Consider the following 56166-nt stretch of genomic DNA (forward strand, 5'->3'; position numbering starts at 1 on the left):
GGAAGGCTATGAAGATAACCTGAAGGAGGGGGACGAGTCTTTCTCCCTTCCCGTATACTATAACGAGAAAAACCTGACCACATCTGAGCTTGGATTGACGGTCGTGAACGGCATCATCGATCAATACAGCAAGGATCTGGTTGACTATAAGCCGTTGGTGACGGTTGAGAAGGTAGGAATCGAGGCTCTGAACCTCCGATATGTTGATTTCCTCGTACCTGGTATCGTGGCGATGATGATCATGAGCAACAACATGAACGGGGTGGCGGGTCAGATCTCCGCCTGGCGTGAACGGGGAATCCTCCGGAGGATGCAGGGGACGAGACTGAAAGCTTCCACCTTCATCGCGGCCCAGATCACGGCCCGCCTTCTGCTTAACGGTACACAGGCATTGCTCGTCGTCCTGATCGCCGACCTCATCTTTGATATTAATGTGGCCGGTTCGTGGCTCGCCATGATCTTCTTCATCATCCTCGGAACCTTAGCGTTCATGGCACTGGGATTTATCATCGCCGGCATGGCGAAAAACCCGGAAAGTGCCGGGCCGATTGCGGGATTCGTGACGTTCCCGATGCTGTTCCTTGGAGGCGTGTTCTTCCCGATCAACAATATGCCGGACATCATCCAGCCGATCGTGAAGGTGCTGCCGATCGCCCATTTGAGTTCGGCGCTCCGGGAGACGATGAATCTTGGGACCCCGTTTTGGGAATTGGGGATGGAGACGCTGATTTTGGGTGCCTGGCTTGTTGGCGGATTTGCGCTTGCGAGTTATGTGTTTAAGTGGGAGTAGAAAAAGACCTGTCGGGGTCATACAGACCCGGACAGGTCTTTTTTATGCCCTTTTCTCCAAATCCTTCGCGGTCTGACTCGTCTCCACTTCCTTTTCGTCCTTCAGTGTTCCGAATAACGCATCGACGAAGGGAGTGGAGACGCCGTACCAATAATTCTCATTCTTATAATGGTGGAGGATGTGGGTCTTTTTAAGCCATCGGCCGAACCGGGTCTTCGGTTTCAGGGGCCGGTGAGCGACGTAGTGCTTCCATTCATAAACAAAGAACATGAAGAGAATCCCGGTGGTAAAAGCAAGGGTGAAGGAGATAGAGCCGGTCAGGAAATAAAACAGCAGGCATAGGATGAACAGGTTGGGTGCGCTGTACCATATGGGAAGAAAGAGCAGCTTCAAGTCATTCGGCTTTTTATGATGATCATAGTGTAAACGTTTGATCAGATTCAGCAATAAAGGATTCTCAGGTGATTTAATGTGAAAGAGGAAGCGGTGGGTGAGGTATTCACTGAACATATACGTGACGATCCCCACGGCAAAAAATACGAGGCTGTAAACGGAATGCTCCATCGTTACCAAAAAGCCCAGTACCACGAGAAAAATGCCCATCATAGCCAAAATATCAAAATGAAGAAAAAAATCCCGATACAACTTATTTTCTTTCATCCTCCATCGCCCCCATTCATTTTTTGTTTCCACAAACGTAAACTTGTACCCATCATTTCTTTAATGAGGTACTCTGCCTTTTCCATGTCCCCTTTTAAAATGAAGTCCAACAATTTATTGTAATAATCCCGTGTCGCCATGCGATGGTCGGGATCACTGAAATATTTCTCCGCCATCCTGCCACAGAAGTCGTTGAAGCTATTCAGGATTAGGAGATAGACAGGATTGGGCGATAGCTTGGCGACATTTTTCTGCAGCTGCCAGTCGAAATCAGCATAGGACCGGGCATCATCCTGCAACTCTTCCAGTGGGACGAAGAGGGAAAGAACCTTGAGTCTTTGATGGTGGAGGGCATCCCTGAAATAAGTAGGGGTCAAAGAGATCCTCAGTTCGAGCATGTAATGGATGAATTCGTCGGGTACTTCTTCCTGGTGCTCGAGGATATTCACGATCGTCATTAAATTCCCCTGCTTCCAATAATCGTTCACAACTGCGGGCATTCCTTTCCGTCCCGTGATCCAGCCGTCCCGTTCCAACCGCTGCAGTGCTTCACGTATGGTAGGTCTTCCCACTTGAAAGCGGGTGGCCAATTCTCTTTCCGATGGCAGCGGCTCATGAAACTTTATATGCCCTCCTATAATGGATTGGATGAGTTTGCCGGCGATGATATCGGATGAACGTTCTTTCACTGGAATGCGCCTCCTTTTAGTTGGTAGTGCCAATTTTTTTAATTGGTATTACCATTATATGTTTTTTTGAATAGTAGTTGTCAATGTATTCTGAAAATATTTCTGTTATGTAGAAGATCAAGCTTGTCAGGGGAGTAGGTAGAATAAATAAATGACAAGTAAAACATGGGGAGGATACGCACCGGTGAAACTCCTGAGCAGACCCATTCCCATCGGCAACGGAAAACCCGCCTCACCTGCCATTGGTAAGAAAAAGGTGTATCCATCCACGCAATTCATAAGGTATGATAGCGATAGATTGCTAGCGGAGGACCTATATGATTAAAATATTGGCAGATTCAACTTGTGATTTATCAAATGACGTATTGGAATTATACGATATTAGCTTAGCCCCACTGACCATTAACATCGGTGGGAAGATATATAGAGATAGGGTGGACATCGAGCCCGATGAATTCTATGGGGTCATGGAGGACTTAGCGGAATTCCCCACGACGGGCATGCCGAATCCGGCGGAATATGTGGCCATCATGCATCAAGCCGTTAAGGATGGATACAAGGAAATCATCTGCATCTGTATGTCGAGCGGAACGAGTGGATCGTATCAATCAGCAGAAATTGCAAAAGGGTATTTCTATGAGGAAGATCGTAACTCTACGGTGAAAATACATATTGTCGACTCATCCTGCATGAGTCATGGAAGTGGCCTGCTCGTGATGCAGAGTGCGCTAATGAGGGAGAGGGGAGCGACATTCGAAAGTATCGTCGCTTTTAATGAAACATACAAAAAGAAGGTTAAGCATTTCCTATCGGTTAACGACTTGGATCATTTGTTGAAAAGCGGCAGGCTCACCAATGCCAGTGCCTTCATAGGCAAATTGCTCATGCTGAAGCCCATCATGTCCATGAAAAAGGGAAAAGGCGCCATCGTCGGTAAAGAAAGAGGCCTTAAAAAAGTATTGAAACATTACGTGACGGAATTCTCCAATCGGTATGACCGGGAGATGACCGAATTCGTCATCATCGGATATACATCCGATCGTAAAATAGCTGAAAACCTGAAGTCCAAAATCAAATCTGAAACCGATTACTCCGGAGATATCTTCATTATGCAAATGGGGGTCTCGGTGGGAACACATGTAGGACCGGGTGCCATTTCCTTGTATTTCTTGGAAAAGAGAGAAAAGTGACCTCATCTATGATCGGCATAACTGAATCTTTCTTAATTCATTTTCACTTTCTTCATAGGCCTCTGCCACTCCGATTTGTTCAATGAGAGTCTTGGATACCGTTTTATACGGCATTGATAGGTGAAGTTCCTTTTCAAAAGGATAAGGGTCGAGTGTCACTTGGTTTTCATTCAGCCATGCGGCTGTGATGGGTTGATCATCGGGATGAAACACTTCCGTATGAGTAAATCCGTTCCTGAACCACGGATGCTCCTCTTCTTTCTCCACGCCGGGTTCATTCAAGCACAGATATAGGGACAGGTTATCAGAGAACTGGAGCAGGTGGAAATGCTGCTGCATCAATTCTACATCAAGGTCAGGAAGCGTCTCCTTCAGCCTCATTTGTCTTCTCGCTTCTCCGGCTAAAAAGAGGAGGCAGTCCTTATTTTCAGATTGAGAAAAGAAGGAGCAGAAGTGCAGGCTGCACAGGAGGCTTGCATATGCGTTCACCTTTTCAACTTCGTCCACACCGATTTTATAGAATGCCAGTTTCGGCAGGAGGGGATAGTCAGAAAAGGTGTAGGGAATCTTCTCCCTGTCATTCCAGATGGGAGTGTCGTCCAAACCGATCCAGCTCCGGTCATGCTGATAGGCTGCGTATAAGGCATCATCAAAGAATTGATCTGATTTTAATAGATTCCGGTTAAAGTGCTTGATGGTTTCACCGGATAAAAAAGCGTGGTCGTGCTGTTTGATCATGATAAATGAATCCTCTGTTTCTCGAATAATCATGATGGCGGGCTCCTTTCCATGGGTTTGTCTCTGATTCTAGTATAGCAAAACGATCTCTCTGATTCTCTTGCGTGTATTCCGATAAATGGGATTATTTTTGAAAAAAGAAGGGTTTCTTTCGAAGAAGCAGAATGATTAAAGTGAATGATAGAATCCAGGGAGGTATGATCAATGGGAAGAATGGTACATTTCGAAGTGCATGTGGATGAAATGGAGAGAGCAAAGACGTTTTATGGAGAAGTATTCGGCTGGAAGTTCGAAGACTGGAGTGATTTCGCCGGAATGCCTTACTTTGGTGCGGTGACAGGGGATGAGAATGAGATGGGGATCAATGGTGCATTGATGCAGCGTCAAAGTCCCCGACCAGAGCCGAATCAACCGATGAATGGATATTCATGTACGATGGGCGTGGAGAATTATGATGAAACGGAGAAACTCATTCTTGATCATGGCGGAAAGGTTGCCATGCCGAAGTACGCCCTGCCAGGTATGGCGTGGCAAGGTTACTACATAGATACGGAAGGCAATGTATTCGGAATCCATCAGCCGGATAAGGATGCGAAGTAGTAGAATGGGTGTCTGACCTGAAAGGGTCAGGCGCTTTTTTTTGTGAAGGATGAAGGAACCTGGGGACAGATACATGTGGTAAAATAAGGATGTCTAAGAAAAAGGAGAATGCCCTGTGGAAGTCTACATCATCACTTTCTTTTCAATCATCATCATATATAGAACCGTGCATTCCATGATTAAGCTATTCACGATCGCTTATAAACGACAGGAACTTTCGAGGCGAAAGTATCGATGGATGGTGACGATCTCGATCTTGACAGGTATGACAATAGTATCCATCTTACCTTTTACCTTTCAGGCGTTGTTTACGTAATAAGAAGAAAGGAGGAACCAACCATGCTGAAAAAAATAAGAATGACAATAAGCGTCATCGTTCTGGCTTTATCACTCTATGGATTGATGTCAGATCATAACGACATCCTTCCCTTTACCATGGCAGGCTTGGCGGTCCTCATGGTGATAATGGGAGCGGAAGAACACCAGAAGGATCGGAAATCGTATCGGAGCTATCTGTTTTATGCCGTATCCGCTTTCTTGCTCCTGGTGTCCATCCAAGATATTATCTACTAAATTCTTCATCCTTGAGATGATCGTATGATCATAACAATCGAAAAAAGTGTTATTTATATCGACGATAAAACGAAACAGCTGCCTCTGCCATTTCCAGGATTTTCTGATGAAGGTCATCCGGTTCGACTACCCTTACCTGGTCAGCAAACCCGAGGAGATATCCTTTCGCTTCTTCTTCTGTATCAAACGAGAGGGTAACGGGTATCCAGTCTTTTTTGGTTCTATCGCCGATTTCAAGTACTCGTGCAAAACGGCCGGTGAAAGTCAGCCTTGACAGGGTGGAGGGATTGACTTCCACCTTCACTTCATATGAAGGCAATTTTTTTATAAAGGCTTGGGTTGAAGAATTCCAGTATTGAGCCAGGTTAAAGTCGTTTGGTCGTGTAAAGGTTTCCTTTAAAGAAACCGCAGATTGAATCCGGGAAGCCCTGTAATTCCGGGTGTCTCCATTTTCTTTGGTGGCGATCAAGTACCAGAGGTCGCCCTTCGCCACCAGACCAAGTGGTGACACAGTGCGATCGTCCATATTTCCGTCAGCCCGTTGATAGGTGATCCTCAGTTTGTTTACTGTCCATATGGCCTCTTTGATCACTTCGAATGAGGCTATTCTTTCTTTTTGCTTCCGCCATGAGCTTGTGTCAATATGGATCCGGTTCCATACGCCTTTCGCGTTTTCACGGTAGGTGGATGGGAGGGAGGCGATGAGTTTATTTCTGGCTTCCTCGGACGTTCGGCTCAATCCGAGATCGTCGAGGAGGTGGGCTGACGGTGACACGAACAACGCCCGGATCTCAGATTCCTTCAACCCGGTGAGATCCGTCTGGTAGTCTTCGAGCAATGACCACCCTCCGTTTTTTCCTCGCTCTGCGACAACGGGGATGCCCGTTCCGCTTAGTGCATCCATATCCCTGTAAATCGTCCGTTCGGAAACTTCCAATCTCTCTGACAGTTCTTTGGCGGTCATTTGACCGTGGGTTTGTAATAATAAAAGGATGGATACAAGTCTGTCGCCTCTCATCTGCTTCACCTTTTTCCTGAATTTATTAAGTTTATTTAATTAAATATGACAGTGGATGTCAAGAATAGGATCGTATACTAAACGTATCTTACAGATGAAAGGAATGGGTTGGATGAAATCACTGACTGGAAAAGTTGCACTCGTAACGGGTGGAAGCAGGGGAGCGGGACGCGCGATTGCGATTGAATTGGGAAAAGCCGGGGCAACGGTCTATGTCACGGGACGAAGCACCAGAGGGAAATCCACGCAAAATTTTCCCGGAACGATTGACGACACGGCTTCTCAAATAGAAGAGGCTGGCGGGAAGGGGATTGCGGTTCGTTGTGATCATACGATTGATGCAGAAACAGAAGCGGTCATCAGGCAGATTCGTGAAGAACAAGGTAAATTGGATATTCTGATCAATAATGTGTGGGGAGCCCATGACATCGGGGTGAATCCGGGATCGTTCTGGGAGCTGCCGCTCACGAATTGGGATACGATGTTCACGGCCGGTGTCCGGGCTCAGCTGGCGACGAATCACTTTGCCATTCCGTTACTACGTGAGAACAAAGAAGCCCTTATCATTCACACGACCTTCTGGGATGATGGCAAGTACACGGGGCAGTTCTATTATGATCTTGCGAAGAATGCACTCGTCCGTATGGCGTATGGGCTTTCAGAAGAATTAAAAGGAGATCATATCGCGGTCCTTGCGGTTTCGCCGGGGTTCATGAGGACAGAGCTTGTGCTCGAACATATGGGAGTGGACGAGGAGAACTGGCAGGAAGCAGAAGACTTGAAGAAATCCGAAACGCCTTACTATGTGGGTCGGGCCGTCACAGCGCTCGCGAAGGATCCTAAGGTGATGGAAAAGTCGGGACAGGTGTTCAGAGCGGGTGACTTAGCGAAGGAATATGAGTTTACCGATGTGGATGGGCGTTATATTCCGCCGTTCACGATGTAGGATGCATGTCCCCCTTTAAAAGGGGGGCTTTTTCTATTTGTGGATACAGTCTTAACCCATAACTAAGTCGAATAGACTATTCATGATAACCACTTTTAGAAGGAATAGGGGTGGCATGATGTTTTCAGTTACAGAAATGCGTACGTTCGAGTTGTTTTCTGTCCCGCATATCACTGTGCTTTTGATGTTTGTGGCTATATCTGTTTTTCTGCTCTATGGCAGGCGACTCCTCAAGCCTTATCAGCCAATCATCAAGTGGACGTTATTCGGAATCCTGGTCCTTAGCGAGGTGTCATGGCATATTTGGCTCGTGGCTACGGGACAGTGGGAGGTGGGGGACCTGCCTCTGCAGCTTTGTTCCGTCAGTACCTTTATCGGGATTTATTTATTCCTGAAGCCCAATCGGAAGGTATTTTATCTGTTGTTCTTTATCGGGTTCCTGCCTCCCATTTTAAGCATGGTCACACCTGAAATGTTTTATCAATTTCCTCATTACCGCTTTCTTAAATATTTCCTCCATCATGCAGCGATTGCATGGTCCGTCCTTTATTTCATCGTGTATGAGGGATACCGGGTACCAAGAAAAGCTGTATGGACCGGATTCGTCATGGTCAACCTTCTCGCCCTGCCGATTTTCTTCCTGAATATTCTTCTCGACACGAATTTCTTTTACTTAGCCAATCCAACGGAATCCAAAACGATCCTGTCCTTTTTCGGCTCCAGCTACATGTACTATATCAATCTTGAAATCGCTGCACTTATCGTTTTTTACATCACCTATCTCCCAATGGGAATGCTGATGAAACGGGAGAGGGAAAAGGGTGAAGTTCAATCTGATGGATTTACTTAATTCCAGTTTTATCATTCCGTAATAACCAGGGACTTAACCAGCTTACTGTTTAATCAAATACAAAAGACCCGTCCTCACGAATGACGGGTCTTTTCAGCTTTCTCATATTTCACCTGTTCCACCTGCATAATAACCCCATAGACCCATATCCAGCCAATCAGCCCGACTTACGAATCATTGACGGGTTCTTCGCTTCTGTTATAGTTTAGACTGGCTGAAAGTCGGAATGGAATAAGGAAAGGGGGGAGTGTAGATGAGGAGTGTCCGGGGTCGTTTGTTCGGGATGTTGCTGCTGTTCATCATTTTGCCGTATTTTCTGTCGGTGTTCATTATTTATAACAATACGAAGACGAGTGTCGAGGAGCACGAGATCGAGACGAGCCGGGAAGAGATGAGGGAAAGCGGTGCGGTACTGGAACGGTATTTCGATGATATGACTTCGCTTCCCTATGCCCTTTATAACGACCCTGATGTTTTAAGAGTATTCGAACAGGGACTGAAGGGGGAACAGGAGGATTCCTTTGAGAGAAGCATGAAGGTTTTCTCCGTCACCCGTCCTGACATCCGTCAACTGCGCTTTTATTTCAACAGGGATCAAGAGGCAATGTCGGTATACCGCTCAAAGTTCAGTGCCCCGAAAGTGCAAGGGGATGTCCTTCTGGATCCCCTTTTTAAAAAGTTGTATCAGTCAGAGCAGAATTATCTTATTGAAGCTCCCCATGTGATCGAGAATGCCGGAAACGCCGCAATCATCCCGGAATCGGATAAGACGAAGGTGCTTACCATCCATCACAAGGTGAGGAATATCCTGACGGGTAAGTTTCTTGGATTCCTGTCCATGGATATTGAAGTGAATTCGTACGGGTCGATCATCCAGCATCTGTCCGATGGGGGAGATGCACGGGTGGCCCTCCTGGATGAAAAGGATACCATCATCTATTCAAGTCGAAAGGGGGATTCCATCAAAGGGAAGCCATCACCTGACGAGCTCATTCTCGAAGAGCAGCTTGAGGGAAACCTTGAAGGCTGGAAGCTGGTGAAGATCATTTCGAAGGATTCCCTGTTCAAGGACGTAAATGAAGCTGCGTATTCGAATATACTATTGGGGATCGGTGTAGTTGGCCTCGGGATCATCATGGTCATGGTGATTTCCCATATCATCACGAAACCCATCATTCACCTTAGTGAAAAGGTAAGGAGCATAGAAGGTGGCAATTTGGATATCGACTTCACCACCTACCGGAAGGATGAGCTGGGACATTTGGAAGAACATATGGATGATATGATGCATCGGATCAATGAGCATATCGATCGTGAGTATAAATTGGAAATCGAAAGCCGTAAGAATCAGTTCCATGCCTTGAAATCCCAGGTGAATCCTCATTTCCTCTTCAATGCCCTTCAAACGATCGGCGCTGTCGCCCTCAGGTCCAATGCGAAGGATGTGTACAGGCTCATCACCTCCCTGTCGAAGATGATGAGGTATTCCCTTCATGCGGATCAGTGGGTCACGGTCAAGGATGAGCTCACCTATATCGAGTCATACCTCTCCCTTCAGAAGGAACGCTTCGGGGAAGGGGTCCGGGCGGATATCATAGTGGATGAGGAAGTGCTTCCTGCATCCATTCCCAGCATGGTCCTCCAACCCCTTGTGGAGAATTATTTCAAGCACAGCTATGAAGAAGGATATGAGAATGCTTCCTTGTCCATCCACGGGAAACGAGAGGGGAATTCCATTACCTTCATTGTACAAAACACCGGTGCATCCATGACCGAAGAAGAGTTGGAACGGATTCAGGCATTCCTTCACAAGGAAGATCGCCGTTCAAATTCAGGGATTGGTCTGAAGAATATATATGATCGACTGAAGTTGAATTTCAATGATGAAGCATCGTTTGACATAGACAGAATGGAAGGGAAGGGCTTCAGGGTCACCATGACCCTTCCGTTCCTGGAAAATCGCTAGAGAGGGGGAAAACCGAATGAAAGCACTGATTGTCGATGATGAACGGAATGTCCGCAATGTCCTCCGCCAGCTCGGGGAATGGGAGAGGCTCGGCATCACGGAGATCTTTGAGGCGGCGAATGGACTCGAAGCACTCGGGATCATTAAGAAAGAGGAACCCGAGATCATCTTCACAGATATCAAAATGCCGAAGATGACAGGGATGGAGCTCATTGAAGAAATCAATCATCAGCTTTCCTTCAAGGGAAAGATCATCCTCGTCACCGGGTATGACGATTATACCTTCATGCGGAAGGCGATCCAGTTGAACAGCTTCGATTATCTGCTTAAGCCTATTGAGGAGGAGGCGTTCCAGCTTGTCCTTGAAAAAGTGGTGAAGGCTGTGACGGAGGAAGCGGAAGAGGGAATCGAGCAGGGAGAAATCCTGGAAGAAGCCATGAGACTGCGCAGCAATCAAATCATGACCGCCATCTGCTCTGGAGAGACGGTCTCTGTGGACACCCTCGTGCCCCTTCTACCCGATGAAGGGGAAATGGACATGACGCTTCTTTCCTTCTATGGGAAACAGCGTCCGGACATACATATAGAAGCCTTGGATGAAGAACTTCGAATCCGGAAAATCGGCAGGGCATTCACCTTTCTTCACGGGGACAACCTTTGCATTGTGGTCACCTTGAAGGATCAGTGGCTCTATGTGGAAGAGTGGATGAGTGAAAACCTGACCGTTCCCGTCCGTCTCGTCCAGGACAAGCTCGGTTCCCTGGGAAGTATCCGGGACGTGTTCGAAGGATTATCCCATGAGCTTGAACAGAATCAGTACCGGACCATCCGCCGTCCCGATGAAATGGAGGCTGCAAGGCGCATCCAGGAAATCGTTTCCTATGTAGAGACCTATTATATGGAGGACATTTCCCTTGAAAAGTTGTCCAAAATGTTTTTCCTCACAAGAGAACATATCTCAAGGACATTCAAGAAAGAAACAGGCATGACCCTGTCGAAGTTCGTGACAAAGCTCCGGATCGAACAGGCGAAATCATGGCTTATGGAGACGGAGGAGTCGATCTATTCGATTTCCACCATGCTAGGCTATCAGGATGAGAAATATTTCTCGAAGCTTTTTAAAAAAGTGACCGGACTGACGCCATTTGAATACCGGTCAAGTGGGGGTTCTGAATGAAACAGAAACTACTGAAAGCCTTCTTCATCGGCTTCATCTCTGTCACGCTCACAGCTTGCGGCGAGACCAATGAAGTGAAAAAGGAACCGGAACCTGAAGAAGAAAAGGTCACCCTCACGATCCGCAATCCCAAGGTGGAAATCGCCAGCGAGTTCGAACAGATGGTATCCGCTTATGAGGAAGAAAACCCGGGAGTCACCATCAAGGTGGAAACCGTAGGGGGAGCGGCGGATGATTATTCCGATATCACGGCGAAGCTTGCAGCGGGTGAAGGACCGGATATCTTTACCAACCTCGGAAGGGAAGCCGCGAAGGAATGGAGACGGTTTTTAGAAGATATGTCAGATGAGCCTTGGGTCAACAGGGCATCAGAGAATGTGCTCAGCGGGATCACCTTGGGCAATAAGGTATACGGGATGCCGATGAATATAGAAGGCTTCGGTATTGTATACAACCGGGAACTCTTTCAAAAGGCGGGCATCACATCCCCCCCTTCCACTTACCTGGAGCTAGAGGAAGCAGCTGCGAAACTCGACCGGAAGGGGATCATGCCATTTGCCAACGGCTATTACGAAGATTGGAAGCTCGGCCACCATATGGCGAGTGTCGCCTTTGCCCAAGCAGATAAGGGGTTCACTCAAGGATTGGATAACGGTTCCGCAAGCTTCAGGGACAATCCTTCATTTCAGGATCTATTATCCCTCATCGATCTGACGGTCCGTTATGGAAATGGACGCCCCGCAAGAACCGATTATTATTCGGAGCTCAAACTGTTCACAGAGGGGAAGGCCGCCATGATTCTCCAGGGGAACTGGATCCAGCCGTTGCTCGAAGGAAAGAATATTCCTGTCGGCATGTTCCCCGTGCCTCTCAATGATCGTAAAGAAGGCAGGATCCTTGCAGGCGTCCCGGGATATTGGGTCATTAATTCCCAATCTTCCCCTGAGGCAAAACGTGAAGCGAAGAAGTTCCTGAACTGGATGGTGTCATCAGAGAAAGGACAGGTATACATGACGGAGAAGTTTCACTTCATCCCCGCCTTCAAGGACATCCCCGTTAACGACATCGGCCCGCTCGGGGAGGAAACCCTGGAGCTGATCAAGGAGACGGACACCTTCAACTGGTCCTCATTCTCCCCTTGTATTAAAAAGGAGATGGGAGAAATCATGCAGGATTATATCAATGAAGCAAGCTCGAGACAGGATACATTAGAGCAGTTCGACCAGGCTTGGAAAGAAGGGGCATGCCTGTTATCCTCTTCTTGATAATAGAAAACCGACTCGTCTACATGGACGGGTCGGTTTCATTTTCAGCGCATTTTCACTCCGGGACAAAAGGACTTCCGGAATATTCCCTGGATAGTCGTATTTCAATGACTATTATCCTCCACCTATGTAAGCCCATATTCCCCCTTATCAATTTAAGACGAAAATGACATCAATCCGTGCCATATCCAGTTCGAGGCACCCCTCCTATACTGATAGATGTAAGGCGAGCTTAGAGCGCCGGAACTTATAATATACGAGGAGGAGTACAATGATGGACTATCGTCAATTTGCAAGCAAAGCAACCGTTGTATCATTAAGTGCAGCCATTCTTTTCGGAGGCAGCTTCACATCGGCTTCTGCCAACGGGGCTTCTGAAAAAGGATACAAAGAAACGTACGGCACATCACAGATCACCCGCCAGGATATGAAGAACATGGTCGAGCAGCAGGAAGACACTACATTCAAGGTTCCTTCCTTCGACGCTTCTACCATTAAAAATGTAAAATCGGCAACAAAGATCGATGAAAACGGAAATGAAATCAAAATGGATGTATGGGATACATGGCCGCTTCAAAACGCAGACGGCACCGTGGCTGAGTACAACGGCTATCACATCGTATTCGGACTTGCCGGCGACCCGAAAAACGCCAATGATACCTTCATCTATATGTTCTATAAGAAAGTCGGCGATGACTCCATCGATGCATGGAAGAATGCAGGCCGTGTCTTCGACGATCAAGATAAATACAAAGCGGACGACGAAACATTAAAGGGTCAGGTAGAAGAATGGTCGGGATCAGCCCTCTTCACAGAAGAAGGTGACATCCGCTTATTCTATACGAACCGCGGAGACTTCAACGAAAGCAAGGGACTATTCGGACGTCAATCACTGACGACGGCTCAAGTGAATATCTCTGAACAAGCAAAGAATGAATTGAACATCGATGGTGTCGAGGATCACAAATCCATCTACAGCGGCGGCGACGGGGATACATATGAAACAGTCGGACAAGCTTTTGAAGACCGCAATTTCATGAACAACCATACGCTTCGTGACCCTCACTACATTGAAGAAAACGGCAAAAAATACTTAGTATTCGAAGCTAACACAGGTACAGAGTACGGCTATTCTGGTGAAGATTCCCTCTACAACCGTGCATATTACGGGAACGGAATGAACTTCTTCCAAGAGGAATTCCAAGCCTTACAGGAAAGTCCGAAGAAAGATCTGGCAGAACTTGCGAACGGTGCCATTGGAATTATCGAAATCAACGATGACTACACAATCAAGAATGAAATGAAACCGTTGATTGTATCGAACACGGTGACAGACGAAATCGAACGTCCGAACATCTTCCAAAAAGACGGCAAGTTCTACCTGTTCACAAGTACACGCGGATCGAAGATGACCATCGATGGCACGGACGATGAAGACATCTACATGCTTGGTTATGTGGCAGACTCATTGACAGGAGAGTTCAAACCGATGAACGGAACGGGAATCGTCCTTCATCAGGACCTGGATCCGAACGATATCACTTGGACGTACGCACACTATGTGATCCCGCAGAAAGAATCCGACAAATTCGTCGTAACCAGCTACATGACGAACCGTGGCTACTTCGAGGATCACAAATCAACGTTCGCTCCATCTTTCCTGCTTGATATCAACAACAAGAAATCATCTGTTGTGAAGGACGGCATTCTGGAGCAAGGTCAAATCACATACGGCGAATAACAAACTTCAAAAAGAGGAAATGTCATTGATGGCATTTTCTTTTTTTATTAGGTGGTGGAAATAATGAATCCAGTAATAAGAAAGAAGGGAACTGTTTTGCTGATTGTTCTCCTCGTCCTGATCATCGGAGTGGCTGCATGGTGGACGAAATCTCATGACAAAAATGAGCACCCGGGGGATGAAAAAGATGTTTCCTTCCGGTCATCCTACCATTTCACCACCCCTGACAAGTGGAAAAACGACCCGCAAAAGCCGGTCTACTATAAAGGGAAATACCATTACTATTATCTTTACAACAAGGACTACCCGGACGGCAACGGGACGGAGTGGCGCCATGCCGTATCCGAGGATCTCATCCACTGGGAAGATCAGGGGGTGGCGATCCCGAAATACACCAATGAAAACGGCGATCCATGGTCCGGCTCCGTCGTCATCGATCGGGAGAATACAGCCGGATTCGGAAAAAATGCCTTCATTGCGATCGTGACACAGCCAACCGGTGAGACCGGCGAGCAGGAGCAATACATGTGGGTGAGTACCGACGAAGGAAAGACCTTCAAGAATTACAGTGAAGATCCTGTTTTAGAAAACCCGGGCACGAAGGATTTCCGTGATCCCAAAGTCGTGTGGGATGACAAACGGGACAAGTGGGTCATGCTCATGGCGGAAGGTTCGAAGGTCGGTTTCTATGAATCTGCGAATCTGAAGGACTGGGAGTTTACAGGGGACTTCCACACTTCGGACTTAGGCGTGCTGGAATGTCCGGATCTCTTTAAAATGAGGGCGCCCGATGGCACGATGAAGTGGGTGCTCGGAGTGAGTGCCAATGGAGAAGCGATCGGGGAGCCGAATACGTATGCTTATTGGACCGGGGAATTCAATGGAAACACGTTTGAAGTAGACCAGTCGGATCCACAGTGGCTGGATCATGGATTTGACTGGTATGGTGGGGTGACGTTTGAAGACGGAAAGGCTGAGGATAAGGATGAAAAGCGTTATGCGTTTGCCTGGATGAATAAGTGGTCGTATGCGGATAACACTCCGACAATGGAGCATGACGGGTTTAATGGGACGGATTCGATTGTGAGGGAAATCAGGTTGGATGGTGATGCTGAGGGTGGGTATTATCTTGCCTCCGAGCCTGTTGTTGATGGGTTGGTGGAATCCACGGAGACGTTTGAGGATATTATGGTTGAGGATGGAATGAAGAAGCTGGACTTTGAAGGGGAGACTTATCGGCTTGAGGCGGATATTTCGTGGAATGAGGCCGATCAAATCGGCATCAGATTACGTGAATCCGAAGATCGGTTCCGACATATCGATGTTGGAATCTCCCTGGAAGGTGACCACTCTTACGTGAACCGGCGATTTACCGATCAACCGGACCGAGAAGGGACATTCCTGGAAAGCAAGGCACCGTTCGATTCCGATCCTAAACAGGTTCACCTCACTATCTTGGTTGATAAGACGAGTGTGGAGGTCTTTATTGATGGTGGTCGGACCGTTCATTCGAATTTGGTCTTTCCGCGAGCTGAGGATCAGGGTATTTCATTATTTTCGGAAGGGGGACAAGTAACGTTTGAGCAGGTGAAGGTGGAGAAGATAGGCTCCTCACAATAATTATCATCATTTTAAACTTCTTATATATCAGTAGGTGGCTCGATCTCTTGCCTGACTAAAAATGAAATTCCTATATTAACAGTATCCTTGATGATCACGCATCCATCCCCGAAAAAAGCAGGTTTTCTCCTTCTGATACAGAATTGGTTATAGAGAATGATTATTTTAAGGAGGTTATGAAAATGGCTGTAACGACAGGAATATTGGAATGGACGTTGCTGTCCGAATGTCCGATCCCAGATGATGTGAATGATCTATTGATCAGGGGGGAAGAAGCGGTGGCTGCGTATAAGACACTTCGAGATAGCGCCATCTTCACGAATAAGAGATTAATTGTTAGAGATGCACAAGGGTTGACTGGGAAGAAGGTGGAGATCTATTCTCTCCCGTATTCTTCAATTAATATGTGGTCCACGGAGAATGCTGGCAGCTTCCTCGATGTGAATGCGGAAGTGGAACTTTGGACCAGAGCTGGCCACATCAAAGTGAAGTTAAAGAAAGGGATCGATGTGCGCAAGTTTGATAAGCTGATTGCGGAGGCACTCTTGTCGGTGTAGCCTCACCTAATCCCAGGTTAAGACACATTAAGGTTTACGACCCGTCTATTTACGATGGGTCGTTTGTTTTTTTGATCGGCTGGACATAGGGAAGCCATGCAGTACCCTGTTTGGGTGTGAACCAATGCATAAAGCAGGGTATTATCTTAAGAGACAAATGAAACTAATAAAAATGTCCATTTGTATAGAAGATAAGAAGATGGGGGTGTTAACATGTACGAATATAAATATGTACAAACAACCTTGGGAGGGTTCTTCACGGACCCGCAGCACAGGGAAATCATCGATGAACATGCAGCAGAAGGATGGAGATTAGTGCAGGTGCTTCCGTACAAATACAATGGGCATGGAAAACCAACGGATTATGAAATTATATTTGAGAAAGTTGTAGCAGGCGGTTGATCTTTCTTTGTGAAAAAATTGAGATGACTCCGGGAGCCAGTAGGGCCATTCCAAAGTTTGTCTATTTCCAACAAAGCTTTTACAATAAAAAGTAACAAAAGAGTTGAGCAGCTCATGGCTCATTTTGGAGGTGGAAGGAAAATGAATGAGACGGAGAAACATTATTCAGAGGAAAAGTTTTGGGATAAGCTCAAGAGGTACGGTTTAAAGGCCGGACATTCGGTGGTTTATACAGCTTTGCTTCTCTACTTTGTCCTGCAAAAGCCGGATGTTCCAAAGAAGTCGAAGATGATCATCATCGGGGCATTGGGATATTTCATTCTTCCAACGGATTTCATTCCCGACATGGCGGTGGGAGTGGGATTTACCGATGACTTTGGTGCGTTGGGTCTTGCGTTGCTGCAGGTGGCCATGTATATCGATGATGACGTGAAAGCCCAGGTCAAGGGCAAGTTGAGAAATTGGTTCGGGGATGATGTGGATACGTCGGAGGTTGATGGGAAATTGTAAGGGTCAGAGAAAAGCCACCCGCTGAATTCAGGGGGTGGCTTTTCGCTTGAGTTGGTCAACTTCAAGATAGTAACACACTACCACAGAGTGCATGGGAATACAATCATGATTTATTGAATAATGAGGTCAATCCGCTTATAAATAGACGAGTTCTTGTTTTCACAATACGGGGTCTTCTACTTATCGTCGAATAAATCCTCGTCCCCCTGTGGTTCTTTGATTCCATGCTTTTCTTCGAGGTATCGCCCGATGATCGAGTTGTTAATGCCTTCTCGCATCGCCCGCTCAATAATGATATATAAGATAAATAGAAAAATAATAAGAAGAGTAACGATGATAAAGATTAAGAAAAGTTCCATGACGTTCACCTCCTACAAATGATCAGGGGTCGCTCAAACAATCCACCCATTCAACACCATCCCCATATTAATCACCATGTGAAAAACGATTGAAGGATAGATACTTTCCGTCTTTAACACCACGATGGCATAGAATAGACCGCCAAAAGAGAAGAGAAGACTGATGAGTACAGGGATTCCGATGGATATATGTAATAGTCCGAATCCAATGCTGGTGACGACTACAGCATAAAGGGTGGAGACGTTTCGTTTCAGAGATGACACCATCATTCCCCTCCAAATGAGCTCTTCTAATAGAGCGTTTAGGATGGCAAACCCTATAGCGAATAGGATTAGGGATTTCACATCACTGATGACCGGATACCAGATCAATGGGATGAAAATGGTACTGGATCCCAATAGCCCGATCAGTAAAAATAATGGCGTTGAAATGGTATGAGAGGGCATGGAAAGGCGTCTTCTCCAATTCGGGAGTTGAGTGAAGAAAACGATTTTTTCCTTTGACACCAAGTGAGAAATCACTAATCCGATCAGGATGAGGAACAGAAAGATTCTGTTCAACAGGATTTTCATTTCTTTAGAAACATCCCTCTCGTTGATCCAGCCTGTTGCAAGTTGAAACACCAGCAACCCGAGCAGGAAGAACAGGAAAAGGGAAATGACTGATCGGTTCTTTTTAGTAGAGAGATAGAGAACGAGAAGGCTCAGTAGTGGAAGCAGCCCCCATTCGTATGCTCTATATGAAAGAAGGATGATACCGGCGAAAAACAGGGTGGCCGGGATAATGAGAAAATACATTTGCAGTGAACGGATCATGGGATCCCCCTTGGTTGTTCTTTACTAGTAGTTTAGCATAATTTTCCTATTTTAGATGCGTTTTTTCAGTGTGGACGAAAAGACCGTTGTTTATGGTAAAATAAGGATAGTTGACATAAGAGGGGGAATAAATTTGTATAAACACATCATATGGGACTTCGATGGCACTCTTTTTGATACATATCCCGTGATGGCGGGCACCTTCAAGGAAACACTTGTGAGCCATGGAATCGAAGAGCCTGTAGAGGAAATCATGAAACACATGAAGGTATCAATGACAACTGCTCTGAATCACTATGAAAAAAAGTATGGTGTCGGGAAAGAATTTGTCGCAGCCTACGATTCCCGCAGAAAAGAAGTGGAGTTTGATTTATCCAAGCCCTTTGAAGGAATCGTCGAACTTTGCAAGTATGTTCATGAAACGGACAGAAGGAATTATCTTTACACCCACAGGGGCGGGTCTTCAATCAAAATGCTGGAGAATTACGGGCTGGCGGGCTATTTCACTGATTTCATCACTTCAGATCACGGGTTTGAGAGAAAACCGAGTCCGGATGCCATTCAGCATTTGATTCATACCCATCGTATCGATCATTCTGATGCCATCATGATCGGGGACAGGGATTTGGATTTGTTATCAGGGAAGAATGCCGGGATCAGTTCCTGCCTTTTTACAGATGAGAAGGTCGAGAACCCTCATGCTGACTATGTCGTGACCAGTGTGGAGGAGTTGTATAAAATCATTTAAGGATATGGACCATCGGGGGGACGGACCTCGATGGTCTTTTTGTTTCTTTATAAATGAGGGCTGGTGGAAAAGCGATACCGGGGTAACTGATGTAAGGAGCGAGGTGAAATGACGGAGTTGTTGGTAGTGATTGGTAAAAAACGCAATAAATGAAAAAATGACGCAATCATGGCAGAAAACGACGCAATAAATAAAAAAATGACGCAATCACGTCCCGAAAAGACGCAATAAATCAAAAAACGACGCAATCCCCATTGATGCAGTCCATCAGAACATCAGTTACCCTTCGAAAGGTCACTTCAGTAACCATTGAATCTACTCCATCCTTACTTTTCTCCCAACGGTGCCTATTTTCAGGGGAAATCCTCTCCATTTAGATGCATTCCGAACGAATCTTTAACCCCTATTTCTCTCAAAGGTGCTCCCATGTGTTTTGAAAGCCGCCATTACGGATACATTATATGAGCACATACCAAACAGATGATTTGTCATCAACCATCCAAACATGTGATGATGAATCCATAGCAAAATTATCGGAATAAGGAGATGAGAGTATGAACGTAGCAGTTGTTGGAGCAAATGGACAGATCGGGAAGCAAGTGATCGGCTTACTGAAGGACGGTGGCGAGCATACCCCGCGGGCAATCGTGAGAAAAGAAGAACAAGTACAGTCGTTTGAACAGGACGGCGTGCAAGCTTCCCTTGTTGACTTGGAAGGCACGGTTAATCAAATCGCAAACGGATTGAAGGGGGCCGATGCCGTTGTTTTCACGGCCGGATCCGGTGGGAGCACAGGTTCAGACAAGACTCTCCTCATCGATCTTGACGGAGCGGTGAAAACGATGGAAGCTGCTAAGCAGGCGGGGATCGACCGGTTCGTGATCGTGAGTGCCCTGCAGGCTCATCATCGTGAGAACTGGAACGAATCCTTGAAGCCGTATTATGTGGCGAAGCACTTCGCGGATCGTGCGCTGGAACAAAGCGGACTGACCTATACGATCATCCGTCCGGGTGGACTTCTTAACGAAGCGGGCACAGGGAACGTATCCGCTGCGGAAAATCTGGAAAGAGGCTCCATTCCCCGTGAAGATGTAGCGAGAACCATCGTGGCATCGTTAACGGAAGAGAGTACCTTTAATAAAGGATTCGATCTCATTTCCGGGGATAAAGGGATAGAAGAAGCGGTTAAAAACATATAATCAAGTGAAGAAGGAATGATCATCTTTGAGATGGTCATTCTTTATTTTTGAATCGGGTAGACCAGTCTTGTGAAATGATAGACGGGTAAGAAAATGGAGCGATACGGTCAACCTTATTGAACGGAGGCAGCCGAGGCTCGAGGAAGCACACGATTCCCTTAATTTATAATTAATGACATGAAAAGAGGCATTTTTCATAAAATATTCTGAGGTGAGAAAAATGCCAAGAGTCAAATACACAGATGCAGACGTTGCCTTGATGGCAAGGATGATGAGGGCCGAAGCGGAAGGTGAAGGAAAACAAGGAATGCTGTATGTCGGAAATGTCATCGTGAATCGGGCGAGAGCGGATTGTTTGGACTTTAAACAGGTAAGAACCATCCGGCAAGTCATCTTTCAAGTGCAAGGAGGGAATTATTCCTTTGAAGCCGTTCAAAAAGGGAATCTCTTCTATAACAGAGCGAGATCGGTTGAGAAAAAGTTAGCCAAGAAGAATCTGGACTACTGGGCGCAGCATCCGGCGAAATATGCTCTTTGGTATTTCAATCCTTATGCGCCGTGTCCTCCTACATGGTACAATCAGCCTTTTGCAGGGCAATTTAAACAGCATTGTTATTACGAACCGGCAGCCGGAACTTGTGCCAGTGTTTATTGATAGCTGAGGATATGCATACATTTTATTATCGGTATATAAAACGGGGACTCTTGGCTCTCAGGTGTTCTCCTTTTTATATAACTTGTTCAAAATCCATATACAAGACAAGCGACTCGTCGATGACGGGTCGTTTTCCTTTTTATAAAGTGACGATTCTTGTAGGATGAGTAACATAAAGTTAGAACTGTATATACAACTAAGGACGTTAATGTCAGTATGCAAAACAGGAAATTAGATGAAAATAAATGAAGCGAAATTTTCTATCGTTAGTGTTGCTCTTTTATCACTAAGAGCAGCCTGTTGATAACAAAAAGAGAAAGGTGATGATTGTATGAAAGCGGTGCAAGTAACAGGATACGGGGATGTAGATAAGTTAAAAGTAGTCGACATCCCCATACCAGAACCTAAAGAAAATGAAGTACTTGTAAAGGTAAAGGCCTGTGCCATCAATAATACGGAGATCTGGATGAGAGAAGGTGCATACGGTACCGGTTCAAAATCAGGATGGCGTCCGGAAGGAGTACAGTTCCCGCGTATACCAGGGTCGGATATAACAGGGGAAATAGTGAAGGTTGGAGATTTGGTAGAGGGATCCATGGTGGGGAAAGACGTTGTTTTATTCCCGTTTACGTCCAGTGGTGAAGAGGGCTCTGAACATATTTCTGAGGATATGTCCTTCATAGGCTCAGAATACGACGGGGGTTATGCGGAATATGTGGTATGGCCTGCTGATCTCTGTTTTGATATGCCCCTCTCCGATTACTCGAATAGCGCCGTTTTTTCAGTAAGCGGGTTAACGGCATGGCATATGGTCAAGCTGATTCAGGTTCAACCAGGAGAGACCGTTATGGTGACGGGGGCAAATGGAGGGGTCGGATCGTTAAATGTGCAAATAGCCTCTAAGGTCTTTGGTGCCAAGGTGATTGCAATCATTGGTGACCTGGATAGTGAGGAGAGAATGAAGGAATTAGGCGCCACACATGTATTATCATATAAGTCCGATAATCTTGCCGAAGAAATCTTGGAAGTGAACGGAGGACCTATCGACTCTGTATTAGATGTGGTAGGAGATGCGTTGTTCTCTGTATCTCTTCAGGTTCTGAAAAAAGGAGGCAAGTTCTGCATTTCAGGGTCTGCAGGCGGCCAAAAGACAGAGCTTGATTTCAGAACACTGTATTTAAAGCATATTACCATGTATGGATCGGTGTTGGGGACGAGGGAAGAGTTTAAAGAAATGCTCCAGGCCATTTCTGAAGGGAAAATAGAGCCGGTCATCGATAAAGCCTTTCCTTTGGAACAAGCGAAAGAGGCTCAAGTATATTTTAAGAATAAGGGGAAATTAGGGAAGATAGTATTATTGCCTGAAGAATGAGTGCATTTGATTTATACGAGTAGAACCAAATAAATGGTTTGTCATCATTCATCCAACATATTGGAGAAGGAATGATCATCACTGTGGTGGTCATTCTTTTTTTGTATAGTGACTTCTTGTAGAAACCCATAAACGAATAAACGTGATGCATTCCTCTAAGAATGGGCAAACTATCCCCAACTATTTTAAGGAGGTCATCGAATGAAGATGACAGGAACCATGTTAACCCTTGTTTTTTCCTCGTTTTTTTTATTGGCAGGCTGTAATGATAAGGAAGAAGTCAAGAACCCACCAGAAACCGCACCTGTAGAAAACACGAATAATGAGAACACCCAACAAGGAGCTCTTCCTTTTACACATTTCGATTTAGATGTTGATTATAAAGATAATAAATCGATTGATGTGGACTATGAAAATGAAAAAGACGGAGCGGAAGCGAAATACCAGGATGACCTCAATGGTCAAAACCTGCTATCAGATGAAGCAATGGACAAGCTCACCCCTATCTTTGAAGGGTTCAACTTCAATCAGAATTCAGAAGGCGAAAAGGTCATCAAGCAGGTAAAAGATGCCTTTTCAGTTGAAGAAGGCTATCAGGAACTTGAGCTTGAAATAACATACCCTGATGGGGTTGAAAAAGAGTACAGAGAATAAGAATACGGCTTTAAGCAGTATCCGACATACTGCTTATTCATCACTTTTTGAATGTATAACCAATTATGAGGAATAATAGTGGCGACAAGCAATTAGGAGGCAAGTGGATGACAAATGTTCTTGAAGCTGTTTCAGCCATAATAAAAAACTTTATTGATGAAGCACCCAAACCCCCTTTACATGTCGGTGAAGTGATGGATCTTTGGACAGCATTCACCGCATTTCATGAAGCTCAAGCCCTTTACCAGGTAGGACTGAACACGACGGCTGATCAGGATATGGTGCATGTGTTACAAAATGCGTTGGAAGGTAGTAAGGCAGACACAAAAAAGATAGAGGAATTCCTTTTAAAAGAAGGAGTTCCGTTGCCGTTGGTCAATCCTACAAAACCATCGTCGAATTCTGATGCGGTGCCGGAAGGGGTTAAACTGAAGGATGATGAAATTGCCAATCTCATATCGGCCAAAGTCGCCACATCCATCACATTTTGCGCACAGGCTATGTCCAAGACCGTGCGGACCGACGTCGGATTGATGTTCTTTTCCATTCAGATCAACTTAATGAAATTCGCTGCACCTTTAAAAAATATCATGATTTCAAGAGGATGGCTAAGAATTCCCCCTAAATATAATCCTCCTGGGTTACCTGAGAAAAGGTAAGTTATTAGGAAACTGATAAAACGGTTCCTCTTTATGGATGGGAGATCGACCATCACATGAGCGGTAAGGGGTTTCCCCTTCGAGATAAGGGTCTTTGAAGATAGCTCTCATAGTTGATGAAGAGACTTGACATGTTTTATGGTGAAGCAGGTAGCAATAATAATGCTTTATAGGAAAAGGGAACTCCGGAATTAGGGAGTTCCCTTTTTTGCTTTATCCGTTCGACACTCTTTTGAAGTCACGGGAATCCAATGTGTAGGTAGTGTCCTGAATGGGCGTTCCTCTCTTTATTTTCTGGGTTCTTCTCTTTTTGCTATACCCTATAGGCCGAGTAAGTCCCTTTTCAATTCCGGCTGCCATGCTGTTGACGGCGAGGATGGAGATCGTGAAGCAGGCTAGCGGACCGATGGCAAGCCACCACTGATAGTTGATTTGCTTGATATACATGCCAAGGAGCCCGGACCATTCGTTGGCAATGGGCATGGGTGGATCACAAAAGATATCGTAGCAAACCGAGGTTCCTCCGAAGTAAATCTGGAAGATTCCAAGATGAGCAATGATGAGCAGGACCTGAACGACGATCCTCGGAAAAATGATGAAGAGTCTTGGTTGCAGGTGAGGGATCACATGTTTCTTGAAAATATGAGAAGGGGATGCCCCCAGTGTGATCGAACTCTCGATGAATTCCTTCTTCAGGATTTCCCTGGTTTCATCCGCAATCAACAAAGCGGTCGTTGGGGTGAGAATAACGGCCAGCATGATGATTTCATAGATAACTCTTCCGGTAAGGGAGTAGGCGAAACCTTCAGGCGGCTCCCATAGAACCGGATGAAGGATGTTATAAGCAATGATGGATAAAGGCACAAAGTAAAAAGAAGACGAAATTCCTTTTACCATGGCCTTCGATCCTTGTTTCTTCCAAAAGGCAAGAAGGGTTCCCGATAGGAAAGCCAGTGAAAATCCAAGGAGAGATGTCAAAAAAGTGGCTCCAAACGTATACTTGGCCCCTTGAAGAAGCTGTTCAAGCATGTGGTTGCCATACTTATCTGTACCAAATGGATAGTCTTTGGCTGGTTCTAAAGGGGCCCCGGCAATCATATTTCCTTCACTGTCTTTCAGCCACTCAGTCTGTGGGATGGCTGAATCGAAATGTGTCGCGTGAATAATGCTGGCAAGTGTAATAAGAAAGATCGTTAAAAATCCTAAAATGAATAGGGGCTGTCTGATGACCCTCGACATTATAAGTCCACCTCATTACCTGTAATGGAATTGGCTGTTCGTTGCACCAGCTTCAAAAATAAATAAAGCGGGATGAACAGCAGGATCGATGTAACGGCGAAAAGGGTGGGGGTATTATAAGAGAACAAAAAAGTGGTTACTCCCAGCATGTTGAATAAGTATTCTAAGATCAAAAGGTTGGACAACATAAGCGCCATGACATTTTTACCGTGGTAAGCAAGACTGATGATGGTGTTCCGGAACACATGGATGATCAGGATGCGGAAGTAAGACAAACCTTTACTTCTGGCAAGCTCTACATATTGCTTATCAAATTCCTCCTTCATTAATACGGTCAGGGTCTTGATGAAGTACATGGTAGGAAGGAGTGATAAACAAAGGATCGGCAGCAGATAAGCCCTGTCTTCCCCCAGTGCAACAAAGTCGAAAAGAAAAACCCCGGTCTTCTTGAACAGCCATACGACGAGCAGCTGACTTCCCACAATGACGAAAATGTCTGGGAGTGAGCTGAAAACAAAGGAAATGGAATCAATCACTAGCTGAAAGGGTTTGCCGATCAGGAAGTAGAAGAACAGGACCACAATGGCTATCGTCAAAGAAAGGAACAGTGCTGAAAAAAAGACAATAAGGGAATATTCATAGGCATTCCAAAAGAAGGGGAATAGCTCTCTTTTTACCCCTGAAATCGGGTTGACGTATACTAAGTTTGCAATGGAAAAGAACCCCGAAAGAATCTGCCATACTTCATTGATGATGGAAGGAAGGAGGCTGATGGCAAAGATCCCGGTTATGATCATCACGATTTGAAAGGCGGATGCTCCTGCTTTTTTCATACTAAATCTCCTTTATTCATTTATGTATCGACCTTTTCAGCTATTTCGATCAGCTGTTGTTTCGTCATTTTATCAAGAGAATAGGTGAGCACTTCATACATGATCTTCTCTCCGTCATATTCTTTGATCCATAGGATGGACTGATAAGGAAATTCGCCAATCTCCTGCTTCAGGTAAAAGGCTTCATGACTCAACAGTTTTACTTTGGTAATCAACAGCTCGCCGTCATCCAAAGGCATATTTTCGTATAATTCCACCTTGGAGGAGCTCCGTACAAATACTTCGGTCTCTTCATTTCGATATTCGGTCACGGTCACGATTTGATCGTCCTTTTCCTCTACCTCCACTATTTTGGCGAGGATGTCTTTGTCGCTGTGACGGGCCTTGGCATAAAGCTCTGATTCTGCACGTTTGAACTGGCTTGGTTCTGCATCGACGGTCAATTTGCCGCTTTCAAACCGGAATCCGAAAGGCAGGGTTTCACTTGGCATATAGGAATGCTGAATGGATTCACGGTACGTTTCGTAATCTGAAAATCTTCTTGGTTGCCTGTAGACCGTGAAATTTTTCTCGGGATAGTCACTTACTTGATAGTAAATGAGGGCTTCCCCGGGCTTCACTTTTTCCTTGAACGAATCTGCTGCTCCGGCATCCCACTCTTGGATGTCTGAATCAGGCTGAGTCAATTCCATGACCACTTCCCCATTTGAATCAAACAGCTGAAACCCTTGTGAAGCAAGTACTCCAAAAGTGGAAACGGTGACGAGTCCACCACCGATCAGCGCGGCCTTAATGCCTTTTCTTAAAGGTAACAAAAAAAAATGCCTGTTCTTCCTGCTTTCTGTTTCGATCATGTCATACGTATCTTCTATTCTCTTTTTGACAGAAGAGGGGAGTGGTTCATCTTGAAACAATTCTTTCATCTTGGAGTCAAACTGTTCTCCTTTCATTTCCAGGCACTCCTTTTCAAAGGGGATTCTTCTTCTTCAAGCATCGTCATCAACTGCTGTCTCGCTGTGGATAACCGTGACTTTACGGTTCCTTCAGGTATATTCACAATGTCCGCTATTTCCTTTATGGAGAGGTCTTCAAAGTAATAAAGAGTGGTCACTGTTCGCAATGAATCTTTCAATGATGATACAGCTTCCTGCACCGAAAGCTTTAAATCGAATTCCGCCTTATCCCGTGCGTGACATTCCCTGACAGGGATGACCATTTTTCGTTTATTCAGCAGAGCATAGCATTCATGGATCAATATCCGGATCAACCATGTCTTGAAATAGTTCTCTTCCTTTAAATCCGGCATTTTCTTGAAACAAATCAAGATCGTTTCCTGGATGGCATCGGCGCAATCTTCATCTTTTTTCAAAATTCCCTTTGCCACACGGTACATCGACTGTTCATAGTGTTTCATCAATTGTATAAATGATGGATGATGTCCTTTTTTCGCTTTCCTGATCAGTTTGCTATCCGCCAAAAACCCCACACCTCCTTCGTACTTCCTGTCCGTTTATCATTAGATATGAAAATGTCGTCTTTGGTTCAAAAAAAATTTACACTATTTTGATTGTATAAAAATGGTACCATAATAGAGGGTGGGCTTTCTTGTTTTCGGAAAGGGTCCAAGTAATTTGAGCAGTGTGCAGCAGTTAGGTGGAAGGAGAAGATGTATGAGGGAAATCACGTTATCCAATGGAAAAACTGTAAACGTGGAGTGTTTGAGTTGTGCATTAACAAGCGGTTTAGTGGTACAGGATGGAGGCGTCGTGATGGAAACGGAATACTTCCACGCCCACCAGGATGTGGCTTACCCCATCAGAGGGCTGGTCATATTAGCTTCAAAAAGGCATATCACGTGCTTCGATGAATTATCAGAAGCTGAGAAACTGGATTACATACATGTGTTAACCAGAATAAGAAAAGCTCAAAGGGAAATTCTCGGAATCGAGTATGTGTATTATTTCTACAACGAAGACACCACTCATCATTTCCACACCTGGATGGTTCCGAGATATGACTGGATGTATAAGTTCGGGCGTTCCGTTGAGTCGGTCAGGCCGGTATTGTTGCATGCAAGAAATAAGATGAATGATGAGGAAAACTTGAAAGAAGTAGTGGAAGCGATACATTCTTTAGCCCGGGAACTAAATCAATAAATATTTTTTGGTTTGATTGATTAATTCGTTGTTTCATATATGAAAAATTTCTTCGATCGAGGAAGAGATGGGAAATTAATCTAATAATATTTGGGGGTTTCGGATAGAGTGAACAATTTCTTTGAGTGGAGGGGTAAATTCAATTGTCAATTAAATAATTCAGATTAAAGGGGGCATTAATGAATCCCCCTTTAACCAATTGAAATACCTTAACCTACCCAGTTACAACGAATTTTCCCATGTTAGTTAGTCGTTCGTTTCGCATATAGATAAATGGGATCTACCAAACTGAACTCATACGTTTCACCGTTAACAATTCCAACGACTTTTTCACTGTCATATAGATCCAGCATGAACTGAGCCATTTCCTTTGCAGTGTGGAATTGAGGGACGGTGCCTTTGTATTCAAATTCATTTACATCAAGTGAACGCTGGGCAAATTCTGTTTCAGTGGCTGCCGGTGCCAATACCTTCGCTTTCATCGCTGCACCTTTTGATGCAAGCTCCTGGGCAAGTCCTTCGGTAAAGGCACTTACATAGAATTTTGTTCCGCAATAGGTAACGGCATCTTCGACAATCGTATATCCTCCACCGGAAGAAACATTGATAAGTTGAGTTCCTGCCACCTTCTCATAGTCACGTACATAGAGGGTTGAAAGTACGGTTAATGCTTCAATATTCAGTCTCAGCATGCTTTGGATCTTCGAAAGGTCCTGGTCAGCAACCGAATCAAAGTTACCAAACCCTGCATTGTTGATAAAGGTTTCAATATCATAAGGCTTTAAACGGTCGTAAAATGAAAAAACATCCTCACTCACGGATAAATCGGCTGTCATCGTTACAACCTCTACATCAGGATGCAGGGATTCGATTTCTTTTTTTAGCTCATATAACTTATCTTCACGTCTGGCTACGGCAATAATATTCTTTCCTCTGCCTGCAAATGCCAAGGCTGCCTCATACCCGATTCCGGAGCTTGCTCCTGTAATGACTGTGTAGCTCATATTTCATTCCTCCTGTCATGTTATGGTACGATTCTATCCTAAAGGTTAGAGTGAACTCTAAGTCAAGCATTTATGTATAGGAGGGCCAATTATGTATAGTATTAGTGAAGCGGCCAAGGCGTTAGGGGTAAATCCTCATACCTTGCGCTACTATGAAAAAGAAGGAATCATCACTCCCGATCGATCCACTATAGGAGTCCGCAGCTACAAGGAATTCCATATCAAGTGGTTGAGATTCATCATTAAATTAAGGGAAACCAAGATGTCCATTTCCGATATAAAAAAATATACACAACTTTTTATAGAAGGAAACCAAACAGCTGAAGATAGACTCGCTTTATTAGTAAAACATCAGGAGAATATACAAGAACAGATCGAAACATTGATTTCGACGAATGAGATGTTAACTGAGAAGATTTCTTCGTATAGGGAAATGGTGAAAGACATGAAAATGTAGGGGGACATGGATCATCATATGAAGGAAAGGAATCGAAAAAAGAATTCATTTGACTGAATGAAATAAAGCAGGTGGGTGAGTGAAATCTGAAACTATTTATCAGAATTTTCGTAAATGTATGTATGGATAGGAGTGAAACATATGGAATTAAAAGTATCAAAGAAAGACGAAAACTTAAATATCAAATGGCAATTAAGCAATATCACTATTCCTTTATCTGATATTAAGGAAGTGCGAGATGATGATACATATAGCGGTGAAGGGAAAACAGCAATGAGAATAGGTTATCCATATGGACACACGGATAGAGTTGTGATCCGAACAAGTTCAGAAACGTATATTCTGTTCACAAGTAATGGTGGTTTGAAAGAGAAGATTTTGTCATGCATTGAGGCATAAAGAGCACAGTCCTGAACAATACGCGGACATCGAGTTAAGCAAGCACTTATAAAAAGGGGGAAATACATATGAACAAAACCATCACCATTCTTCACACCAATGACCTTCATGGAAACTATGATCTGGTCATACGCCAGGCTGCGTACATAAAGAAACGTGTCAGGGAGCTTAAAGCGCAAGGGGAGAGTTACTTATTGCTGGATGGCGGGGATCACATGGATATGAGTATCAATGAGTGCCTGGCGACGAATGGCCTTATGCACTTGGAGATGCTTGCGGATGTCGGGTATCATGCGATGTCGGTGGGGAATAATGAGCTGCTGCGATCGACACCGGCGTTGATACGAAAGCATAGCCGGGAGTCGGGTGTCCCGTGGTTGTTATCGAATCTTGTAGAGGGTGATGGGACTCCCATCGGCGGGATGAAGGAAACGCTCCTCGTGACAGTGGATAACGGTGTGAAGGTTGGACTATTTGGAGCGACCGATCAATTCGGGGATCTATATGAAAATAAGCACGGATTCAGGAATCTGGAAACCCTTACGGCCATTAAAAAATCCGTGTCTGATTTGAAAGCGCAGGGGGCGGATGTCATCGTCTTTCTATCCCATCTGGGGTATGGTGCCGATGTGGAAATGGCGAAAGAAATCAGTGGCATGGTCGATGTGATCGTAGGAGCTCATTCTCATACGGTACTTCAAAGTCCCGTTGTGGAATCCGGCGTCGTGATTGTTCAAGCAGGGTCTCACGGGCAATTTGTCGGGGAGTTGCAATTGGATGTTCATACAGAGAAGGGTCTTTATACGATTGAATCATTCGAAGGGAAATTAGTGGAAATCACACTCGAATCCGAAATCGATGCCAGCATGGAAGCCATTTTAGAAAAGGGTCGCGAGGAAACGAATGAATTTCTGTCTGAGGTATTGTTTACGACGAGGGAAGACCTTAGTCATGCTGATGTCATTCAATTAATGGCAGTGGCCGTCCGGAACTACTGGCAGTCTGAGGTTGGCATTATGTATGGCGGAGCCGCAGTGGACCAAGGCTTGGAAGCCGGCGATGTGACGAAAGGCGATGTGTACAACAGATGCAAAAGCATGCATTCTCCTGTGTTGATGGAGCTTAAAGGTGAACAAATTGTGAGATTGATAGAAGATAGTTTTAATGGGGAGATTACCTCCAAACAGGTATACGGAAATGGATTCAGGCCGCACGGGATCCCGATCGGGGCTTTAGCGTTCTCTGGAGTTACGTGGAGTCACCATGACGGCATACTTTCAGATGTTAAAGTGAATGGAGAAAGCCTGGTGAAAGAGAAGGTTTACAAGGTAGGGACTGGGTCTCCGTTATTGTATGAAGAGGTATGTGGATATGCGGCGGTGAAGGGGAATAAATTGATCGAAGTTGAAAAGTCACAAATGATTAAAGATGTTTTTATGGGTTACTTAAGATTGAACCGTTCGGGAAATGTGACCCTATCCAAATAAAGTTATTTAGTGGAAAGACTCGTTTATGTCTTTGATAGAATCTTATCTGTACTGTAGTAGATTACTTGGTGGATTGTGAGAAGGTGTGAAATAAACTAAAAGGGGTTATGTATGTTTTATAGAAGGAAGTTCTATACCGTAAAAAAAGAATTTGTCGATATTTTCAATGACCTTTTCAACACCCTTAACCTGCCTAACCAATTAATGCATGGTTCTCGTCTGATCGGACGCTGGATGAAGGATAACGAGGATGGAACGGTTGAAATCTTCGCTATTTGGGAGTATGACAGTTATGAAGATTACGTTGAAATCGAAAACGCCATTCGAAGTGATGAGGCACACGTCAATCGTATTAAAAATTGGTATGAAAAGAATGGTGGAAGGGACTATGTGTATAAGGAATTCATTTTAGAAATGCGAAATGAAGCTATGGAGTCCACGGTTGACAGAAGCAGGATACAACGGGGGGATAAATCATGAAAAAGTCCAGTGGTAAAGTAGTAGGGTTTGAAATCAGCAGTCAAAATCCAGAGAAAGCAGCAGCCTTTTATTCAAATGTCTTTGGGTGGGAAGTGGCTGAACCAAGGTGGGATTTCAGGGGAGTTTCAACCGGGAATCAAGAAAACGGAGGGATAGACGGTGGCATTGGCAAGGGTCCAAGCGACCATCCCCACGGGACACGGATTCAAATCGAGGTAGATTCCATCGAAATGGCGATGGATAAAGCAAAAGAAAACGGTGCGATGGTGGTCCGGGACATCATGGAATTTGACGACTTTTACCTTGCTTATCTTGTGGATCCAACTGGAATCGGGTTCGGGTTGATTCAAAATAAATAGAAACCTGCAGGGAGGATGGTTTCATGTCGTTAAAAGTAGGGGATATCATTACATTTGAACGGACTTTTACCGTAAGGGATGTTGAATTATTTACAGAGATGAAGGCTCTCACTATATAATCCCGGATGAAGTTCTTTTCTACGCTTATGTAGATCAGCTGGAGTATGAGGTCGTCTTGGAATCAAGAGATATGAAACTTTTCCTATTTCCTCATTCAAAAACATGCCGGGGATAGGCTGGTGATTTGTACGGGTTGAAAAACAGGAATGCTCAAAGCGGGCATTCCTGTTTTTTATCAAACCTTCAGGTGCAGAATATGTTGAGGTCCTTTTGGTCCCTCATAGACCTCGTTTTCGTCGGTAAAACCTGTCTTGAGGTAGAGGCCGATGGCTGCTTTGTTCCGTTTGTTCACACCAAGGACCACTTCTTTTGTATCGGGGAGGTTTTCCCTGATGAAGCTTGGCAACAGATGGAGTCCCTTCTGGGCAAAGCCCTGCCCCTGCCGCTTGGCATCGATAGAGAACGAGGTTAGTAGTCTTGCCTTGGGATTAGATGAATATTTACGAAGCTTTTCCCCTTTTTCCAATGCGAAGTAGCCGACGGGTTCGTCGTCATGCAGGATGACTATGTGCCTGGTGTCCTTTGAGATAGAAGGATTCCGGATTTTATCGAGAGGCATGCTGGTGAATTGGAGCTGATCTCCCGGCAGGTGGAAGTCGCTAAGCTTACGTTTATATGTTTCGTTGTATTCAACTAATGAGACAGGCGGCATGATGTGATCCTCCGATTCAGTGGTATGAACAAATTATAGTCTATTTGGAATTTTGGGACAAATAGAAGTTGGAAAAATGTTCAAAATAGCTTAAAATAAGAACGTATGTTTTGTCGGAACTAGATAGGGGGAGCTTATGATGACTCAAACAAAATATCAAACAGTATGGAATCTGGACAGCATCTTCAAAGGTGGAAGCACATCACCTGATTTACATGACCATATGATGCGGACGGAAGCCAAGATCATGGAGTTCGAAGAAATGGTGAAAGAGTGGACGGCTCCACTAGAGTCTGATCAATTAGTCGTTTTTCTTGACCGGCTTAGAGAAATAAAGATGTCCATATCTCAAGCCAGATCCTACGCCATCTGTCTGCTTTCAGAAAATCCGAAAGACCAAGATGCACAATTCTATCGAGGGGAAACCACGGTTCTTCAATCAAAATATGATTCTATTACGAGTGACCTGAAGAGAAAATTAGCCCATACGGAGGAATCGGTATGGAAGACGCTGCTTGATTCAGAGGATCTCAAGGAGTATCGATTCATCCTCTCTGAATGGCGGGAAGAAGCGGACCGTGAGCCTTCGCAGGAAGTATCGGACCTCATGGCAGACGGGTACCATGCCTGGGGACAGTTCTATCAATCGTTCATGGGCAGCATCAAGGTACGGGTGAATGGTCAGGATTACTCCGTTGGCCAGGCTATCAATCTGCGTTCGCATCATGATGCTTCGGTGCGAGAAAAATCTCATGAGGCACTGGTGGAAAAGTGGACGGAGCATGAAGGGCAATTCGCTCAAATCCTGAATCATCTTGCCGGATTCAGGTTGAACTTATATAAGAGCGTGGGGATCGAGGACGTACTACATGTTCCTCTCGTTCAAAACCGGATGAAGGAAGAAACGCTGAATAGCATGTTTTCAGTCGTGGAGAGATATAAAGAACCATTTGCCGACTATCTGAACGTGAAAGCCCGGATGAATGGAGATACAAAAATGAAGTCCTACCACTTTTGGTCCCCGATGCATCACCATCACCAAGGAATCGAGTACGGGGAAGCGGCCGCGTTGATACAGGAGCAATTTCGTGAATTTGGAACTGAAATGGGACAATTTGCGGAGAAAGCATTCCGGGAAGGCTGGGTCGAGGCAGAAAATCGTCCTGGAAAGTCGGCGGTTCCCATTTGTGCAGGGTTTCCGTTAACAGGGGAGTCGAGGGTCTTCCTCACGTTTCCCGGCACTTTCAAAGGGGTGTTGACCCTTGTGCATGAACTCGGGCATGCCTTTCATAACCATGCGATGAAATCGGTGAATGGGATGAACAAAGCCTATCCCATGAGCTTGGCCGAAACAGCGTCAACCTTCGCAGAGATGATCATCCTGGAGGCGGCCATGGAAAAAGCGGAGTCCGACGAGGAGAAGCTGTTCCTCCTGGATGAGAAATTGAAGCGCAGCGTCATGAACTTCATGAACCTACACGCCAGATTCATATTTGAAAAGGACTTTCACGAAGAACGGAAAAAGGGATTTGTGCCCGCAGCACGCTTGAACGAACTGATGGGGGCTGCCTTGGAAGAAGGCTATGCCGGCTCCCTTGATGAGATTCCTGTTCACTCCTGGGTATGGACACCCCACTTTTATAAAACAGAATCTCCTTTCTATAACTTTCCTTATACCTTTGGTTACTTACTTGCACTGAATCTCTTCGCCAGGGCCAAGGAAACGGGGAAAGGGTTCGAGGAGCATTATATGGACCTCTTGCGGGATTCAGGCAGCATGTCGACAGAAGACCTCGTCATGAAGCATTTGGGGGAAGACATTACCGAAGAAGCCTTTTGGGAAAAAGGAATGAGGTTATGTATAAAGGATAGCGAGGAATTTGTAAGATTGGCCACTTCCCGATGAGAAAGATTCAGTTGCTGATAGCCCTTCCTTCAATTCTATTATTATGTGTTTCTCTGTTATTCGATCTCGATTACTTACTCTATCTTTCCCTGGCCGGATTCTTACTGGCAATGGTCATCAAGCAATTAAGGATGCGGAATCGGATGTATGAACTGGGGCATCCAGACCGAAATCTTGATCGGCATGAGGATGGGGACGAGTGTGATGCCAGCGGGGATGATTGAGAATAGCTTATAAATGAGGAGAGAAATCATGGACAAGGTCTTACATAACATAGTCAATCAATTAAACAAGCAGGATGGCAGAATGGTCATCGGCATTTCAGGCCACGGTGCTTCCGGTAAAACGACGTTTGCCAAAAAGCTTTTGACGCTTCTGGACGGAAAAGGGGTCAATTATATCAACACCGATCCCTATATTGTCAATTCCGACGTCAGAAAGCACACTTCCATCCAATATGAATACAACAACGAAATCCATCAATCCAAAATGACCGCCTGCCATCCTGCGGCTCACCATCTATTCGCCCTCGATCGCGATATCAGGATGGTGAAGGAGGGAATGGATTTCTATACCATTGACGTCCCTTATGAAAGAAGCCGGCTCATCTCATCCCGAAACAACCTGACGATTGTAGAAGGGATGACGGTTGCATTCAGCAATCCCGTTCTATACGACCTTAAGATTTACTTTTACACAGATGGTGAGACTGAGCTTATGAGAAGGGGAATCCGCGATGTGTCTGAAAGAGGCATGGATGTGGAGTATTTACGAAAGACCCATGACGAGCGGAGAATTCAATACGAAGTGTTTATGCACCCAAAGTACGAGTATTTTGATGTAGTGGTAAGGAATTCGGATGAGGGTTTTTGGGTGGAAAAGGATATGGAGTGGTCGTAAGTGTATACAGGAAGCTTATCCGAAAGTGGGCAGGTTTTTTTAAGTAAAATAGTGATTGAGTATATTGGTTTATTTTGACATAATTGGTATCAGCAGACGTGGTAAAGGAGAATTGAAACGACGTACCATTAAGGAGGGGGAATTAGTGAATAGACCTTTAGGTGTATCCATCATTGGTTATTTTTATATTTTTGGTAGCATCGTATTATTGTTTACCGCCATTTTTTATCAGGCTGATGCTGACACCATAAGCATGTCAGAACGGTTTGGAGTATCGGTCATACCTGAAAGAATCATGAGGATAGTGGTGGCGCTCTTTTCCCTGGTGATGGTCTATGGGTACATGAGATTGAAAAAGTGGGGCTTTTGGATATTCATCATGTACTCGGTTGTTTTTGGGTTAGTCAGTTTCATATTATTAACGAATCAACCTCAACAGCCCTTTATAGGGAATTTTGTTTTTTCTGTCATTATGTTGTCTTATACCGTTTATGTGAAAAAGGCATTTTTAAAATCTACTCCCAAACCTATTTTAAATTAGGTCTGAGGATAACTCTATGGAGGAGTGTTTTTTATGACGCAAAACACACAAGCTATCTATTCACCGCCAAAACATATTATTTCAGCAGCGACCATTGTCATCAATGACCAGCAGAAAATCCTATTAATAAAAGGACCCAGACGCGGCTGGGAAATGCCGGGCGGACAGGTGGAAGAAGGAGAGTCGTTGAAAGAGGCTGCGATCAGGGAGACGAAAGAAGAGACCGGTATGGATGTCGAGGTGTTGGCATTTTGCGGGGTCTTTCAAAATGTGAAGAGATCCATCTGCAACACCCTGTTTCTCGCAAAGCCCGTGGGAGGGGAACCGACGACTTCAGAGGAGAGTTTGGAGGTAGGGTTCTTTCCAATCGGGGAGGCGCTGGAGATGGTGACACACTCAAATTTCAGAGAGCGGATCGAGCTTTGTCTGGATGAGGATGAGCATCCGTTTTATGTTGAATTTTAGGGGGATTTAGTTGTTAGTAGTATCGATCATTTTAAGTATGATTTTAGGATATGCCTTACTCATGATGGGGAAACTTGAATCTTGTGGTTGGACAAAGCCATTTTATTCCGGTATAGGAAGCTTATCCTGAAAAAGGGGAGCTTCCCTTTTATGTTCATTAGTGTTTTAGACTGAAAATTGAAACTTTTTATCATTCAATCCGTAGAAGATAGGTGTATAAAGGGGGATTGGGATGAAGAAATTTATAACACGAACATCATTGGTGACGGCTGCCATATTGGCTATTGGTATTTGGATCGGGAGTCTTCTCTTCTCTTTTTCTTACGGAGAATGGAGCTTTTTCATCGGACTGGGATTAACGGTCGGACTTTTCTTTTTTAATAGTAGTGGCGGTACGTTATCAAAAGGAGCGACTTTGGAGGCCAGTGAGGCAGGGTGGAAGATCCAAAAGGACAATGAATTAAAAGCCAATGTAGGTTCAGTGTTTTATGGAGCTGTCTTATATACGCTTATCAGTTTTGTGATTATGATGGTTACTTATTTTTAAAATGATGCGCTAAGGTATAAGGAGAGATAGTATGGTCCGTTTTTACGGAAGTCCCGATTTGGAAACCGATCGACTCATCCTGCGGAAATTGGAACTCGACGATATCCAAAGCGTCTTTGACCACTGGATTTCGGATGAGCGGATCTCGGATAATCGAGTCAGTGCGGCACATAAGACCGTTGACGAAACAAAAGAGCGGGTGAAGAAGATTGTGAGGGGGTATGAATCGAAAGCGTTTTGTCACTGGGGAATTGAACTCAAAGAAGAGGGTGAACTCATCGGAGAGATCGATTTGTATGATTTTGACCACTCTACAGGAAATTGCGAGGTCAGTTATTCCCTTGGATTCAATTGGTGGAACAAAGGATATGGGACCGAAGCCTTGAAAGCGGTCGTGGAATTTGCCTTTGTACATATGAATGTTCATAAAATATCCGCAGCCCATAATACGGATAATCCGGCTTCAGGCAGGATCATGGAAAAAGCCGGGATGGAGCAGGAAGGGATCATCCGGCATATGATCCGTAATGCGAAAGGGCAGTATAAGGACTGTGCGGTTTATGGGATTCTTGGGGAGGATTACCTCAGAAATCGTGCTCAACCTAATATATTAAAAGGAATACAAGATGGCACTGGATAGTGTTGCAATTGAAGGGGCTTATGATACCGGAATAAGCCTCATTTTTTTTTGAGAAATTCCAGTTGTACATCCTGATAGAAAGTTTGTAATATTGAGTGTTGGCATAATGGATTAAAGCAAAGGAGAAACAAAAAAATGAAAGAAATCATATTCGTAACCACAAACAAAGGTAAAATCGCGTCAGCACAGAAGGAATTAACAAATATAAAGGTATTACCAATCGAGGCTGAATTGAATGAACCGAGAAGTGATGATATCAGAGAAATTGCGAAGCAGAAAGTTTTACAAGCTTACTCAATCGTGAAGCGTCCATGTATTGCATTGGATTCCGGCTTTTTTATTAAGGCGCTGAACGGTTTCCCGAGAGCGTATGTCAATCACATGCTAGATACGATCGGCATAGAGGGGATTTTGAAGTTGTTAAGGGATGAGGAGAACAGGGAGTGTGAATTTAGATCCTGCCTCGCTTACTATGATGGAGAGGAAATGAGATTCTTTGAGAGTAAATCTCCAGGATTCATCTCACAGGAGATAAGAGGTTCCGAGAATGATAGTAAGTGGTCAGATCTTTGGTATCTATTTATCCCGAAGCATTTCCATAAAACACTGGCTGAATTTGATGAGGTAGATTTTTTGGAGTATAACAGGGTGAAAGAAGATTCGGGGATGAAAAAGTTTGGGGAATGGTATGTTCGCAAGGATTTGATTTCACGATAAAAGGGAATTGGAGGCTTGTAAGGAAACGTTTAAATAAAATGGTGTCCAAATCGATTTGGGTAATCGCCAATCGTAAGATGTTTGATTAAATTCTCATAATTAAGTAAAATCATACTATATTATTTTATCATAACGGCTGGAGGGATGAAAATGGGACAGAGAAGCTAAGATACAATTCAGCTAAGCAATGCTGCATAACATTAGATTCAATGGTTCGATCCGGGTTACTGGAAGCTGAACGGTCTACTTCTCATCATGGGTTCTATGCAATCCCTTCTAGAGATCAGTAGTTTACAACTTCATGCTTTCATCAATCCAACCATTCACTCTGTGGATGAAATATATCATGATGGAGGTGTAAGCCTTATCCGAGGATAAGGCTGCTAATTGACAACGTCTATAAATCTAATTTTAATCGTTTTATTGATTGCTTTAACCGCTTTTTTCGTAGCGACGGAATTCGCGATTGTAAAAGTACGGGGTTCGAGGATTGATCAGCTCATAGCAGAGAACCGGAAAGGGGCGATGGCCGCCAAGAAGGTCGTCACTCATCTGGATGAGTACCTATCTGCCTGCCAGCTTGGAATCACGATTACGGCCCTTGGACTAGGGTGGCTTGGTGAGCCGACTGTGGAGAAGCTTTTGCATCCACTTTTTGCTTATTTCGAGTTGAATGAAGCGATCACGCATGTCCTTTCCTTTGGTATTGCCTTTGCCCTTGTGACATTCCTTCACGTTGTAGTCGGGGAGCTTGCACCAAAAACGGTGGCAATCCAGAAAGCAGAAGCCGTCACGCTATTATTCTCAGGACCGATCATCTGGTTCTACCGGATCATGTATCCTTTTATCTGGTTCTTAAATGGGTCTGCACGAGTGCTTGTAGGAATCTTCGGGCTGAAGTCTGCTTCTGAGCATGAAGAAGTCCATACTGAGGAAGAGCTTCGGATCCTGCTTTCGGAGAGTTTTAAAAGCGGGGAAATCAATAAGAACGAACTAAAGTATGTGAACAACATCTTTGAATTCGATGAGCGGATTGCGAAGGAAATCATGGTCCCACGAAAAGAAATCGTCTCCCTTTCCATAGACGATACGCTCGAGGACGTGATCGATACCATTCGAAAAGAGAATTTCACGCGTTATCCTGTCGTGAACGGAGATAAAGATAACGTCAAAGGATTCGTCAATATGAAGGAACTCTTGACTGAGGCGATGGTCAACGAACTGGATAAGAACTTTTCACTCCGACCTTTTATTAATCCGATCATTACTGTCATCGAGACGATCCCAATTCATGACCTGCTTGTGAAAATGCAGAAAGAGCGGGTCCATATTGCCGTTCTGATTGATGAATATGGGGGTACATCCGGCATCGTGACGGTCGAGGACATCCTTGAAGAAATCGTCGGTGAAATCCGGGATGAATTTGATGAGGATGAAGTAGCGGAGATCCGAAAGCTCAAGGATGGTCATTACCTTCTTGATTCAAAGGTTCTCATCAATGATGTCAACTCTCTTTTGAACATATCCATCGACATTGGAGAACTGGACATCGACACCATTGGCGGCTGGTTCATGACACAGAACCTCGATGCCAAAGTGGGCAGCTTCATTGAGGAAGAAGGTCATCGCTTTAAAGTGATTGAAAAAGACGGAATCCAGCTACGCTATATAGAAGTGACAAAGATATAGATGAAAAGAAGCAACCGGTTCAAGAAAGCTGGTTGCTTCTTTATTTGTTATAAAGAGGGAACATCCTGGTTTGAGAGGATTGCTTCATATAAGAAGGAGGCCCATTGTTGGGAAAGAGATGGGGCAGCTTAAGAGAATCTGACTAAATGGGCTGATAGAATTGTAAGTCTTACCCGAGACAAAGAAAGAGGACTTATTGATAAGTCTTCTTTTATGTAGATCTCGCAACGTCCCTTCTCCCCAACCAAATCGAAATCCCAATTGAAATCACGGAAAGAGTGACGATCATCCATACCACACCGGCCCAGCTGAAGTGGTGATAGAAGCTGCCGCTGACGGTACCGCCGACACTCGATCCTGCATAATAGGCAGACAAGTAGAGTGCTGAAGCCTGTGCTTTATCATGGACGGCCAATCGTCCGACCCAGCTGCTGGCGATGGAGTGGCCGGCAAAGAATCCGTAAGTAAAGACAGCGATCCCGATGATTTTTACCCACAGATTCGGATGCAGGGTCAAAAGCACCCCGGATAACATGATGACGAGGGACAAGGGCAGGATTCTTTCTTTACCATACTGATCGGAGAGCATTCCCATCCACGTCGAGCTAAAGGTACCGACGATGTAGACGATGAAGATAAAGCCGACGACGGTCTGGCTTAGCGAGTAAGGTGGTGCGATCAGCTCGAATCCGATGTAGTTGTAGAGGGATACGAATCCGCCCATCAATAGAAATCCGATGGTGAAGAGATACGTGAGCCCAGGAACTTTAAACTGGCTGAACAGGGATCCGGCCAATGATTTCAACTGAAACGTCTGCGGTTTGAAATGGGCAGACGGCGGGAGGAACACGAGGAAGATGACCGTTGAGAGCATGCTGATGATCCCGACTCCCATCAATGCGACATGCCAGTTGAACTGGTCGGTAAGGACGCCGCTGATGATCCGGCCGGACATTCCCCCGATGGAATTTCCGCTTATGTATAATCCCATGGCCATTCCGAGACTCTTCGCTTCGATTTCCTCACCCAAGTAAGCCATGGCGACAGCAGGAAGTCCGGCGAGCGTGATTCCCAGCAGGATCCGGCCAATGATGAGCATATGGAAGCTTGATGCAAACCCTGTGCAAACGGCAAGAATGGATGATGTGAGTAAAGAAAAGGTCATGACGGATTTTCTTCCATATACGTCAGATAAGGAACCTGCAATTAATAGACTGATAGCGAGGGCAATCGTTGTAGAAGACTGGCTGAGACTGGAGGTGGCTGGTGAGACAGCAAACTCCTTTGCGATTTCTGGAAGCAGGGGCTGCGTTCCCCACAAGATGGCAAAGGTGCTGAATCCCCCTGCAAACAGGGCCAGGTTTGCATGATTGAATTCGCGTGTTCCCCGCTTGATGTAATCCATGTAGCAAGACTCCTTTATTATTTGGAAAATTTCTACTTTTATCATACACCTTTTTAAGAAGCACTTCTATCAGAGAGCCTTCATGCCTCAGGGCCTTGTAAGACAAAAACCATCCTGCTCCCAATTCGGTGTAAATTAAATTACAAAAATGTTAAAAGAACCCACTTTTTGTTTAAACTTCAACTCACGAGGTATATAACCAATGTACAAACGTACAACACCATTTTACTAAACTTAAGGAGGATTTTATTCATGTCTAACAGTAACAACAGCAACAACAACAGCAACAGCAACAACAACAATGGGAACAAAATGAGTTACGAGGAAGCCGGTCGTAAAGGCGGCGAACAAACAGCGAAGAACCACGACAAAGAATTCTACCAAGAGATCGGTGAAAAAGGTGGAGAAGCAACTGCAGAAAATCACGATAAGAAATTCTACCAGGAAATCGGAGCGAAAGGCGGAAGCCAGTCAGGAAGCTCGAATAGCTCGAATAATTCCAACAGCTCCAACAGCTCAAACAACTCAAACAATTAATTCCAATAGCCGGATCGTTTCGTAAACCAAAGAAGACCTGTCAAACAATCATGGCAGGTCTTTTTATCTGTTTCCTGTTCCATAGGCAAGTGTAAGTTTCGATATATGTAGTGACCCTGGATATATGTCGAATGGGAAACGGTTTCCCTTATTTCTTGCGTCCCACAGTGAATAACGCTATGGTTAGGGAAAAGGAGTGAGCATTGTGAGCGAGGATATGTCAGACATAGATTATCTCAAGGTTATGGAATATTCACTAGATCCACTTATCATACATACGGATTACAGAATCATGTATGTGAATGGGGCTGCGGAAGAATTTTTTCGAACGGATAAAGATGGCGTCGTTGGTCAAAGTCCCTTGGATATTTTCAAGGAATCCTCCAAGGACGCAATCAGGAAAAGAATTCAATCTGCGTACGGAAAGCCCGCCGACGTCATTGAGGAGACGGTTTATCGAACGGACGGATCGACCGTGGAAGTCGAATTGTACTGTCACCCCCTGATGATAGGGGATACTCAGGCGATTCAAACATATGTACATGACATCATGGAGAAGAAAGAAAGGGAAAAACAGCAAACGGAAATGGTGGCTGAAATCAACGAATTATCTGCTGTACTGGTTCCTTTGCTGGATGATATTGCCGTCCTACCGATTGTCGGGAAGATCGATGAAGAGAAAGCCCGCTTGCTACTCGAAATCATTCCGGCCAAAGTGAGGGAACAGAACGTGAATCATGTAATCATCGACTTCTCCGGTGTTTATACATTAAATCATTACGTCACGGATGCTTTATTTAAGATTACAAGTGTGCTAGCCTTACTGGGCGTTCGTTCAATCATCACGGGACTACGGCCGGAAATGGCCATGAGTACCATAAACAAGAACATCGACCTATCATCGATTCCTACGCTTGCTACAGTGAAAGATGCCCTGGCTTATATGCATGTAAATGTTCAGTCATAAGAAAATGCCCGCAGCGGTCTAAATCGCTGCGGGCGTTACTGCGTGATTTAGTTGGTTTGGTCAGCAAGCTTGACCAGAACATGAGCCATATGCTCCCGCTCTTCTTTATTGGCCACGTTCCACATCTCATTCAACACTTTCTGCTCCCGGTTGCGCGGCTCCTCGTGCTCCGCTAAATAGTCTGCAACGCGTTTAGCACCCTTAGACAAGGCTTCCTCACTAAGACCTAGCTTTTCTCCCTTTTGAACCTGATTTCCCAGGTAGTTCTTGAACGAGTCGAATTGCTGCAGGATATCCTCTTTTTTGTCTTCGTTCATTTGTGCGGCTGCTTGTTTTGGATCGTGTGCGATAATGAATTCCTCCTTTTGTTGTTGTTAGTAGTGTGTTTCCCGTACAGTATGGAAATAAACAGGGGAGAACACATCGGGATACGTTTTGGTGTTATTTGAAGGGGGATACAGCTGTATCCATCCAGAAAAACTTTCCTATATTCCTTCCAACAAATCACAAATTATGTTAAATTTATAATGTGAAATAATTCACAATCTCAATTGGAGGCTGACAGGATGAATAAATTAAAACCGGCCATTTATACGAGTTTGATTCTTTCCACTTTTTTGATGATCGTCAGCATACTGGACGGGGGCATTATGCTCTTTCCATTTGTCTTGATGTATTCCCTTGCCGGTAACCTGGCTTACGGGATTCCCGTATCACTGCTATCCGATTGGTTAACGAAAAGACTATTGAAGGGACGTATGGTGGTAGCTGGTTTCATCCATGCTTTCTTTGGAGCCATTACGTATTTTGTGATCGACGGGTTTGCATGGTTTGCGGTGATTTGTGCCATAATATTCTTCTTTGTGGATGAATGGTTGAAAAGAAAGAACACACCGGGGCCTGACCGGGAGAACAAGCGATTCTACCTTACATTAGCAAGTGTTGTCTTTGTGGTGGCGATTGTGATGCTGGCAGTGAATTGGATTTCTGGTAAAGATCAAGGAGAAATGATAAAAAACCGCTACCTGATCCCTGAGGGTTATGAAGGTACGATTGTTGTCTTCTATAGCATGCAGGACCAACCTGCCATTAAAAAAGAGGGAGCGTTTTCCGTCATTCCTGTAAAGATTGAGAGTTTGCCCACGTTGATGAGGACGGATATTGAAAAGTACGGTATCTATCAAACTTCTACTAAAGAAATGGGATTCAACATCAATCAAAATCAATATTTCTATGTTGATGACGATGGGAACAGAACCTCCATCGAGGATTATTGTATCCATCATAGTATGGGTGGAGGCATGACCAGCTCCGATGGCAGGGACATATCATATGAAGCATTCCAGGTGACAGGTTCTGACTGCGGGGAGGACTTCTTTTTAGATGGAAATGACCGCTATTCTGCCCAGGGGCGGGAGATTGTGAAGTATTGGTCGAGTTTGTGGGAGGATGATTAGGAGCTTACCTTTGGGGGGAGCTTCTTTTTTTATGGGAATTGGGGATGGACAGCCAGAGGATGTCGTCATTGGGTTAAATGAAACCGAAGTGATTTGACCCAATAAAAACCAATTACTATTTAAATATTTACATTATTCAGTAAATAAAGCGCTTTCATAGTTGGCACAGAACTTGCAATTGATAAAGTGATTTCAAAAAAAGGAGGACAAGTGTGTGAAAAGACTGATTGCTTTATTGGTTGTCGCAGCTTTATGGGGAGGTACCATCACTACAGCGGGTGCTGCAAAAAGTAACTATACGTATTATTCCTATGGAAGTGAAGGGGATGTTACGACTGCCACTACATACGGGGTGAACCTGATGGGTGGCTCGACAGACGTGGATGAAGCGATGAGGTGGATGGCGGAGAAAGCGAATGGGGGAGACTTCGTCGTACTCAGGACATCAGGAAGTGATGGGTATAATCAGTACCTGTATGACTTAGCGGCTGACAATCAGTCACCACTGAATTCGGTTGAAACGATTCTGTTGAAGAATCGGAATGCCGCATATGAAAGTTTCGTACTGGATAAGGTGAAGAACGCCGAAGCCGTTTTCTTTGCGGGGGGAGATCAATTCCTTTACGTGGATTATATTGAGGGGACCCCTCTTGAAGATGCATTGAACGCCCAGATTCAGAAAGGGATCCCGATTGGAGGAACCTCGGCTGGACTGGCCATCCAGGGAGAATTTGTCTATGATGCTGCGAATGGGACCGTGTATTCGGATGAAGCATTGGGTGATCCGTACAACCGGTATATGACGTTTTCAAGGAATTTTCTTGAGAACCGCTATCTTGATAACACCATCACGGATAGTCATTTCGAGCAGCGGGACCGGATGGGTCGATTCGTCGGGTTCTTATCCCGGAATCTATTGGATGGATGGACAACAGAAGCAAAGGGGATAGCTGTGAATGAGCAAACCTCTCTATTGATCGAAGCCGATGGATCTGCCAGGGTGGTCGTACAGGCGGGAGGTACCGATCAATCGGTTTATCTTGCCAAGGCTTCGTCACAGCCTACCAATGTATCACCTCTTTCCATCAGCAATATTGATGTCATTAAACTGGAGAATGGGGATACCATCGATATGACGAATTGGGCGAATCATACTGGTTTTTCTTATCAGTTGGATGCGGTGAATGGGGTCCTGAGTTCGTCGAGCGGTAATATTTACGGGAATTAGTTTGTGGGTTGTGAACACAAACGACTAATATAAGAAGTAGCAACCCGATTAGCACGGTGCTAATATCCATTGTTGATGTGCTAATGGCTATCTTAATCTAACTGCGGTGATGGTGAAGGATTGATCCGGCTTGCATGATGAATAGTAGGAGCTTACCTTTTAGGTTGAGCTCCTTTTTTATGTGAATTGGTGATTGAGTTCATCACCCTACTTTGAAATAATTGGTAGTAACATACTTTAGGAGGTTCCTATGAACGATAAAACATTTAAGCCGTTTCTCGATACATTTTTAGAAGCGTGGAAGAATTCATCTATCAGAGAGTTGGAGACATTCATTTCGACTGATTACCAAGCCAGGGAAATCAGGGACGGAGAAGTCGTTGATTTCGGCTATGAGGAATCCATCGAGGGCTGGAAGCAGGGGTTCGATTTTGTGAAAAAGCAGCGGGCAGATTGGGAAATCCATGAGGTGTCGATCATCCCTTTGAAGGAGGATGAAGTGATGGCGATTCTATCCGCAACGATCGTGATGAATGGGAAAGCCTTGGAGACGTGTCACTTGTTCTTTGATACCTTTAAGAAAATGGAGGATGACAATTGGAAGATGGTGAGGAGTTATATTGAGGCGGGGGTTGTGCGAGGGACGGACCTCAAGACTTAGCGCTAAGAGTTCGTTTTCCTGGAGGATCGAGGTCCGTTTGAGGCAATTCGCCGATATATATAGGATTTCGCCGATAAAATGAAAATTTCGCCGTTAAAATCTGATTTTCGCCGTTATATTTGGAATTTCGCCGTTAAAATCCGAATTTCGCCGATAAATGGGTGTGAGGGCTTTTGATGCAGGGGAAGGACGTGGGGATTTCTGCAGATAGGCGTATTTAGGATCGGTTTTTTCGTGTGAGCTGCTATTTTTGTGGGAAATCGATAGAAATTCGAAACAATGACGGTAAAAAGAGTACAAATGTTGAATCGTATCCATTTTAAATGAAGACTTCAGGCTCATCTACATGCAGGTGGGCTTTTTTTGACATAGTGTGAAACGTTTAGGTCTGTTCATTGGTCTAACGGGTAGAAAGCGGGTGAGAGCAGTTGATTGAGAAGAAGGTAAAAAAAATTTGTAAACGGATGTTTGAGTTCCTTGTTGAGGTTTGGAATAATGAATAGTAAGAAAACTCATAAAATAAGGGGAAGATAGAGGAGGTCCAAATGAAAACAGTCATAGCATTCAGCGGTGGAAAGGACTCCACCCTGGCATTATATAAAATACAACAAAATCCGGAATACGAGGTGGATTCACTCCTCGTGACGCTGACGGAAGGATTCGACCGGGTGTCGATTCACGGGGTTCGGTATGAGATGTTGAAGCAGCAGTCTGATGCGCTCGGGATACCGCTCCGGGAAGTTTGGATCCCTCAGGATTACCCGAATGAGGTGTATCAGGAACGGATGGAGCGGGAGGTATCTGATATGTTGGGTGATGGTGTCACTCATATGGTTTTTGGGGATATTCACCTGGAGGATGTGAGGGCATATCGTGAGGAAATGCTTTCAGGGACGGGGATCACCCCGGTCTTTCCTCTTTGGGGTCGGCCAGTGGGGGAGTTGAGTCATGAATTTATCGAGCTTGGATTCAAAACTGTGCTTACATGCATCGATCTGGAACAACTGGATCGATCGTTTGCAGGGAGAGTATACGATCAAGACTTCATAAGAGATTTTCCTGAGCATTGCGATGTGTGCGGTGAAAATGGAGAGTTTCATACGTTTGTATTCGATGGTCCAAACTTCGGGTTTCCAATCGAGTATGAGTTGGGGGAGGAAAGGGTGACGCCGGATATTCAAACGGGGCGTGATCGATTCTTATTTGTAGATGTTTTACCGGTGAGACCCAAATAACCCTTTATGCAGGAGAAAGACCATTTAAGAGGATAAAAGAAGCCGGCCGGTAAGAATTGGCCGGTTTTTTTAGATTTTACTTCAGATTGTTCGTTCCGACAATTTCAACGTTGACCTTTGGGGTAAACTTGACTTCTTGGTAGTCTTCCTTCCACGTCTCGGGATTCCAGGAATCATGGTAGGTGACCGATAATTCCTTCCCGACTCCCAGCGCGTCACTATTGGCTTCAAGCAATAGATCGGTGAGTTCCCGGGCTCGTTTAGTGAGTTCTTTTGAAGCGATATTATTTAGGGCTTTAATATCTTTTGGAGTGGTCTCCTCATAATAACTTAGAACCCGTGCTTTCAAGTCCGTATTGATTGTACAGGTGACTTTTCCTTTCTCTTTTTTGACGTCCATTTTTGACGAGGCTTTATGGATTGCCAGGGTAAGGGGCTGGCTGAATTCATTTGATTGTGTAATTAATTTCCCCCGTTTTTTCAGCTGATTCATCATCATGATCAACAGGGAGGTTTGGCTTGTGGTGAGGGTGTGACCGGTAAACTTATCGTCGTTGAATAGAGCGGATCCGTCCAGTTTAAGCTTATCTTCGGTATCTTTTTTTATATAGGGAAGGATCATGTCCTTCTCTTTGGCTGTGTGGTGATTCCAGACTGTAAAGGTCGTTTCATCAGGGATATAGGCTTCTTCCACCCCACCTATCAGCAGATCATTCACCTCGAACACAATCGGACTGTCTTGTTTGTTTAAAGTGAGGATGTCATTTCCTTTCCCTTCACTAATGACGATGGATGAAGCGATATATCCTTTGACAGACCTGAAGATCGGTTCTAAAAGGGGAGCGATGCCTTTAGACTTTGCAAGGTCCTCCCCTACAATGATGATGAAAGCCTTTTCCACATCCATCTGACCGGATACTTTATTCTGGAGATCGATCTCAAGCTCAGAGACCGTTTCCTCTTCGGCTTCATAGAATTCATCCATTACCTCGAACTTTCCCCCGCCGGAACTTCGGATATTAATGGCCCGGGCTGTTCCGAGGATCTTATCCGGATCATCCGCTGTGTCAAAACTGATTCCGTTGACCAGTCGGCTGTCTTTTAACTGTCTTTGATCCCAGCACCCGGTCAAAAGGAGCAACGAACAGAATAGGAATGGTAATTTTCTCAACGGGATTCCTCTTTTCTCTGTTTGTGTAAAAATCGTGAACATAGTAATAGCATGAACGGAATGGCGATTAAGACCAGATAGCTCATATATTCGATCCAAATGGTATAGAGCTGCTTGGACTCAGGATCTTTCGGCGCCACTATAAAAAGGAGGAATACGGCAAGGCTATTCATAAGCACCCGTTTCGTTTGGTTATCAGTAAATAGTCGCAGGCTTTTACTCGCCAAATAAATAAATATGATGATCGAAGCGACCAATGGAACGATCCAGATGGATATAAACAGAAGATCGAGCCGGTCGATCATTTGAAAATGTAAGGGCCGCAGAAAGTAGATGACAGGATAGTTGATCTTTTCTAAAAAGGCTTCACTGAAAATCAGTATGCATATTAGTACAAAGTAAGCCGTCAGCCCTGTGACAAAGACGTTCGCCCACGTAATGACCTTGAGGAAATCGGTTCCTTTTTTCTCTGCTAATGGGTATAAAAAGAGAATCACTTCAAATCCCAACAACGTTAGCATAGAATCACGGCTGCCTAAGGTAATGTTCTTTAGGCCACTGCTTCCGATTGGGAGGATATGATGCAAATCCATCGGAAGAAGAAAGGAAAAAATAGAAATCCCGAATAAGAAAAGAAATAGAATGGAAATCAGACCAAAAAATCTGGCGATGATCCGGATATCACTGATGGCTGCATATGTACAAGTCAGAATCATTAATAATCCTATGACCCAATAGGGGGTGTTCATGAGAAGATGTTCTTCAATGATGGATGTGAATTGCAGCAAAACGAACGTAGCCGCCCAGATGAAATACATGTAAATAATCAGGTTCACAGATGTTCCTACTTGTTTTCCCAGCACAAATTGTGTGATTTCAGGATAGGTCAAACGTGGGAATCTTTTTAATAACAGCCAGAACATGATGAGGACAAGCTGGATCATCACTCCGGCGATAATGACTGAAATCCAGGCGTCACCTTTGCTGGTGGCTTGCAACGTATTGGGAAGGGATAGAATCCCGAAGCCGATTTGGGTCTGGGTCATCAAAAAAAAGATTTGCCGGTTCGTCAGGAAATTCGTCTTGGCCATAAGAAAGTCCATACCCCTTTCTGAAGGTGAGTCACGTTTGTTTCATAGGATGATTTCTTTTCTTCATTTTAATAAAGGTATCCTTCAATTGATGGAAGTAAAATGGAGCGATTGATTCCAAATAAGGCTTACCGAACGATTCCAACCGGCATAAATGTATCAATAATACGGCAAGGGCAAGGACGATTCCTAAAAAGCCAAAGAAATTAGCCGCAAGCATGATGGGAAACGCCATGATCCTTGCACCCGTCCCCATTTGGTTGACAGGTGCAACAAACGATGCAATCGCCGTCAGGGCGACAACGACGATCATCGTGTTGGATATAAAACCAGCCTCTACAATCGCCGTCCCGATGACCAAACCGCCGACGATCCCAACCGTCTGAGCAATGGGGGAAGGGAGCCTGATCGCCGCCTCTTTCAAAAGCTCCAATACTATCTGCATGACGATCGCTTCAAACAATGGAGGGAGCGGCACGTATTCGATCTGGACACGGATGGCGTACAGAATCCCAAGAGGCAGAATCTCTGAGTGGAAAGACACGATGGCAATATAGACGGCTGGTAAGCAGATCGCCACTAAAAAGCTGAAGATCCGGATGAGACGGAAAAAAGATCCAATGATCCATCTGCTGTTATAGTCATCCGGTGATTGATAAAAGCTGAAAAAGGTGATCGGTGAAACAAGCACATGAGGATTTCCATCCACGATCACAAGTGATTTTCCTTCCAGTAAATAAGACGCCGCCCGGTCGGGTCTTTCTGTTGCCAGTAATTGGGGAAAGACAGAATAACTATTATCTTCAATCAATTCTTCCAGCTCCCCTGCAGATTGGAGCTCCTCGACCTTTACTGCCTCGATCCTCTCGATAAGAATGTCTAACGGACCATGATCCACCAATTCCTCCAAATAGACGACCGATACGTTGGTCTGTGTTTTTGATCCCAGAGTATAATTCTTTATTTGTAGAGATGGATTTTTCACGCGTCGCCTGATCAAGAAGAGGTTTTTATTCATATTTTCCGTGAAGCCATCATGAGATCCCTTGATGATGTGTTCATTTTCAGGTTCCTGAATGGACTTATCATCGCCGGCCGCTACGGGCATCAGAAGAACGGAAGCTACACCTTCCGTTAACAGGGCGCAGTTACCCTCAAGGAGGCCGGTCACTGCCACTTCAAGATCAGTCGATCTACTATATTCGGCGTTCTTGATTACGGTTTCAGGGGTGGCATTTCCATTGGTTTCAAGAAGGGGTTCAATAATGTTTCGTTCGATCAATTTTTTATCCACCAAGGAATCGATGTAGAGTAGCTTACTTGGCTTGTCCAGAAAAATGAGATCCCTTATCTTCAAATCTTCCGTATGATACAAGGCGGAGTGAATATCCTTAATATTCTGTTCGATTGTGTCGACGATCTTTTTAGAAGGACTCATTCGTGATTCACCTGCCGTCTTTTGATGGTTGCTATTATTTTGCCTGAAAAGGAGCTTTTTATGTTTGTAAGTCATAATGCTGCAATGGATGTATCTCCACTATATGTCACGAAATATACACATAGGGGTATATTGATTTTTGAGGAAAGAGTCATATAATAAAAGTGTAAGGAGTATCTATTTTATACTTTGTGAAATACTTAACAAGCAGAATGTCCGGGAAGAGGGGAAGTTACATGAAGAAGAAAATCGTGATTGTGGGCGGGGTTGCCGGGGGAGCCACTGCTGCTGCAAGGCTGCGTCGTTTAAGTGAGGAAGATGAGATTGTATTGGTCGAGAAGGGGGAATATATATCATTCGCCAACTGCGGGCTCCCGTATTATATTGGCGAGGTGATTACGAATAGAGAGGCATTGTTGGTTCAAACCGTTGAGGGTATGTCAAAGAAGTTCAATCTTGATATCCGCAACCTGAGCGAGGTGGTGGAGATTCATCGTGACCGAAAATCCGTATCGATCAAGAAAGTGGAAACGGGAGAGGTGTATGAAGAAAGCTATGATAAGCTGATTCTTTCACCAGGTGCACGTCCGATCGTCCCACCATTAGAGGGTTTGCTTGAAGCGAATAATGTATTTACTCTACGAAATGTCCCAGATACAGACCGAATCAAGGCATGGGTGGATGAAACGAAACCACAAGAAGCAGTGATCATAGGCGGCGGTTTCATCGGTCTTGAAATGGCTGAGAACCTGCATCATCGCGGTGTACATGTAACGGTTGTGGAACTCGGGAATCAGGTGATGGCGCCGATTGATTATGAAATGGCAACGATCGTCCACCGGGAACTGCAGAATGCTGGAGTGGATTTATATCTGAATGATGGAGTGAAAGCATTCAAAGATGAAGGCAGAACCATTGTCCTTCAGAGCGGAAATGAATTAACGAGTGACTTGACCATCCTATCCATCGGGGTCAGACCCGAAAATGAACTGGCTGTCAAAGCGGGATTGACCCTCGGTGACCGGGGAGGCATCGTGGTCAATCCACATCTTCAAACCGATGATCCCGACATTTACGCAATCGGTGACGCCATCGAAGTAAGAGACTATGTCCAGGGGACCCCGGCGATGATCCCACTTGCATGGCCTGCCAATCGTCAGGGACGTCTGGCGGCAGATTATATAAATGGAAAAAAGGCAGAATATAATGGCAGTCTTGGTACATCCGTTGCAAAGGTATTCGACTTGACCATCGCAGCTACCGGGAACAATGAAAAGATGTTGAAGCGGCTCGGCATAGGGTATGAAGCGGTGCATATCCATCCCAATTCCAATGCATCTTACTATCCAGGAGGAAGCCAGCTTTCTCTGAAGCTCTTATTTCATCCTGAAACAGGTGAGGTATTTGGAGCACAGGCGGTAGGGTATATAGGGGTCGAGAAACGGATCGATGTCATTGCGACGGCGATCAAAGGGAAGCTGAAGGTCTGGGACTTATCTGATCTTGAGCTTGCATATGCCCCTCCATATTCCTCTGCAAAGGACCCTGTCAACATGGCAGGTTATGTGGCTGGAAACGTTGTTGATGGTGAATTGAGTCTTGTGCATCATTATGAGATTGATGACATCATCAAAAAAGGCGGGTACCTGCTCGACGTGAGGGAGCCGGAAGAAAGGGAGTTCGGATTCATCATGGGTTCAGTCAATATCCCTTTAGGAGAGCTAAGAGAACGGTTGAACGAACTCCCTGAACATCAGCACATCTATGTCAACTGTCAGGTAGGATTAAGGGGATACCTCGCAACCAAAATCCTAACCAACCATGGCTTCGAAGCGAGTAACTTAAGTGGGGGCTATAAAACGTATATGTTAGGAAAGTAAGAATTGAGGGGACGGACCTCTGTTTCTTTGAAACAGAGGTCCGTCCCTCCCTCGTTAACAGACAATTACAAAGAGGATATGTTAATATTTAGTAGATTAGTAACCCGAGTAGGGCTTGGTTGAGAAAAGAATGCCGGGGAAAACAGAAGAGGTCCGTCCCTCAAAAAGAGGGACGGACCTCTGAATCATCTTAATTTCGGATTAGGTAGTCGAATGCGCCAAGTGCGGCGGTGGCTCCTGATCCCATGGAGATGATGATTTGGTTGTAGGCACTGTCTGTACAGTCTCCTGCGGCGAATACGCCAGGAACGTTGGTGGCACCGTGTTTGTCCACGATGATTTCACCGAATTTCGTACGTTCTACAAGGTCGCCGAGCCAGTCTGTGTTTGGCACAAGACCGATTTGGACGAATACACCTTGCAGTTCGACGTGCTTCTCTTCAAGAGTTTCACGGTCTTTATAAGTGATACCATTCACTTTATCTGTACCCGTGATCTCCTGTGTTTGAGCGTTCGTGATCACCGTTACGTTCGGCAGGCTGTAAAGGCGTTTCTGCAGCACGTCATCAGCTTTTAGTTCTGAGTTGAACTCAAGGACCGTAACGTGCTTGACGATTCCTGCAAGGTCGATGGCTGCTTCGATACCGGAGTTTCCTCCGCCGATGACAGCGACATCTTTCCCTTCGAATAGAGGTCCGTCACAGTGAGGGCAGTACGCCACTCCTTTGTTCTTGAACTTCTCTTCGCCTGGAACGCCGATGTTGCGCCAGCGTGCACCTGTCGAGATGATCAGACTCTTACTCTTCAGCACAGCACCGTTTTCAAGCTCAAGCTCGACAAGATCTTTCTTCTCGAGGCGTTTTGCGCGTTGAAGGTTCATGACATCGATGCCATAGTCCTTCACATGCTCTTCAAGGCTCGCCACAAGTTTTGGACCTTCCGTCTGCTTTACGCTGATGAAGTTTTCGATGCTCATCGTATCAAGGACCTGACCGCCGAAGCGCTCAGCGACGATTCCCGTGCGGATTCCTTTACGTGCAGCGTAAATCGCCGCACTGGATCCCGCAGGTCCGCCACCTACGACTAGGACGTCGTACGATTCTTTATCCGATAACTCATCGGCACTTGGACCTTCCACGATCTTAGAAAGAATTTCTTCCAGGGTCGTGCGTCCACCGTTGAAGAATTCCGCATTCAGGTAGACAGCAGGCACGGCCATGACGTTCTTGCGTTCCACTTCTTCCTTGAAGGCAGCTCCGTCGATCATCGTGTGCGTGATGTTCGGGTTCAGCACACTCATGATGTTCAGTGCCTGTACGACGTCAGGACAGTTGTGACAGCTTAGGCTGACATACGTCTCGAAGTGGTGTTCGCCTTTGACGCTCTTGATCTGGTCAATGACGCTTTGATCCACTTTAGGCGCTCTGCCGCTCACTTGAAGAAGGGCAAGGACCAATGAGGTAAATTCATGTCCAAGAGGGATCCCGGCAAAAGTGATACCGGTCTCCTCACCAGGACGATTCACGCTGAAGCTTGGTGTTCTGGTCAGTTCTGCTTTTTCCACTGAGATGCGGGATGACATGGAAGAGAGCTCTTCAACAAGAGAGAGCATTTCCTTCGACGTGTCATCGTCGCCTGCACTGACTTTCAGGACGATGTCGCCTTCCATCATCTGCAGGTACTGTTCTAATTGTGCTTTAATATCTGCTTCGAGCATGTTCAGCACTCCTTATAATTTACCAACTAAGTCAAGGCTTGGCTTAAGTGTTTCAGAACCTTCCTGCCATTTAGCCGGGCAAACTTCGCCTGGGTTGTTGCGCACATATTGTGCCGCCTTGATTTTGCTTACTAAGATATCTGCGTCACGGCCGATTCCGCCAGCGTTGATTTCAACTGCTTGGATCACGCCATCTGGATCGATGATGAATGTTCCGCGGTCAGCAAGACCATCTTCTTCATTTAATACATCGAATCCGCGAGTGATGCGTTGTGACGGGTCACCGATCATTGCGTATTTGATTTTACCGATTTTTTCAGAGCTGTCGTGCCAGCCTTTATGTGTGAAATGAGTGTCCGTAGAAACTGAATACACTTCTACGCCAAGCTCTTTAAGAGTTTCATAGTTATTTTGAAGGTCTTCCAGTTCTGTCGGGCATACAAATGTGAAGTCTGCAGGGTAGAAGCAGAAAATGCTCCATTGACCTTTTAGGCTTTCGTCTGTAACAGTGATGAACTCACCATCTTTGAATGCTTCTGCTTTAAATGGTACGACTTGTGAACCGATTAATGACATAGTGTAAATTCCTCCTAGTGGTTTGTGTGATTGAGAATCATTAATAGATTATAATAATTCTAATTCGATATTCATTATTATATATTTATGTTTCTTTGTCAAGGGAAAAGATTGAGGTTCTGTTAGAGAGGAAGGTGGGGTTGAAGAAACGATCTTTTGTACTGGTTTCGATGATTTGTACCTTGCGTTCTATCATCTTTCCCATCTATATATTCCCAATAAAATGAAACTTTATCTGACCTCATACGTATGTAAGAAAAACCCAAATGAAACAAGGGAAATGGTGGAGTCATAGTAAGGGAGAGTCGACAAATGGATTATTTTCAAAGGGTCAAAGAAATCCAACTCCTTCAATGGGATCTCTTGATTGATTATTGGTATTTACATATTGGGATGATGATTGTGGGTTTAGGGATCATCCTATTTTGGGTTATGAAGAATTAAGGGGGGAATGACGA

Annotated in this window: 64 protein-coding genes and 2 pseudogenes (2 of these 66 running past the window's edge); 47 read left to right on the forward strand and 19 right to left on the reverse strand. The window is 44.9% G+C overall.

Annotation, left to right across the window (positions count from 1 at the left end):
* Positions 1 to 790, forward strand: the 3' portion of a protein-coding gene (locus tag TV75_RS09800; protein ID WP_044338579.1) for an ABC transporter permease. 302 nt of this gene lie to the left of the window's left edge; 790 of the gene's 1092 nt are visible here — the last part of the coding sequence; its start codon lies off the left edge, out of view; it ends in the stop codon at positions 788 to 790.
* A 42-nt stretch (positions 791 to 832) separates the two neighbouring features.
* Here the strand turns inward: TV75_RS09800 and TV75_RS09805 are convergent, their stop codons facing one another.
* Positions 833 to 1450 (reverse strand): sterol desaturase family protein, encoded by a 618-nt coding sequence (locus tag TV75_RS09805; protein WP_044338580.1) that lies wholly within the window; start codon positions 1448 to 1450, stop codon positions 833 to 835.
* On the reverse strand, positions 1447 to 2145 hold the full coding sequence (locus tag TV75_RS09810) for a GntR family transcriptional regulator (protein ID WP_156142411.1): 699 nt from the start codon (positions 2143 to 2145) through the stop codon (positions 1447 to 1449). The genes TV75_RS09805 and TV75_RS09810 overlap by 4 nt, the downstream gene beginning before the upstream one ends.
* A 145-nt stretch (positions 2146 to 2290) precedes the next feature.
* Between TV75_RS09810 and TV75_RS21825 the strand changes: the two genes are divergently transcribed.
* Both TV75_RS21825 and TV75_RS09815 read left to right on the forward strand, forming a co-directional pair.
* Positions 2291 to 2464, forward strand: a complete 174-nt coding sequence (locus TV75_RS21825) for a hypothetical protein (protein ID WP_156142383.1) — start codon at positions 2291 to 2293, stop codon at positions 2462 to 2464.
* On the forward strand, positions 2457 to 3329 hold the full coding sequence (locus TV75_RS09815; RefSeq protein WP_044338582.1) for a DegV family protein: 873 nt from the start codon (positions 2457 to 2459) through the stop codon (positions 3327 to 3329). The genes TV75_RS21825 and TV75_RS09815 overlap by 8 nt, the downstream gene beginning before the upstream one ends.
* A gap of 6 nt (positions 3330 to 3335) precedes the next feature.
* Here the strand turns inward: TV75_RS09815 and TV75_RS09820 are convergent, their stop codons facing one another.
* Positions 3336 to 4100, reverse strand: coding sequence for a DUF3891 family protein (locus TV75_RS09820; protein ID WP_044338583.1), 765 nt, complete (start codon positions 4098 to 4100; stop codon positions 3336 to 3338).
* A 171-nt stretch (positions 4101 to 4271) separates the two neighbouring features.
* On the opposite strand from TV75_RS09820, the gene TV75_RS09825 reads away from it, so the two are divergent.
* The 3 genes from TV75_RS09825 to TV75_RS09835 all read left to right on the forward strand — a co-directional run bounded on the left by TV75_RS09825 (position 4272) and on the right by TV75_RS09835 (position 5240).
* Complete coding sequence (locus TV75_RS09825) at positions 4272 to 4667, forward strand: VOC family protein (protein ID WP_044338584.1); 396 nt, start codon at positions 4272 to 4274, stop codon at positions 4665 to 4667.
* A 115-nt stretch (positions 4668 to 4782) separates the two neighbouring features.
* Positions 4783 to 4983, forward strand: coding sequence for a hypothetical protein (locus tag TV75_RS09830; protein WP_044338585.1), 201 nt, complete (start codon positions 4783 to 4785; stop codon positions 4981 to 4983).
* A gap of 23 nt (positions 4984 to 5006) precedes the next feature.
* The gene (locus TV75_RS09835) at positions 5007 to 5240 is read left to right on the forward strand and encodes a hypothetical protein (protein ID WP_052504512.1); all 234 of its coding nucleotides are present in this window, start codon (positions 5007 to 5009) and stop codon (positions 5238 to 5240) included.
* A 49-nt stretch (positions 5241 to 5289) separates the two neighbouring features.
* On the opposite strand, the gene TV75_RS09840 is transcribed toward TV75_RS09835, so the two are convergent.
* Entirely contained in the window at positions 5290 to 6258 is a 969-nt protein-coding gene (locus TV75_RS09840) for a helix-turn-helix transcriptional regulator (RefSeq protein WP_044338586.1), read from the reverse strand.
* 112 nt (positions 6259 to 6370) lie between these two features.
* On the opposite strand from TV75_RS09840, the gene TV75_RS09845 reads away from it, so the two are divergent.
* The 10 genes from TV75_RS09845 (at position 6371) to TV75_RS09890 (ending at position 17292) form a co-directional block, all read left to right on the forward strand.
* Positions 6371 to 7204 carry an SDR family NAD(P)-dependent oxidoreductase gene (locus TV75_RS09845; protein WP_044338587.1) on the forward strand — a complete coding sequence of 278 codons (834 nt, stop codon included), beginning with the start codon at positions 6371 to 6373 and terminating at the stop codon, positions 7202 to 7204.
* A gap of 118 nt (positions 7205 to 7322) precedes the next feature.
* On the forward strand, positions 7323 to 8054 hold the full coding sequence (locus TV75_RS09850; RefSeq protein WP_044338588.1) for a YwaF family protein: 732 nt from the start codon (positions 7323 to 7325) through the stop codon (positions 8052 to 8054).
* A gap of 253 nt (positions 8055 to 8307) precedes the next feature.
* On the forward strand, positions 8308 to 10020 hold the full coding sequence (locus TV75_RS09855) for a cache domain-containing sensor histidine kinase (RefSeq protein WP_044338589.1): 1713 nt from the start codon (positions 8308 to 8310) through the stop codon (positions 10018 to 10020).
* A 16-nt stretch (positions 10021 to 10036) separates the two neighbouring features.
* On the forward strand, positions 10037 to 11197 hold the full coding sequence (locus TV75_RS09860) for a response regulator (RefSeq protein ID WP_044338590.1): 1161 nt from the start codon (positions 10037 to 10039) through the stop codon (positions 11195 to 11197).
* The gene (locus TV75_RS09865) at positions 11194 to 12462 is read left to right on the forward strand and encodes an ABC transporter substrate-binding protein (protein WP_044338591.1); all 1269 of its coding nucleotides are present in this window, start codon (positions 11194 to 11196) and stop codon (positions 12460 to 12462) included. The genes TV75_RS09860 and TV75_RS09865 overlap by 4 nt, the downstream gene beginning before the upstream one ends.
* 274 nt (positions 12463 to 12736) lie before the next feature.
* Positions 12737 to 14203 carry a glycoside hydrolase family 68 protein gene (locus TV75_RS09870; RefSeq protein ID WP_044338950.1) on the forward strand — a complete coding sequence of 489 codons (1467 nt, stop codon included), beginning with the start codon at positions 12737 to 12739 and terminating at the stop codon, positions 14201 to 14203.
* A 75-nt stretch (positions 14204 to 14278) separates the two neighbouring features.
* Entirely contained in the window at positions 14279 to 15823 is a 1545-nt protein-coding gene (locus TV75_RS09875; protein WP_044338951.1) for a glycoside hydrolase family 32 protein, read from the forward strand.
* A 182-nt stretch (positions 15824 to 16005) separates the two neighbouring features.
* Complete coding sequence (locus tag TV75_RS09880) at positions 16006 to 16380, forward strand: PH domain-containing protein (RefSeq protein WP_044338592.1); 375 nt, start codon at positions 16006 to 16008, stop codon at positions 16378 to 16380.
* A gap of 213 nt (positions 16381 to 16593) precedes the next feature.
* Positions 16594 to 16782, forward strand: a complete 189-nt coding sequence (locus TV75_RS09885) for a DUF4177 domain-containing protein (protein ID WP_044338593.1) — start codon at positions 16594 to 16596, stop codon at positions 16780 to 16782.
* A 141-nt stretch (positions 16783 to 16923) separates the two neighbouring features.
* The gene (locus tag TV75_RS09890) at positions 16924 to 17292 is read left to right on the forward strand and encodes a YkvA family protein (protein ID WP_082051230.1); all 369 of its coding nucleotides are present in this window, start codon (positions 16924 to 16926) and stop codon (positions 17290 to 17292) included.
* A gap of 176 nt (positions 17293 to 17468) precedes the next feature.
* On the opposite strand, the gene TV75_RS09895 is transcribed toward TV75_RS09890, so the two are convergent.
* Both TV75_RS09895 and TV75_RS09900 read right to left on the reverse strand, forming a co-directional pair.
* Positions 17469 to 17651, reverse strand: coding sequence for a hypothetical protein (locus TV75_RS09895; protein WP_044338595.1), 183 nt, complete (start codon positions 17649 to 17651; stop codon positions 17469 to 17471).
* Between the two features lie 33 nt (positions 17652 to 17684).
* Entirely contained in the window at positions 17685 to 18467 is a 783-nt protein-coding gene (locus TV75_RS09900) for a CPBP family intramembrane glutamic endopeptidase (RefSeq protein WP_044338596.1), read from the reverse strand.
* A gap of 133 nt (positions 18468 to 18600) precedes the next feature.
* Here TV75_RS09900 and TV75_RS09905 point away from each other — a divergent pair, with 133 nt between their 5' ends.
* The 6 genes from TV75_RS09905 to TV75_RS09930 all read left to right on the forward strand — a co-directional run bounded on the left by TV75_RS09905 (position 18601) and on the right by TV75_RS09930 (position 23754).
* On the forward strand, positions 18601 to 19215 hold the full coding sequence (locus TV75_RS09905) for an HAD-IA family hydrolase (protein WP_044338597.1): 615 nt from the start codon (positions 18601 to 18603) through the stop codon (positions 19213 to 19215).
* Between the two features lie 554 nt (positions 19216 to 19769).
* Positions 19770 to 20414: an SDR family oxidoreductase gene (locus TV75_RS09910; RefSeq protein ID WP_044338598.1), complete on the forward strand. Its 645-nt coding sequence runs from the start codon at positions 19770 to 19772 to the stop codon at positions 20412 to 20414.
* A 220-nt stretch (positions 20415 to 20634) separates the two neighbouring features.
* The gene (locus TV75_RS09915) at positions 20635 to 21069 is read left to right on the forward strand and encodes a cell wall hydrolase (RefSeq protein WP_044338599.1); all 435 of its coding nucleotides are present in this window, start codon (positions 20635 to 20637) and stop codon (positions 21067 to 21069) included.
* A 331-nt stretch (positions 21070 to 21400) separates the two neighbouring features.
* On the forward strand, positions 21401 to 22441 hold the full coding sequence (locus TV75_RS09920; protein WP_044338600.1) for a zinc-binding dehydrogenase: 1041 nt from the start codon (positions 21401 to 21403) through the stop codon (positions 22439 to 22441).
* 201 nt (positions 22442 to 22642) lie between these two features.
* Entirely contained in the window at positions 22643 to 23095 is a 453-nt protein-coding gene (locus TV75_RS09925; protein ID WP_052504513.1) for a YusW family protein, read from the forward strand.
* A 107-nt stretch (positions 23096 to 23202) separates the two neighbouring features.
* Positions 23203 to 23754, forward strand: coding sequence for a DUF3231 family protein (locus TV75_RS09930; protein WP_044338601.1), 552 nt, complete (start codon positions 23203 to 23205; stop codon positions 23752 to 23754).
* 213 nt (positions 23755 to 23967) lie between these two features.
* Here TV75_RS09930 and TV75_RS09935 read toward each other — a convergent pair whose 3' ends face one another.
* The 4 genes from TV75_RS09935 to TV75_RS09950 are packed head-to-tail and all read right to left on the reverse strand — an operon-like array spanning position 23968 to position 27303.
* Positions 23968 to 24993, reverse strand: a complete 1026-nt coding sequence (locus TV75_RS09935; RefSeq protein ID WP_044338602.1) for an ABC transporter permease subunit — start codon at positions 24991 to 24993, stop codon at positions 23968 to 23970.
* Entirely contained in the window at positions 24993 to 25826 is an 834-nt protein-coding gene (locus TV75_RS09940; protein WP_052504514.1) for an ABC transporter permease subunit, read from the reverse strand. The genes TV75_RS09935 and TV75_RS09940 overlap by 1 nt, the downstream gene beginning before the upstream one ends.
* Before the next feature lie 20 nt (positions 25827 to 25846).
* Complete coding sequence (locus TV75_RS09945; protein ID WP_044338603.1) at positions 25847 to 26776, reverse strand: hypothetical protein; 930 nt, start codon at positions 26774 to 26776, stop codon at positions 25847 to 25849.
* A complete protein-coding gene (locus TV75_RS09950; RefSeq protein ID WP_044338604.1) occupies positions 26773 to 27303 on the reverse strand; it encodes a sigma-70 family RNA polymerase sigma factor in 531 nt (176 codons plus the stop codon). The genes TV75_RS09945 and TV75_RS09950 overlap by 4 nt, the downstream gene beginning before the upstream one ends.
* 193 nt (positions 27304 to 27496) lie before the next feature.
* Between TV75_RS09950 and TV75_RS09955 the strand changes: the two genes are divergently transcribed.
* A complete protein-coding gene (locus TV75_RS09955) occupies positions 27497 to 27982 on the forward strand; it encodes an HIT family protein (RefSeq protein WP_044338605.1) in 486 nt (161 codons plus the stop codon).
* Positions 27983 to 28224: 242 nt separating this feature from the next.
* Here the strand turns inward: TV75_RS09955 and TV75_RS09960 are convergent, their stop codons facing one another.
* Complete coding sequence (locus TV75_RS09960; RefSeq protein WP_044338606.1) at positions 28225 to 28986, reverse strand: SDR family NAD(P)-dependent oxidoreductase; 762 nt, start codon at positions 28984 to 28986, stop codon at positions 28225 to 28227.
* A 91-nt stretch (positions 28987 to 29077) separates the two neighbouring features.
* On the opposite strand from TV75_RS09960, the gene TV75_RS09965 reads away from it, so the two are divergent.
* The 6 genes and pseudogenes from TV75_RS09965 to TV75_RS21475 form a co-directional block, all read left to right on the forward strand.
* Positions 29078 to 29443, forward strand: coding sequence for a MerR family transcriptional regulator (locus TV75_RS09965; RefSeq protein ID WP_044338607.1), 366 nt, complete (start codon positions 29078 to 29080; stop codon positions 29441 to 29443).
* 141 nt (positions 29444 to 29584) lie between these two features.
* Positions 29585 to 29842: a SunI/YnzG family protein gene (locus tag TV75_RS09970; protein ID WP_044338608.1), complete on the forward strand. Its 258-nt coding sequence runs from the start codon at positions 29585 to 29587 to the stop codon at positions 29840 to 29842.
* A gap of 68 nt (positions 29843 to 29910) precedes the next feature.
* On the forward strand, positions 29911 to 31329 hold the full coding sequence (locus TV75_RS09975) for a bifunctional metallophosphatase/5'-nucleotidase (RefSeq protein ID WP_044338609.1): 1419 nt from the start codon (positions 29911 to 29913) through the stop codon (positions 31327 to 31329).
* Between the two features lie 111 nt (positions 31330 to 31440).
* Positions 31441 to 31809, forward strand: coding sequence for an NIPSNAP family protein (locus tag TV75_RS09980; protein WP_044338610.1), 369 nt, complete (start codon positions 31441 to 31443; stop codon positions 31807 to 31809).
* The gene (locus TV75_RS09985; RefSeq protein WP_044338611.1) at positions 31806 to 32168 is read left to right on the forward strand and encodes a VOC family protein; all 363 of its coding nucleotides are present in this window, start codon (positions 31806 to 31808) and stop codon (positions 32166 to 32168) included. The genes TV75_RS09980 and TV75_RS09985 overlap by 4 nt, the downstream gene beginning before the upstream one ends.
* 23 nt (positions 32169 to 32191) lie before the next feature.
* Positions 32192 to 32298, forward strand: a pseudogene (locus tag TV75_RS21475) (enoyl-CoA hydratase); the annotation flags it as partial.
* Positions 32299 to 32463: 165 nt separating this feature from the next.
* Here the strand turns inward: TV75_RS21475 and TV75_RS09990 are convergent.
* Positions 32464 to 32940 (reverse strand): GNAT family N-acetyltransferase, encoded by a 477-nt coding sequence (locus TV75_RS09990; RefSeq protein ID WP_052504515.1) that lies wholly within the window; start codon positions 32938 to 32940, stop codon positions 32464 to 32466.
* A gap of 139 nt (positions 32941 to 33079) precedes the next feature.
* On the opposite strand from TV75_RS09990, the gene TV75_RS09995 reads away from it, so the two are divergent.
* From TV75_RS09995 to TV75_RS10035, 9 genes are all read left to right on the forward strand, one after another.
* Complete coding sequence (locus TV75_RS09995) at positions 33080 to 34846, forward strand: M3 family oligoendopeptidase (protein ID WP_044338613.1); 1767 nt, start codon at positions 33080 to 33082, stop codon at positions 34844 to 34846.
* Complete coding sequence (locus TV75_RS10000) at positions 34843 to 35070, forward strand: hypothetical protein (protein WP_044338614.1); 228 nt, start codon at positions 34843 to 34845, stop codon at positions 35068 to 35070. The genes TV75_RS09995 and TV75_RS10000 overlap by 4 nt, the downstream gene beginning before the upstream one ends.
* 28 nt (positions 35071 to 35098) lie before the next feature.
* Entirely contained in the window at positions 35099 to 35746 is a 648-nt protein-coding gene (locus tag TV75_RS10005; RefSeq protein ID WP_044338615.1) for a uridine kinase family protein, read from the forward strand.
* Positions 35747 to 35891: 145 nt separating this feature from the next.
* Positions 35892 to 36287, forward strand: a complete 396-nt coding sequence (locus tag TV75_RS10010) for a hypothetical protein (protein WP_044338616.1) — start codon at positions 35892 to 35894, stop codon at positions 36285 to 36287.
* A gap of 33 nt (positions 36288 to 36320) precedes the next feature.
* Positions 36321 to 36752 carry an NUDIX hydrolase gene (locus tag TV75_RS10015; RefSeq protein WP_044338617.1) on the forward strand — a complete coding sequence of 144 codons (432 nt, stop codon included), beginning with the start codon at positions 36321 to 36323 and terminating at the stop codon, positions 36750 to 36752.
* Positions 36753 to 36984: 232 nt separating this feature from the next.
* Positions 36985 to 37299 carry a hypothetical protein gene (locus TV75_RS10020; protein ID WP_253275507.1) on the forward strand — a complete coding sequence of 105 codons (315 nt, stop codon included), beginning with the start codon at positions 36985 to 36987 and terminating at the stop codon, positions 37297 to 37299.
* A 31-nt stretch (positions 37300 to 37330) separates the two neighbouring features.
* Positions 37331 to 37939, forward strand: coding sequence for a GNAT family N-acetyltransferase (locus tag TV75_RS10025; RefSeq protein WP_044338619.1), 609 nt, complete (start codon positions 37331 to 37333; stop codon positions 37937 to 37939).
* 135 nt (positions 37940 to 38074) lie between these two features.
* Entirely contained in the window at positions 38075 to 38656 is a 582-nt protein-coding gene (locus TV75_RS10030) for a non-canonical purine NTP pyrophosphatase (protein WP_044338620.1), read from the forward strand.
* A 387-nt stretch (positions 38657 to 39043) separates the two neighbouring features.
* Positions 39044 to 40345, forward strand: coding sequence for a hemolysin family protein (locus tag TV75_RS10035; protein ID WP_044338621.1), 1302 nt, complete (start codon positions 39044 to 39046; stop codon positions 40343 to 40345).
* A 211-nt stretch (positions 40346 to 40556) separates the two neighbouring features.
* Here TV75_RS10035 and TV75_RS10040 read toward each other — a convergent pair whose 3' ends face one another.
* A complete protein-coding gene (locus TV75_RS10040) occupies positions 40557 to 41750 on the reverse strand; it encodes an MFS transporter (RefSeq protein ID WP_044338622.1) in 1194 nt (397 codons plus the stop codon).
* A 252-nt stretch (positions 41751 to 42002) separates the two neighbouring features.
* Between TV75_RS10040 and TV75_RS10045 the strand changes: the two are divergent.
* Positions 42003 to 42236: pseudogene (locus TV75_RS10045) on the forward strand (KGG domain-containing protein); the annotation flags it as partial.
* Between the two features lie 256 nt (positions 42237 to 42492).
* The gene (locus TV75_RS10050; RefSeq protein ID WP_044338624.1) at positions 42493 to 43254 is read left to right on the forward strand and encodes a PAS domain S-box protein; all 762 of its coding nucleotides are present in this window, start codon (positions 42493 to 42495) and stop codon (positions 43252 to 43254) included.
* Positions 43255 to 43301: 47 nt separating this feature from the next.
* Here the strand turns inward: TV75_RS10050 and TV75_RS10055 are convergent, their stop codons facing one another.
* On the reverse strand, positions 43302 to 43571 hold the full coding sequence (locus tag TV75_RS10055) for a DUF3243 domain-containing protein (RefSeq protein ID WP_044338625.1): 270 nt from the start codon (positions 43569 to 43571) through the stop codon (positions 43302 to 43304).
* Between the two features lie 249 nt (positions 43572 to 43820).
* Between TV75_RS10055 and TV75_RS10060 the strand changes: the two genes are divergently transcribed.
* From TV75_RS10060 to TV75_RS10075, 4 genes are all read left to right on the forward strand, one after another.
* Entirely contained in the window at positions 43821 to 44711 is an 891-nt protein-coding gene (locus TV75_RS10060; RefSeq protein ID WP_044338626.1) for a DUF6843 domain-containing protein, read from the forward strand.
* Between the two features lie 214 nt (positions 44712 to 44925).
* Positions 44926 to 45939 carry a cyanophycinase gene (locus TV75_RS10065; protein ID WP_044338627.1) on the forward strand — a complete coding sequence of 338 codons (1014 nt, stop codon included), beginning with the start codon at positions 44926 to 44928 and terminating at the stop codon, positions 45937 to 45939.
* A gap of 250 nt (positions 45940 to 46189) precedes the next feature.
* The gene (locus TV75_RS10070) at positions 46190 to 46600 is read left to right on the forward strand and encodes a DUF4440 domain-containing protein (protein ID WP_044338628.1); all 411 of its coding nucleotides are present in this window, start codon (positions 46190 to 46192) and stop codon (positions 46598 to 46600) included.
* 545 nt (positions 46601 to 47145) lie between these two features.
* Positions 47146 to 47835, forward strand: a complete 690-nt coding sequence (locus tag TV75_RS10075) for a diphthine--ammonia ligase (RefSeq protein WP_044338629.1) — start codon at positions 47146 to 47148, stop codon at positions 47833 to 47835.
* A 76-nt stretch (positions 47836 to 47911) separates the two neighbouring features.
* Here the strand turns inward: TV75_RS10075 and TV75_RS10080 are convergent, their stop codons facing one another.
* Genes TV75_RS10080 through TV75_RS10090 form a run of 3 tightly spaced genes read right to left on the reverse strand, consistent with a single transcriptional unit; the run spans position 47912 to position 51535 of the window.
* Complete coding sequence (locus TV75_RS10080) at positions 47912 to 49006, reverse strand: Ger(x)C family spore germination protein (protein WP_044338630.1); 1095 nt, start codon at positions 49004 to 49006, stop codon at positions 47912 to 47914.
* On the reverse strand, positions 49003 to 50097 hold the full coding sequence (locus tag TV75_RS10085; RefSeq protein WP_044338631.1) for a GerAB/ArcD/ProY family transporter: 1095 nt from the start codon (positions 50095 to 50097) through the stop codon (positions 49003 to 49005). The genes TV75_RS10080 and TV75_RS10085 overlap by 4 nt, the downstream gene beginning before the upstream one ends.
* A gap of 31 nt (positions 50098 to 50128) precedes the next feature.
* Entirely contained in the window at positions 50129 to 51535 is a 1407-nt protein-coding gene (locus TV75_RS10090; RefSeq protein ID WP_044338632.1) for a spore germination protein, read from the reverse strand.
* Between the two features lie 236 nt (positions 51536 to 51771).
* Here TV75_RS10090 and TV75_RS10095 point away from each other — a divergent pair, with 236 nt between their 5' ends.
* Positions 51772 to 53415, forward strand: coding sequence for an FAD-dependent oxidoreductase (locus TV75_RS10095; protein ID WP_044338633.1), 1644 nt, complete (start codon positions 51772 to 51774; stop codon positions 53413 to 53415).
* A gap of 190 nt (positions 53416 to 53605) precedes the next feature.
* On the opposite strand, the gene ahpF is transcribed toward TV75_RS10095, so the two are convergent.
* Positions 53606 to 55132, reverse strand: a complete 1527-nt coding sequence (ahpF, locus tag TV75_RS10100) for an alkyl hydroperoxide reductase subunit F (RefSeq protein WP_044338634.1) — start codon at positions 55130 to 55132, stop codon at positions 53606 to 53608.
* Positions 55133 to 55144: 12 nt separating this feature from the next.
* Positions 55145 to 55708, reverse strand: a complete 564-nt coding sequence (gene ahpC / locus TV75_RS10105; RefSeq protein WP_034761584.1) for an alkyl hydroperoxide reductase subunit C — start codon at positions 55706 to 55708, stop codon at positions 55145 to 55147.
* A 312-nt stretch (positions 55709 to 56020) separates the two neighbouring features.
* Here ahpC and TV75_RS22520 point away from each other — a divergent pair, with 312 nt between their 5' ends.
* Entirely contained in the window at positions 56021 to 56152 is a 132-nt protein-coding gene (locus TV75_RS22520; protein ID WP_301280423.1) for a hypothetical protein, read from the forward strand.
* Positions 56153 to 56165: 13 nt separating this feature from the next.
* Position 56166, forward strand: partial view of a hypothetical protein gene (locus TV75_RS10110; RefSeq protein ID WP_253275508.1) — a 1-nt sliver only. Its footprint extends 302 nt past the window's final position; just 1 of its 303 coding nucleotides falls inside the window; only part of the start codon is in view: it crosses the right edge, with 1 base visible at position 56166; its stop codon lies beyond the right edge, outside the window.

Origin of the sequence: Rossellomorea aquimaris (genome assembly GCF_000935355.1) — a bacterium.
Taxonomy (GTDB): Bacteria; Bacillota; Bacilli; order Bacillales; family Bacillaceae_B; genus Rossellomorea; species Rossellomorea aquimaris_B.

What these genes read in the sequence shown, in the direction of transcription:
- TV75_RS09805 (WP_044338580.1), bottom strand. Translation starts at nt 1,450, where the DNA reads ATGAAAGAAAATAAGTTGTATCGGGATTTTTTTCTTCATTTTGATATT.
- TV75_RS21825 (WP_156142383.1), top strand. Translation starts at nt 2,291, where the DNA reads ATGACAAGTAAAACATGGGGAGGATACGCACCGGTGAAACTCCTGAGC.
- TV75_RS09815 (WP_044338582.1), top strand. Translation starts at nt 2,457, where the DNA reads ATGATTAAAATATTGGCAGATTCAACTTGTGATTTATCAAATGACGTA.
- TV75_RS09820 (WP_044338583.1), bottom strand. Translation starts at nt 4,100, where the DNA reads ATGATTATTCGAGAAACAGAGGATTCATTTATCATGATCAAACAGCAC.
- TV75_RS09825 (WP_044338584.1), top strand. Translation starts at nt 4,272, where the DNA reads ATGGGAAGAATGGTACATTTCGAAGTGCATGTGGATGAAATGGAGAGA.
- TV75_RS09835 (WP_052504512.1), top strand. Translation starts at nt 5,007, where the DNA reads ATGCTGAAAAAAATAAGAATGACAATAAGCGTCATCGTTCTGGCTTTA.
- TV75_RS09840 (WP_044338586.1), bottom strand. Translation starts at nt 6,258, where the DNA reads ATGAGAGGCGACAGACTTGTATCCATCCTTTTATTATTACAAACCCAC.
- TV75_RS09845 (WP_044338587.1), top strand. Translation starts at nt 6,371, where the DNA reads ATGAAATCACTGACTGGAAAAGTTGCACTCGTAACGGGTGGAAGCAGG.
- TV75_RS09850 (WP_044338588.1), top strand. Translation starts at nt 7,323, where the DNA reads ATGTTTTCAGTTACAGAAATGCGTACGTTCGAGTTGTTTTCTGTCCCG.
- TV75_RS09855 (WP_044338589.1), top strand. Translation starts at nt 8,308, where the DNA reads ATGAGGAGTGTCCGGGGTCGTTTGTTCGGGATGTTGCTGCTGTTCATC.
- TV75_RS09860 (WP_044338590.1), top strand. Translation starts at nt 10,037, where the DNA reads ATGAAAGCACTGATTGTCGATGATGAACGGAATGTCCGCAATGTCCTC.
- TV75_RS09865 (WP_044338591.1), top strand. Translation starts at nt 11,194, where the DNA reads ATGAAACAGAAACTACTGAAAGCCTTCTTCATCGGCTTCATCTCTGTC.
- TV75_RS09870 (WP_044338950.1), top strand. Translation starts at nt 12,737, where the DNA reads ATGGACTATCGTCAATTTGCAAGCAAAGCAACCGTTGTATCATTAAGT.
- TV75_RS09880 (WP_044338592.1), top strand. Translation starts at nt 16,006, where the DNA reads ATGGCTGTAACGACAGGAATATTGGAATGGACGTTGCTGTCCGAATGT.
- TV75_RS09885 (WP_044338593.1), top strand. Translation starts at nt 16,594, where the DNA reads ATGTACGAATATAAATATGTACAAACAACCTTGGGAGGGTTCTTCACG.
- TV75_RS09890 (WP_082051230.1), top strand. Translation starts at nt 16,924, where the DNA reads ATGAATGAGACGGAGAAACATTATTCAGAGGAAAAGTTTTGGGATAAG.
- TV75_RS09895 (WP_044338595.1), bottom strand. Translation starts at nt 17,651, where the DNA reads ATGGAACTTTTCTTAATCTTTATCATCGTTACTCTTCTTATTATTTTT.
- TV75_RS09900 (WP_044338596.1), bottom strand. Translation starts at nt 18,467, where the DNA reads ATGATCCGTTCACTGCAAATGTATTTTCTCATTATCCCGGCCACCCTG.
- TV75_RS09910 (WP_044338598.1), top strand. Translation starts at nt 19,770, where the DNA reads ATGAACGTAGCAGTTGTTGGAGCAAATGGACAGATCGGGAAGCAAGTG.
- TV75_RS09915 (WP_044338599.1), top strand. Translation starts at nt 20,635, where the DNA reads ATGCCAAGAGTCAAATACACAGATGCAGACGTTGCCTTGATGGCAAGG.
- TV75_RS09920 (WP_044338600.1), top strand. Translation starts at nt 21,401, where the DNA reads ATGAAAGCGGTGCAAGTAACAGGATACGGGGATGTAGATAAGTTAAAA.
- TV75_RS09925 (WP_052504513.1), top strand. Translation starts at nt 22,643, where the DNA reads ATGAAGATGACAGGAACCATGTTAACCCTTGTTTTTTCCTCGTTTTTT.
- TV75_RS09930 (WP_044338601.1), top strand. Translation starts at nt 23,203, where the DNA reads ATGACAAATGTTCTTGAAGCTGTTTCAGCCATAATAAAAAACTTTATT.
- TV75_RS09935 (WP_044338602.1), bottom strand. Translation starts at nt 24,993, where the DNA reads ATGTCGAGGGTCATCAGACAGCCCCTATTCATTTTAGGATTTTTAACG.
- TV75_RS09940 (WP_052504514.1), bottom strand. Translation starts at nt 25,826, where the DNA reads ATGAAAAAAGCAGGAGCATCCGCCTTTCAAATCGTGATGATCATAACC.
- TV75_RS09945 (WP_044338603.1), bottom strand. Translation starts at nt 26,776, where the DNA reads ATGAAAGGAGAACAGTTTGACTCCAAGATGAAAGAATTGTTTCAAGAT.
- TV75_RS09955 (WP_044338605.1), top strand. Translation starts at nt 27,497, where the DNA reads ATGAGGGAAATCACGTTATCCAATGGAAAAACTGTAAACGTGGAGTGT.
- TV75_RS09960 (WP_044338606.1), bottom strand. Translation starts at nt 28,986, where the DNA reads ATGAGCTACACAGTCATTACAGGAGCAAGCTCCGGAATCGGGTATGAG.
- TV75_RS09965 (WP_044338607.1), top strand. Translation starts at nt 29,078, where the DNA reads ATGTATAGTATTAGTGAAGCGGCCAAGGCGTTAGGGGTAAATCCTCAT.
- TV75_RS09970 (WP_044338608.1), top strand. Translation starts at nt 29,585, where the DNA reads ATGGAATTAAAAGTATCAAAGAAAGACGAAAACTTAAATATCAAATGG.
- TV75_RS09975 (WP_044338609.1), top strand. Translation starts at nt 29,911, where the DNA reads ATGAACAAAACCATCACCATTCTTCACACCAATGACCTTCATGGAAAC.
- TV75_RS09980 (WP_044338610.1), top strand. Translation starts at nt 31,441, where the DNA reads ATGTTTTATAGAAGGAAGTTCTATACCGTAAAAAAAGAATTTGTCGAT.
- TV75_RS09985 (WP_044338611.1), top strand. Translation starts at nt 31,806, where the DNA reads ATGAAAAAGTCCAGTGGTAAAGTAGTAGGGTTTGAAATCAGCAGTCAA.
- TV75_RS09990 (WP_052504515.1), bottom strand. Translation starts at nt 32,940, where the DNA reads ATGCCGCCTGTCTCATTAGTTGAATACAACGAAACATATAAACGTAAG.
- TV75_RS09995 (WP_044338613.1), top strand. Translation starts at nt 33,080, where the DNA reads ATGACTCAAACAAAATATCAAACAGTATGGAATCTGGACAGCATCTTC.
- TV75_RS10000 (WP_044338614.1), top strand. Translation starts at nt 34,843, where the DNA reads ATGAGAAAGATTCAGTTGCTGATAGCCCTTCCTTCAATTCTATTATTA.
- TV75_RS10005 (WP_044338615.1), top strand. Translation starts at nt 35,099, where the DNA reads ATGGACAAGGTCTTACATAACATAGTCAATCAATTAAACAAGCAGGAT.
- TV75_RS10015 (WP_044338617.1), top strand. Translation starts at nt 36,321, where the DNA reads ATGACGCAAAACACACAAGCTATCTATTCACCGCCAAAACATATTATT.
- TV75_RS10020 (WP_253275507.1), top strand. Translation starts at nt 36,985, where the DNA reads ATGAAGAAATTTATAACACGAACATCATTGGTGACGGCTGCCATATTG.
- TV75_RS10025 (WP_044338619.1), top strand. Translation starts at nt 37,331, where the DNA reads ATGGTCCGTTTTTACGGAAGTCCCGATTTGGAAACCGATCGACTCATC.
- TV75_RS10030 (WP_044338620.1), top strand. Translation starts at nt 38,075, where the DNA reads ATGAAAGAAATCATATTCGTAACCACAAACAAAGGTAAAATCGCGTCA.
- TV75_RS10040 (WP_044338622.1), bottom strand. Translation starts at nt 41,750, where the DNA reads ATGGATTACATCAAGCGGGGAACACGCGAATTCAATCATGCAAACCTG.
- TV75_RS10055 (WP_044338625.1), bottom strand. Translation starts at nt 43,571, where the DNA reads ATGAACGAAGACAAAAAAGAGGATATCCTGCAGCAATTCGACTCGTTC.
- TV75_RS10060 (WP_044338626.1), top strand. Translation starts at nt 43,821, where the DNA reads ATGAATAAATTAAAACCGGCCATTTATACGAGTTTGATTCTTTCCACT.
- TV75_RS10070 (WP_044338628.1), top strand. Translation starts at nt 46,190, where the DNA reads ATGAACGATAAAACATTTAAGCCGTTTCTCGATACATTTTTAGAAGCG.
- TV75_RS10075 (WP_044338629.1), top strand. Translation starts at nt 47,146, where the DNA reads ATGAAAACAGTCATAGCATTCAGCGGTGGAAAGGACTCCACCCTGGCA.
- TV75_RS10085 (WP_044338631.1), bottom strand. Translation starts at nt 50,097, where the DNA reads ATGGCCAAGACGAATTTCCTGACGAACCGGCAAATCTTTTTTTTGATG.
- TV75_RS10090 (WP_044338632.1), bottom strand. Translation starts at nt 51,535, where the DNA reads ATGAGTCCTTCTAAAAAGATCGTCGACACAATCGAACAGAATATTAAG.
- TV75_RS10095 (WP_044338633.1), top strand. Translation starts at nt 51,772, where the DNA reads ATGAAGAAGAAAATCGTGATTGTGGGCGGGGTTGCCGGGGGAGCCACT.
- ahpF (WP_044338634.1), bottom strand. Translation starts at nt 55,132, where the DNA reads ATGCTCGAAGCAGATATTAAAGCACAATTAGAACAGTACCTGCAGATG.
- ahpC (WP_034761584.1), bottom strand. Translation starts at nt 55,708, where the DNA reads ATGTCATTAATCGGTTCACAAGTCGTACCATTTAAAGCAGAAGCATTC.
- TV75_RS22520 (WP_301280423.1), top strand. Translation starts at nt 56,021, where the DNA reads ATGGATTATTTTCAAAGGGTCAAAGAAATCCAACTCCTTCAATGGGAT.